This window comes from Leucobacter musarum subsp. musarum (genome assembly GCF_001273845.1).
Classification (GTDB): Bacteria; Actinomycetota; Actinomycetes; order Actinomycetales; family Microbacteriaceae; genus Leucobacter; species Leucobacter musarum.
The window spans coordinates 57,672-115,342 of record NZ_JHBW01000110.1; the positions used below are offsets into that span (position 1 = coordinate 57,672).

Below are 57,671 nucleotides of genomic sequence, written 5' to 3' on the forward strand. Positions count from 1 at the left end.
CCTCGACGACGAGTACCTCGCACGCATCGCCGAGGCCCGCAGTGCAGCTCCCGGGGTGGACATGGTGGTGGGTCGCATTCAACTGCGCGACCCGCAGGGTCGCGCGATCCCGCACCCCCTCGACGGCAAGTTTCGCGACGCCCGACGCCGTGTCGTCGATCTCGGTGTCGACGCCGACGCCGACGACATTCAGACCCTTGGTGGCTCCGTGTTCTTCTCGACCGAGCGCATCCGCGAACACGACCTTCGGGTGCACGAGGGGCTGCCGACCGCCTCCGACGCCGACTTCATCATGCGCTATCTCGTCGCGACGGGCGCGCGCTACCTGCTGGTGCCTGACGCGATCTACCACTACCAGCGTCGCGCCGATGACTCGTCGATTGTGAAGCGTCAGGAGCGCAACATCGAGCGCTTCACCGTCGTGTTCGGCGAGACCCATCGCGCGCTGCTGCTCAGCACCACGGGGGAGTGCCCGAGGTGGCTCGCCAACACCCTGCTGTACTTCACCTCGTACCTCTTCCGACGGAACCTGCAGGCGCAGTCGCCGGTGTACGATACCCCCGCCGAGACCCTCGCGATCATCGATGCCGAGCTGCGCAGGAACCTCCAGTTGATCGGCGCCACGCACATTACGGCGTTCCGCATCGTCGCCCTGCCGCACGAGATTCGGATGGCGTGGATCGCGGCGGCGACCAACCAGCGCTTCACGCAGACCCCCGTGCACGCGTTGGGCTCCCCGCGGCCTGCTGGGCGGCGGCACCTCGCGCTGTACCTCCCACTGGGATCGGAAGTTCCGGCGATCGAGACCACGGCGCGCGTCGTCGACCAGAAGGTTCGAGAGGTCGAATTTCTCGGCGCCCCGTGGGTGCAACAGGTGGTGCTGATCATGCAGAGCGCCGAGGCGCCGCACGTGCTCAACGTGGCAGGAATGGAGCTCTCGGGCAACGACGATGACCCAGGAGTTGCCCCTGGCACCGAGCCGCGGCGACTGGGGGTGATCGGCAGGGTGCGGCGCGCCAGCTATGCGATTCCGCTCCGGATCGCCGGGCTCACCGGCGCCTCGCGTCGATTGGCCGGGGTGCGCGTCATCGACCCGAGCGGCGTCCCCGCAGGGCCACTCGCCGCGGCTGCGCTGAACGCGCTGCCCGCTGAGGGCGCGACCTTCTGGGTCGTGCGTGACCCCGGTTTGCCGGCGACCTCGCTCCCGAACGGAATGCGGAGTGTGCGGCGCGGCAGTCGCGCGCACTTCATCCTGATGAAGCACGCCGCGTGGCTGGTCGCGGCGAGCCTGGATGGCCGCGTGCAGCAGCCGTTCACGCGTGATGTGCTGGAGCCGACGTGGCAACGTGCGCACGTAGTGACGGGGGCGCTCGGAGCGCACGACTTCCGCGCACTGAACCCTCTACCCGTCGAGCTGCTCGTCGTGCCGACCGAGTCGGAGCGAGTCGAAGTCACCGCGTCAGGGAGCAGATACCGGTTCGCCGACAGTGAGGTGCGCTCCGCGTCTTCCCGGGGTTCATCTTCCGGCGAAGTTTAGTTCTCAAGCCGTTCACCTCGCCTGGTTAGGCTCCGGAATGTTGTATTGATTACGGACGCTGGGCGGGGGAACGGAATGCGGGTTGTCGTCGTCGGTGATCTCGCCTGGGACGGCCGGTACCACCTCGGCGACGAGGCAATGTCGGAAGTCGTGCTGCAGCAGCTGCAGTCGCGCGGCGACACGGTGACGTTCATCGCGGGCAACCCCGAGGTCACCACACGTTTCTACGGCGTCGCCGCAGTGCCGCGCTTCGGCATGCGAGACCTCGATCGCGACGCGCAGTTCATGCTGCTCGACACGCTGGAGGGTGCGGCCAGCGAACCCGGTCGCGCGCCGCATTCTGCGCGCGCCACGCTCAACGCGCTGCGCGCCGCCGACGCGGTGATCATCGCGGGTGGCGGCAACCTGAATTCCATCGGCATCCACCATGTGCTTGAGCGGGTTGCCGTGACCCGCATTGCCCGAGCGCTCGACATTCCGCTCTACGTCACCAGCCAGACCGTCGGGCCGCACCTGCGTGACGGCGAGCGAGAGCTGGTTGCCGAGATCGCGCGGTACGCGCGGGTGTTCGGGGTGCGCGAGCGTAACTCCGCCGCGCTCGTGCGCGGGCTGGCTCCGGGCGCAAACGTCGTGCACACCCTCGACGACGCGATCCTGCTCGAACCCGCAGCACTCACGCACCCGCTGGACCTGCCGGCCAAATATGCCGTCGCCAGCTTCACGTTCCACCCCAAAACCACCGCACTGCACGTCGACGACTACTACCGCGAACTCGCGGCGATCCTCGACCAACTCGCGACTGAGCTCGATGTCGACGTGCTGCTGCTGTCGCACATGAGCACCTTCCAGACACCGAACACGCTCGGCGGTGAAGACGACGGCTACGGGCATGAACGCATCGCCGCGCTCTCGGCATCCGGGCGTCTCCGCGTGCTTCCGTTGTTGCCGGCGGCGGAACTGCTCACGATCACGGCCGGAGCCGAGTTTTCGGTGTCGACGCGGTACCACCCGCTCATCTTCGGCGCCGCACTCGGCGTTCCCGCCATCGGTATCGTCACCAGCTACTACTCCGCGATCCGCATGCGCGGGGCCCTCGCCAACGTGGGCATGGAAAGCTTCGCGATTCCTTTTGAGCACTGGCGGGCGAGCTTCGCGGCACCGCTCATCGCGTCACTGCGCGCGAGACTCGGCGAGTTCCGCGAGCACCTCGGGCGCACGGGAAGCGCGAGTCGTGAGTTCCAGCAACGGTGGTGGGCCGAGCTGGTCGCGAGCCTACACGAACATCGCGCGCCTCGATGCGCGGACGCGCCCGCCGCGGCAGACTTGTCGTGGGCAGATTCGGAGACGCAAGACGCGCTGGCGCTGGCCCGCGGAGCTCAGGAACTCACGAACCTCGATCGCCTGAACGCACTCATAGACACCGAACTGCGGCGGCAACAGCACGATGCGGCCTGCGCCCGGATCGAACACCTCGAACGCGAGCTCGGGCGTCTGAGCGACGCCGTCGGCGATCTGCGCCACCGGATGCGACCGCCCGGGGCGAACCTGCGTGATGCACTCAGACGCAGACTCGCCTCCGGTCGGGGCGAGAACGGCTAAGCGGCCGGGTCGATCGCGTCGACGAACATCTGCAGCGAATGCTGCGAGAACGACTCCGCATCGAACTCCGTCGAGCCAGTGAGCTTGCCGTCGGCGATGCGGTGCACGGCCTCGACGAGCCCCTCGTGCGAGATCGGCACGAGGGGGCCGAATGCGCCATCGTGCAGCACCGAGCGCGAGCCCGGGGTGTCGGTCGCGATGACCGGTGAACCGATCGTGAGCGCTTCGAGCAGCACGAGCGGCTGCCCCTCGTGCAGCGACGGGAGCACGAGGGCGCCCGCGGCCTTCAGATGCGCTTGCGGGTTCGGCACCTGGCCGCGGAGTCGCACCAGGTCGCCGAGTTCGAGCCGGTCGATGATCTGCTGCAGTTCAAGTCGCAGGGGCCCGTCGCCCATGCAGGTCACCTTCACCGGGCGCGACAGATGCTCGCGCTGCTCGGCAAGTGCGGTGAAGAACGCGGCGTGATTCTTTTCGTGCGAGAGCCGCGCGATAAACGCTGCATGGGCGCCCGGGGTGGCGTACCACTCGAGGTCTTCAGCGTCGAGCGGCACCTCAGCGAGCGCACGAATCTCGGCCACGTTGATGGTGTTCTCGATGGTGATGTGCTTGTCGACCGGCACCCCGAGGTGCTCATGCAGCGTCTGTGCGTTGTAATCGCGCACGCCGTCGCTGACCGAGGCGCAGAAATCCATCTCGTCCATCGATAGGAAACCGGGCTTCAGCCGCGGGTACTTGTTCTCGATCTCCTTCCACATCTCGTTGTGGAAGATGATGCCCCGTGAACCGCCGTTGACGCGGACCCCGTACCCGATGAGCGCGATGTTCTTCGCATCGTAGGCGCTGAACTCGACGGCGGCGTGAAACTCCGTGGTGCCGAACAGACGACGCGCTTCGCGTTGTTGCCCGCTCTTGATGAACTGCTTGACGAGCGGGAAATCGAGGTAGCGACGCGTTGAGAAGAACTGCAGCGCTTCGCGCTCCATGCGGGTTCCTGCGAAGAGAGAGACCGTGGGGAGCACGCGAGCGTACTCGCGCACATCCGCGAGCGTGCCGGGCTCGGCGCCATCGAGGGCGTTTCGGTTCGGCATGAGATACGGCGAGTACTCGGTGCCGTCGAGCGACGCGATCAAGCTGCGCACGGAACGCGTGATGCCGTTCGGCGGGAGACCGCCCGTGGAGAGCAGCACCGTGCGCTTGCTGGGGCGGGTCGCTGCGGGAGTGTGCGACCGGAGCAGCTCGATTGAACGCTGTGCTGAATTGCCGCGCTCCTCGGAGCTGAAACGCTCGGTGAGTGGGGCGTAGGAATCAACGAAAGCGTCACGGTCAGCAACCGCCGCGAGCAGATGCTCACGCGCCTCGGCCAGCGATGCGGCATTCGCGCCAGGAATCTCGTCGGCCGAGAAGTACAGTCCGCGATCGGCACGATACGCGTCGAGGTCTGCGGTGAGCTTCACCACGGGAACGCCGACCGCGGCGGCATCGAACAGCACGCTCGAGAAGTCGGTCACCACGGCGTCTGCCGCGCCGATGAGTTCGTTCGTGTCGAACTCCGGCGGCACGAATACGAATCCCTCGGGCGCCGCGGCACCGCGGAACGACTTGCTCACGTAGTGGTGTGCGCGCACGGCGACGGTCAGCCCGGCCGCACCCAGACCGCGGGCCGTGTCGATGACCTCCTGCACCTCAGCGTTTCGCTCCGAGAACGTGCCTTTCCACGTCGGCATGTATAGTACGAGCGAGCCGCCCTCCGGTACACCGAGTGTCGAACGAATCGCGTCGCGCTCCTCCGAGGGAAGATTCACCGCGAGGTCGTTTCGCGGATAGCCGCTGCGCACGAAGATCTCGGGTCGGAGCTCGTCGAGATCATGACCGCGCGATAGCACGTCGAGGGTGTGCTCATCGGGACCGAGCACGACGTCGGCGTGCAAGAAATTACGGGTGATGTTGCCGTAGGCGAACGGCTCCGATTTGTTGTCTCGGCCCATCGTCTTCCACGGAACCCCGTGCCAGGTGTTCAAGTAGCGCTGTCCCTCGCGCTTCACGAAGTTGTACTCGATCGTCGAATTATTGATGATCGAGCCCGCGCAGGCCAGATAACGGAAGTGACCCGACGAGCCCTTGCGCACAAAGATCACGTTGGGGAGATCTCGAAGCGAGGGGTGCACGATGGCATTGGCATCGATGCTCCAGACATGCAGCATGTCGGCATTCTCGGGGTCTTTCAAGAACTCGCGGCAGATCGCCAGCGGGTTGCAGGTCGTCGACGCTCCGAGCGACGACTCGTAGAGCACGGTTCGCTGCTGCAACGGCTCGGTCTCGGCGCACTCGTGATAGTAGATGTTGCGGGCGGAACCGAGGCGAGTCCACTTCGGGAGCGTCAATTGGATTGACGGGAGCCGCTTGTATTGCGCAGTGCGAGTCGCTTCCCAAGCCTCGTCCCACTCCTCGGCATCGGCCAGCTGAGCCGCCAAGCGCATCGACGCCTGCCAGCGCACCTTGCGGCTGCTGGCACGGAGCGCAATCTGGCGCAGATGCTCGACGCGGAGGGGATAAACGAGTCGTCGGTTGTATTGTTCGACGAGATCGACGATCTGCGGGTCGACCTCGTGCTCGAGGTCATCGGGCGGGATCGTCTCGGGCAGATTGAGATCTTCGAGGTAGCTCAGTACGGCAGCCTCGGCCCCCTCAGATTCGGCGAGGAGCGAGGCGAGCCGGAATCGATGCAGCAGCGAGCGTTCGCGCGGCTGCGCTGAGCGGTACGCCTCGATTGCATCTTCGTGGCGTTCGAGCAGCTCGAGGAGCTGACCCAGATGCGACTTCATCGCACGTGGCGCATCGGCCCGGTGCATGGCAATCTGCGCGTGTGCGATGCCCGTGTCGAACTCGCCGAGCTGCACCCGCGCGCGGAAGCTCAGATCGAGCAGATGCGTTTCGGCAGTCGCATCGAGATGCTGAAGCAGCTTCGCTGCTTCGTCAGCATGCTGGTACTCCTCGAGCTGCAGCTGCGCCACCGCGAAGACATCAAAGCCATCGGCTGTCGGCGCGAACTCGCGGTACAGTGCCTCGACATCCGCATTCAGTCCGAGCGACCGGGCGCAATACGCTGCGATCAACAGCCGCTTGTCGCCTGCGGGAAGCTTCGGGAAGGTGCGAAAATCCTCCCAAGCCTCTTCGAACCGGCCCTGCTTCATCAGTACTTCGATGCGCCAACCCCGCCAATGGAGTTGCGTCTCGGAGTCACGGGCAAGTTCGATCGAGCGCTCGACGGCGTACAGTTCGCGGTGGATATTGCCGCGCGCGCGTTGGTTCCAGGCCTCCTCGTCATAGATGCGCGGGAGCGTGGGCTCAAGTGCTTTGGCGCGCTCGAGCAACTGGTCGCCCCAAGAGAGCGAGTTGCGGACGTAGTGGAACTTTGCCACTTCAACGAGTACGGCCGCGTTCGTCTCCGGACGGTCCGCAATCGCGCGACCGTGGAGTTTTGCCCCTTCACTGCCGCGATGGGTGGCGAGGTAATTGAGGTACGGGAAGACCGCTTCCGGGTTGCGGTTCAGATCGGACTCAAACCGTGTGCGGGCCCGCACCGTGATCGCGGCGTCTTCACCCCAGAGCGCAGTGAACTGACGCATCAGGAAGAAATGGCGACGCCAGGGCTGTTTCGTATCGAGCAGCAGCCCGATTCCTCGGGAGATCGACGGGGGAAGCGGTGGCACGAATCTCACTCAGGAAAGTGTACTCGGAGTGAACTGTACGCCGTTGGCCTTCGTGTAGGTGGCTAATCCATGCTGGAACTGCAGGGTGCGGGTGCCGCTGTCGCGCAGCCGTCCCTTCGGCTCACCAGCGAGGAATCCCCAGGGCCCATCAGGCCCGTCGTTGTCGAGATACGCCTGCAAGAACGAGCCACTCGGGAGCCCGAAGGTCTGCCCCGTCGCGGTGCTGCGGGTGATGACGCCACTCTCGAATCGCTGGAACAGGCCACCGCCGTTCTGCGAGACCTCAAACGCGTTGTGGAGTGGGCGCCCGAACTTGCTGCGATCCCGCTCGTACCGCGTCTTGATCTCGCCCCGCACTGTGTAGCTCACCGGGCCATCGGGAATCTTGCCGGATCCCGGCTTGACGAACTCGACAGCCTCGTCGATCGGGCCATCGAAGATCACCTTGCCACGCTGCAGCACGACACCGCGCTCGCACAACTGCTGCACCTGGCTGGCGCTATGGCTCACCACGAACATCGTCTTGCCCTGCGACCGCAGCAACTGCATGCGTTCTGCGCACTTCGCGCGGAACGCCGCGTCGCCCACTGACAGAATCTCATCGACGAGCAGAATGTCGAGTTCGGTGTGCACCGCGACGGAGAACCCCAAACGCGAGTACATGCCCGAGGAGTAGAATTTCACCTCGGTGTCGATGAACTCACCGATCTCCGAGAACTCAAGAATGTCGTCGAACCGAGCCTCGGTCTCTTCTCGGCTCATGCCGAGAATTGCCGCGTTCAAGTACACATTGTCGCGACCCGTCAAATTGGGGTTGAAGCCGGCACCGACCTCGAGCAGCCCAGCGATGCGGCCACGAGTGCGAATCCACCCCGTATCCGGGCGCAGTACTCCCGACAGCATCTTGAGAGTCGTCGACTTCCCCGAGCCGTTGCGACCCATCAACGCGATCGACTGGCCCTCGGGCACATCGAGACTCAGCCCGTCGATCGCGGTGAATTTCGAGCTCGTCTCTTTGCGCTGCAGTGCGGCGACAAAGGTCTCTTTCACCGAAGTCGCGTGACGAATCTTGAACGTCTTGCTGATGTTGTTGATGACGATCGCAGGCTTCGCGGGCGTCGCTGCGTCGACGGGCGAATCAGAGGTACTGGGCAAAGGACCCCTCCAGCTTTCGGAAGGTCAACTGACCGATGATGAGGGTGATGATGGCGATGCCGAGCGCGATGAGCGCGTTCACGATCAGCCCATCCGGGCGATCTGAACCAGGAGCGATCGGCAGCCAGAACACATTGTGGAAGAGCTCGACTGCTGCGGTCACCGGGTTGAGCATGTAGATCTCGTAGAGCCAGCCCGGCGCGAGGTTCTTGATCATGCTCGACGAGTACAGCACGGGTGAGGCCCAGGTCGAGAACATCAGGATCAGCCCGACCACGTTGTGCGCGTCGCGATACGCGACGTTCAACGCGCCGAAGAACAGACCCAGGCCGAGCGCGAAAATGATGACGACGAGCAGCCCGAGAATGAAGGCAACGACCTGCATCACCGTGATGGTCCAGCCGAGGAACATGCAGATGATGAGCAGCACCGCGGCCTGCGGCAGAAAGTGCGTAATCGCGCCGCCCACGGCGGCGACCGGGAAGAGCTCGCGCGGCAGGTAGATCTTCTTGACCAGTGACGAATTGTCAGTGATCGAGCTGGTCGTATTTCGGAGCACCTCGCTGAAGAGGCCGACCGTGATCAACCCGCAGAACAGGTAGACCGGAAAATACTTGACGTCTTTGTGCATGCCGAGCACGACACCGATGACGACGTAGTACATCAGGAAGTGGGCGACGGTCTGCACGTACGACCAGATCCACCCGAGTGCCGATCCGTAATAGCGGGTCGTCACACTCTTCTTGAGCAGTAGGGACAGCAGATAGCGATGTCCGAACACATCCCAGAGTCCCCGGCTCTTGCCCGGAGTATTGAACTCCGGGTCCGTGAGCGCAGCTTGGTAAGTCACAACCGTGCAGTCTACTTCGTGTCGCTGAAGAGAAGCAGCGTCAACCTGCGAGCGCGGAAGAGACCGGTGTGAGATCCCCTTGCGCACGCCACCAGGTCACCGCCGAGGCAAGTGTCCCGAGGTTGGCAGCGAGGTCGCCGCTCCCAACAAAAAACTCGCCCGCCGCATAGTGCCGTGTCAACACCTCGGCGAGTGCAGCATCGTGCCCGGCGCGTTCGACGCCAACGGCATTGACGCCGGTGAGCCTCGGGGGCGTGCCGTACACCTTGGCGAACGGGGGAACGTCGCGGGTGACCGGCGTGCCCATGCCCACCATCGCGCCGGGAGCGATGATGCGGCGCTGATGCACGACCGCGTTCATGCCGATGTTGACTCGGTCGCCGATCACGCAGTGCCCCCCGACGGAGACTCCGGCCGAGACCGTCGAATCGGCGCCGAGCAGCACGTCGTGTGCGAGATAGGCGCGGTTGAGCACCCAGCTTCGTGCGCCGACCGTCGTTTCGCGATAGGTGCCCTGGTGAATGACCGCTCCCTCACGAATCACCGCGCCGGCACCGATGCGCACGCCCGCGTGCTGCAGGTCGCCGTTCCACGCAGTGTTCTGGGGCAGACTCGACATCTCGGGCGGTGCGCCGATCTGTGCGCCGGGGCCGATCCACACCCCGTCTTCGACCGTGCATGGCCCGAGGAGCACTGCGCCCGGGCCGATCTTCACGTCGGCACCCAGGGTGACGCCGTCGCCGATGAATGCGAGTGGACTGATGTCGTTCATGCTTCTCCTGTGAATTGCGCGGGCGTCAGCAGCCCGAAATGCGATAGAGCACGGCGTCACCCTGCCGGTCCACCTCAGTGAGCACGGGGGATCGATCGAGATGCTGCATGTTCGCGAACGGAACGCCGCGGGGGCCGGGATCAGGGATCACGAACTTCTGACCGAAGTCGATGACATACGAGATGTCGAGCTCGTGAGAGAGCGTGCACGCGCGTTGCGGGTCACGCACGAGCGCATTCACGAACTCGTAGTCGCGCGGGTCGTAGATGCCGCCGGAGTGCGGAAACGTCACTTCCCGGTCGGCGAGCGCGTACGTCAGCGCACTGCCGTTGAGCGGGTTGTTCGCGATGACTTCGCCTTCGGGTACTTCGTCATCGAGCCGCTCGAGCAGTTGGAGCTCGTCGTCACTCACCAGCAGCGACTGCTTCGCGTCGTAGCTCTCGGTGACGATCTGCTGAATGCGGAACGTGCCCGACTGGCCAACGGCCACGAACGCGGCGATCGAGAGCACGGCGAGGAACCGGAAAGCTCGACGCGGGCGCGATGCAAAAGCTCGGGTCGAGCGTCGCAGCACGGGCCGCAGCCACGCCCAGATCGCTCGGCCACCGAGCACCATGAGTGGGAGTGCGCCGAACGGCACCAGCGCCGCGAGACGTCGAGGGTCGTTGTACCAGGGGCTCACGAACAGGGTGCGCCACTCAGAGGTGGGGAAGCCGTCGGCGATGACGTACAGCAGCGCGAGCGCTGCTGCGCTGCCAATGACCCAGCGCAGCGAGCGCGAACGCCACGCCAGTAGCGCGCCGAGCAGCACGACGGCGGAGACGGCCCAGGCGTGACCCTGAATATGCGGGGTGCCGCCGATCAGCTGGAAGAGGGCGCTGCGCGGCCCGAAGAAGCCCTGCCACGCATTGTCGGTGGTGCGACCCCCGACCCAGGCGACGACGACCGCCGCTGCGAAGATGCCGAGACCAATCACGGCTCCGACACCGCGCACCTCACGCGAGAATCGCGGAAGCGCCGAGAGGCCTTCGGTCGTCGGTACGGGCCGACCGCGAAGCGCGCGAATGGCGGCGAACAGCACCGGGAACGCACCCCAGACGAGCAGCACGTGCACCACGCTCGGATGCGCGAGTGATGCGGCTCCCAGCGCGCCGATGAAGAGCAGCCAACGGGTCGCGGGCGTGAGCGGTTGCGCGCGTCGGGCGGGCCCGAGATTGAGCAATTGCAGGCCGGCGACGAGCACGTAGGGAAGCAGAATCAGCGCGAGGATGTTGGGGTAGAGTACCCCGTACCCGGCGAGGAAGAGCGGGAAATTCGGGAATGCCGCAGCCGCGGCGCCCGAGATCCAGAGCACGGCAACGCTAGGGCCGGCGATCGCGCGACCGAGTGCGACGATGCCGATGGGCCAGACGACGCATGCAGTAGTGAAGAGCACAGCATTGGTGGCGACGGGGATGCTCGCGCCGCTGAGCTGCACGACCAACGCGACGAATGCGTGCCAGAGCGTCGGGTAGAACACCGGTGAGCCGGGTGACGTGAGATCCATCGAGAAGGGTGAGGCTGAGCCGCCGTCCAAGATGTATCGCACCGCATTCAGGTGGAAGTTCGCGTCGAACGTTTGCGAGATGGCGTCAGGCTGCTTGATCGCGGAGAAGAGCGCGATCGCGAGCACGAGACCGCCGACCGCCGCCGCCGCGAGGCCGACCCACAGGTCTGCCCAGCCACGGTGGCCGCCCGCGCCTCGAACGGCTGCGGGGGCAGCGAACCAGCGACGCAGCAGACAGAGGATCGCGCCGAGTACCAGGGCGACCACCACCGGGGGAAGCACCCCCCAGCGGACCTGCGCGAACGGTGCCACGATGCTCGTAGCCGCGAGTACCGCGAATCCGGCAGGCACGGCAACCGTCACGAGCGCGAACCCGCGCAGTCGCAGCGCGAATGCCGACGGCAGGCCGAGCACCGCGATGATCGCGATCGCGACGATCACGGGCAGCGCGAACGCAAGCCATGCGGTCATGCTGGGGGAGCTCCGTGCGAACCGGTGTCACCGTCTCCGAGCGACGTCGGTGGGGCGGCATCTCGGTGCGCCTGCGCCTCGAGCATGCGTGCCTCCATCAGCGCGACCGATCGAGCAAGTTCTGTCACGCGGGCGTCGCTGCGAGCCTTCGCGCGGACGACGGTCGCCGCGAAGATGAGCATGGCGACGATGAAGAGGTAGAGCAGCAGATCGGTGCCGCGGCCGATGCCGAAGAAGATGGCAACGGTGGTGAGCACGCCAGGGAAGAGGATCGCGGCGGCGGCGGCCAGCACGAAGAGGATGGCAAAGATGCGTTTGAGCGCGAGCGAACGTTCGCCCGGCAGAAATCGAACCGCGAGCGACGCGGCGACCACGACGACCGCGATGAGCAGAACTTGAAAGATAGACATGGGCGCCTAACGAATGATGAGGTCCACGAGGATGTTCACGGAGTTGAGCAGCGACTGCCCCTTGGCCTTCGAATAATCGGTGTAGATGACCTCGACGGGAAACTCGGTGTACGGCAAGCCGGTCTTACCGAGTTGCACGACGATCTCGGTGCCGTGGGCCATGCGATCTTGCCGCAGCTTGATGCGCGAGGCCGCATCGGCGCGAATGACGCGCAGCCCATTGTGGGCGTCGGTGAGGCGCGTGCGCGTCGTCACGTTCGTCACCCACACTGCGGTCTTGAGCACGATCTTCTTGAGAATGCCCGGGTTGGTGCGGTCGTCGAGAAACCGCGATCCGAACACGATCGCCATGTCTTCGTCGCGCGAGACCTGCAGCATGGCCGAGGCGTCGACCACGCGGTGCTGACCGTCGGCGTCGAACGTCACGATGTATCGCGCCCCCCGCTCAAGGGCGTAGCGGAAGCCCGTCTGCAGCGCGGCACCCTGGCCGAGATTGATGGGGTGGGTGACGATACGGGCTCCCGCTGCGCGCGCCACGTCGGCAGAACCATCGCGCGAACCATCGTCGATGCAGACAACGTTCGGGAAGACGGGGATCAGTTCCGAAACGACCCCGCCGATCACCGTCGCCTCATTGAAGAGCGGGATGACGACCCACGTGTCAGTGTTGGCGGTCGCGCCTGAGAGCGCGGGGTCGAGCGTCATGCGTCCATTCTGACAGACCGGTGGCGTGTTCACGGGGTTGGCGCCGCAACGAGCCCGGCGAGTTGCGCATTGAACCAGCGTGCGAGCGAGAGCGAATACATGCCCGTGAGGTGATTGTCGTCGGAGTACATGATCAAGTCGCCCGTGATCATGTGGCAGGTGCCGTCGGGGCAGGTGACCGCGTAGGTGTCGATGACGGGCACATTGAGCGAGTTCGCGTCGGCGACGAGCCAGTCGGCGAACTGCGGATCGGGCCACGCGCAGACATCATCGGCCGCAGGGATCGCGAGCACGCAGCCCGGGCCGGTGAAGGCATCGCCGTTGGCGTCGCGCGCGCCGACCGAGGGCACGTCGCGAATCACGATGACCTGTTTGCCGGCGTCGACGAGCTGCTGCAGCCCGACCCGCGCCGCGTCTCCGAGATCGTAGAGATTCGTGCGCAGGCTGACCAGCACGGTGTCCACGGTCGGGTCATTCGCGATGTCGGATCGCAGGGCCGCGCCCCACTCGGCGCAGCGGGCCGCATTCTCGTCGTCGGCTGCGCTCGGTTCGGTGAACAGCCCGCACGATGCCCGACTCTCGAGACGCAGCGACCAGTCGTTGGCCGCAGCGACGCGCTGGATCGGTGCGAAGATGTGCTCGGCGTGGGAGTCGCCGATCATGACGACACCGGGAGCGCTCGCATCGCCGTTCGACTCCGGAAAATCGCAGGAGCGCTCCTTCCAAGAGCCAACGGTGGTTGCCGTGCAGTGCTCTGCCCCGATACCGGAGTCGAACCAGAACCAGGGGCGATCCTGCTCGGCGAATGCCGGGTCGATTGCGGCGGTGTACTCGTGCGGATTCGCGCAGTCATCGAGTATCGCGGAGGCTCCGACGCAGCTCGCGGGCTGTACTCCGGCAGCATCGAGGGATTCGCCTTCGAGGAGCGCCTGGATCTGCGCACGCCGATGGTCCACGTCGGCGTTGATCGCCGCGGTCTGCCCGACCACGAGCCCGATGATGGCGAGCATCGCGACCGCCATGCCGCCGAACGTCGCCCAGCGCGTGCGCAGCACCCCGGGCGCGCGGCGGATCGGTTCCTCGACGAATCGCTGCGTGAGCCACGCGAGCACGATCGTGACCGGCAGCACGATGAGTGCGAGTCGCCAGTGCGGCTCGGCCCCCGAACGGTCGCCGAGCATGATCGGAAGCACGATGATCAGCGGCCAGTGCCAGAGGTAGATGGCGTACGACGTGTCGCCGATGAACTGCACGGGTCGCAGATGCATGAAGCGCTGCGGGCTCCCGGTGAATGCCGCCTCGCCGGGGGAGCGATCGCCGAGCCAGATGAGTGCGGCGGTCGCGCCGACCGGCAGCAGCGCGATCCATCCCGGAAAGGCGGTCGCCGCGTCGAACGCGACCGCCGACCCGACGATGACGACGAGTGCGATCCAACTGCCGACGAGCTTCATCCCCGGAGCCCAGCGCGACGCCGGAATGAGCGCGATCAACCCGCCGAGTACGAATTCCCAGGCCCGGGTCGTGGTGAAGAAGTAGGCCGTCTGCTGCGAACGTGCGGTTTCGATCATTGAGTACGCGAGCGAGGCGACGAATACGACGAGCAGGAGTGCGAGCACGATGGTGCGCAGGCGCGGGCCGCCGCGCTTCGCCGCGATCAACGCGAGACTCGCGGCCACGGCGATGAGAATCGGCATCACCAGGTAGAACTGCTCTTCGACCGAGAGCGACCAGTAGTGCTGCGCCAGCGACGGCGGGTTCGCGGCGTTCAGATAGTCGACCGCGTCGGCCGCGAGGTGCCAGTTCACGATGTAGCCGGCCGCGAACCCGATGTCGCCCAGATTCTGCGTCCGGCTGATCGAGGGCATGACGGTCAGGGTCAGGATCGCGGAGACCGCCAGCACCAGGAGCGCCGCGGGCAGCAGCCGCCGCACTCGCCGGGCCCAGAACTCCACGACTCGCACGCGGCCGGTGCGCTCTGCTTCACGCAGCAGGTGCCCTGTGATGAGGAAGCCGCTGATCACGAAGAAAACATCGACGCCGATGTAGCCGCCGGGGAGCCGGTCTGGGAAGAGATGGAAAGCGACGACGAGCGCAACAGCGAGTGCGCGGAAACCCTGGATGTCGCGCCGTTTGCCCCGCTGGGACGAGGCCGCTGCCGGGGCAGGATCGTGTCGCGGGGTGGTCTGCAGTGGTGCGTGCTGGGAGTCGATCGGACCAGGCTAACAGGGCGCAGCGCGGCGGTGCCGGTATCCTGGCAGCTGACGATCCGCATAACCGTGCGCGAAAGGTGATACTTCTATGTCTGACTTCATTCCTGCTGCCAAGCCCCTGATCGGTGACGAGGAGCGCGAGGCGGTCGACCGGGTGCTGCGTTCCGGAATGATCGCGCAGGGACCCGAAGTCGCGACGTTCGAGCAGGAATTCGGTGCGCACTTTGCCGAGGGCCGCCCCACGGTGGCCGTGAACTCGGGTACGAGCGGTCAGCACCTCGGCCTGCTCGCTGCGGGCGTCGGTGCGGGCGACGAAGTCATCGTGCCGTCATTCACCTTCGCCGCGACCGGCAACTCCGTCGCGCTGACCGGGGCCACCCCGGTCTTCGCCGATATCGAGCCCGACTCGTTCACGCTCGACCCCGAGTCGGTCCGTGCTGCGATCACGCCGCGCACCAAGGGCATCATGCCGGTGCACCTCTACGGCCACCCGTTCCTGGTCGATCAGATCGAGGCGATCGCGCAGGAGCACGGACTCGCAATCTACGAAGACGCCGCGCAGGCCCACGGCGCTTCCTGGAAGGGACGTCCGGTCGGCACCATCGGCGACTTCGCCATGTTCAGCCTGTACCCGACGAAGAACATGACCTCGGGTGAGGGCGGCATGGTCACGTGCGCCACCGAGGAACTCGCTCGTGGAGTGCGCCTGCTGCGCAACCAGGGCATGGAGACCCAGTACGCGAACGAGGTCATCGGGTTCAACGCGCGCATGACCGATGTGCATGCCGCGATCGGCCGCGTGCAGCTGACCAAGGTCGACGCCTGGACGGCGCAGCGTCAGGCGAACGCCGCGGCGCTCAACGTGGGTCTTGCGGGCCTCGACGGTGTCACCACTCCGATCGTCGCCGACGGTGCGGTGCACGTCTACCACCAGTACACGATCCGTGTCGATGCCGACGAGCGCGACCGTCTGCGCGACGCGTTGAAAGAGGAGCATCAGGTGGGCTCGGGCGTGTACTACCCGATCCCGAACCACCGCCTGCCGTCGCTCGCACACTTCGCCCCGGGGCTCGACCTGCCCGAGACCGAGCGCGCCGCCGCCGAGGTGCTCTCGCTGCCCGTGCACCCCTCGCTGACCGAGGGCGACCTCGAGCGCATCATCGCCGGCGTGACCGCGGTACTGCGAGCCGGAGCCTAAGCCAGGTACGCCCGCGCTCGCGGGTCGCCTGACAGCATCATGAAACACATCTGGACCACTCTCCGTCAACTGCTGCCGCTGCTGCCGGATGGCGCGCAGCGCTACTTTGTCGGCTACATCGTCGCAACGAGCCTCATCACGGCGCTCGACGCGATCGGCATGGCGATCCTCGCCGTGACCATCGGCCCGATGCTCGCCGGCAACGCGATCACCGTGCCCGTGCTCGGCAAGATCGGCGTCGAATCGGCGCCGCTGCTCGTGCTCATCGCGCTCGCGCTCATGATGCTGAAGTCGTTGCTCAACGTCATTCTGCAGTGGTTCGCCACGCGCCGCTTCGCGAAGTACGAGCTCGAGGTGGGCGACCGCCTGTTCCGCGCGTACATCGGGGCGAGCTGGGAGGAGCGCTCGAAGCGCACGGTCGCGGAGATCACGAGAATCGCCGACGCTGGCATCGCGAACGCGATGGCCGGGTTCGTGCTGCCGCTCATGCGGGTGCCGAGCGCCTTCTTCACCTTCATCCTGGTGCTCGGCGTGCTCGTGGTCTCGGATCCGGCGACCTCAGTCATCGCGTTCGTCTACCTCTCGCTCGTCATGCTCCTCGTGCACTTCGTGGTCACGAACCGCTCACTCGAGGCCGGCCAGGTGAACCGCGACTACAGCTACCGCGTCGCGAATCTCATGACCGAGATGATCGACGCACTCAAAGAACTCAGCCTGCGCAACCGGCTGGGCGAGGTCGCCGACCTCGTGACCGACAACCGACGTCACGGCACTCGTGCTCGCGCGAACGGCTCGTTTCTCGGCGTGCTGCCCGGCTTCGCGTTCGAGATGGCGCTGCTCGGCGGCATCGCGCTCATCGGTGTCAGCGCGTACTTCTTCCAGGGTGGTGTGCAGGGTGCGCTCTCGTCGGTCGCGCTCTTCGCCACGACGGGCTTCCGACTGATTCCGGCGCTCACCGCGCTGCAGGGCGGCATCGTTCAGGCGACCGCGAGTCTGCCGGGTGCCCGAGACGTGGTCGGTGACCTGATCGCCTCGGAGCGCGACGTGCAGACCTCGCAGACTCCGGCCGACACCGCCGAGCTTGCTGAGAACCCTCGCTTGCTGCGCCTCGACGACGTGCAGTTCCGCTACCCGTCGGCGGACGCCGACGTGATTCGCGGCATGTCGCTCGATGTGCCGCTTGGAAGCTCCGTCGGCATCGTCGGCCCGTCGGGTGCCGGTAAATCGACGCTGATCGATCTGCTGCTCGGGCTCAGCCAGCCCTCTCAGGGCGCGATCGAAATCGACGGCGACCCCATGCAGTCCGTGCTGCGGCAGTGGCGCGGCCGGGTCGGGTACGTGCCGCAGCGCGTGGCGCTGTTCGACGGCACCATCGCTCAGAACGTGGCGCTCACCTGGGGCGAAGAGATCGATCGCGACCGGGTGATCCACGCGCTGGAGCGCGCGCAGCTCGGTTCGCTCATCGCCGACCGCGCTGGCGGCATCGATGAGCGCATCGGCGAGCGCGGTATGTCGCTCTCGGGCGGCCAGCAGCAGCGCCTGGGCATCGCTCGCGCGCTGTACACCGACCCGCTCGTGCTCGTGCTCGACGAAGCGACGAGCTCGCTCGACACGAAGACCGAAGACGAGGTCACGAAGTCGATTCGCAGCCTGCAGGGTGAGGTAACGCTGATCTCGGTGGCGCACCGCCTGTCGACGATCAAGGATTACGACCGCATCTGCTACCTCGACGAGGGCATCATTGTGGCGCAGGGCACGTTCGCCGAGGTCGCGAAAGCGCACCCGCCGTTCGGCGAACAGGTCGCGCTCGCGGGGCTCGGTTCGCTGTTGCGCGATCCGAAGTAGTCGTTCGGCGGCGTCGAAACCCGGTGCGGACCGCCGCCGAACATCGCTTAGGCTGGAATGATGGTCCGCGCAGCACAAACCTCCGTTTCCCGGCGGCCTCGATTCCTCCTCCTTGATCTCCTGCGACTGCTTGCCGCGATTGCGGTGCTTTGGTACCACTACACGGCTCGCAACAGCAGTGCATGGGATGCGGCCGCAGCTGACGAGTTCGGGCTCGCGTCACGATTCACCGCATATGGCTTCCTTGGCGTGCAGCTGTTCTTCGTGATCAGCGGGTTCGTGATCCTCTTGTCGGCTGAGGGGCGGAGTCTCGGTCAGTTCGTCTCCGCACGGGTGTCGCGGCTGTACCCCGCCTACTGGGCCGGGGTACTCCTCACCACATTCCTCATAGTTGTGGTCACACCGCAGTTCGACCGTCAGATCACCTTCGCCGACGTACTCACGAACCTCACCATGCTCCAGACTGCGTTTGGCGTGCGACACATCGACGGCGTGTATTGGACGCTCTGGATCGAGCTGCTGTTTTACGTACTGATCGCTCTGCTCATCAGTGTGCGCCTCACGGAGGCGAAGGTGCTCGCGTTCACGTTCCTCTGGCCGGTCATCGGTGCGATCGCAAGCACGTCGGAATCGACCTTCTTGACCGCGCTGCTCTCGCCCGCCTATGCGTCACTCTTCGCGGGTGGAATGGTGCTGTACCTGATCCACTCTCGAGGGCACAGCCTGCTGCGCTGGCTGCTGCTCATCATGAATGTGTGCCTCGCCGTGCAGCAATCGGTCACGCAGAGCTTCATGGTGGCGGTGCCGCGAGATACCGAGGTCGACCCGTCGGCGTCGATCGGGTCGGTGCTCGTCGTGCTGATCTTCGTGATCGTCGCGCTGGTCACGATCACCCCGTTGAAACACGCCGGTTGGTCATGGATGACGTACGCCGGGTCGCTCACCTACCCGCTGTATCTCGTGCACGAGTACTGGGGCTGGTGGGTGATCAGCACCGTGGACCCGATCGTGGGCAAGTGGGGAGCGGTAGCCGCCGCGTTCGCCGTGAGCTTCGGGCTCGCCATCATCATCGAGCGCTGGGTCGAGCGCCCGCTCCGGCCCCGCATTCGTCGAGCTCTGCAGCGGTCGTTCGACGCCCTGCCGAGCACGACCCACCACCGCGATGACTCGAGAGACCTCATCGACTCGCGCTCGGCATCGGTCAGCGGCGCCCGCGCCACTGAGCCCGCCGAAACTCGGCGCGACGTCGGCTGACGCCGCGCCGAGGCGCTACTCGGCTGCCTCGAAGATCTGGCCGACGGCTTCGCGCTTCTCCGCTTGGAACCCGTCTTCCGCGCGGCCCAGCGCCCAGTAGGCGGAGAGCGAGAGCGCGCGGCGCTCGATTCCCCAACCGTTGTGCAGCAGCACGCGGAGCGCCTTCATCGCCCCGCGCTCGCCGTGCGCGAAGACTTCGGGGAGCACCTCGGGCACCGGCAAAGCCTGTGCGGCCGCGACGAGCACGGTGCCGTGCGTCGCGTGCGTCCCGTCAGGCTGCTCGCGGTGCAGCCAGCGCACCTCGATGCCGTGCGGGTGCCGCAGTTCGATCTCGTCGTCGGCGTTCCCCACCTCGATGAGCACGAGCCCGTGTGCACTCGCCGGCACCTCTTCGAGCGCCGCCGCGATCGCGGGAATCGCCGAGTCATCACCCACAAACAGGCGGGGCACCTGTGCATCGAGCGTCGGCGCGAACTGCCCGCCCGGGCCCGAGAAGGTGACCAGGTCGCCCGGCTGCGCGGAGGCCGCCCAAGGCCCGGCGATGCCCTCGTCGCCGTGCACGACGAAGTCGATCGCGAGGGTGTCGGTCGCGGTATCGATCGATCGGATCGTGTAGGTGCGGCGCACCGGCAGATCTTCGAGCGGGAGGCGTTCGCGCAGCGCTTCGAGGTCGTAGGGCGGCTCCAGGCCGAGCTCGGGCTTCGCGAACAGCAGCTTCACGTATTTGTCAGTCTGGGCGAGTCGCTCGGGGTCGGCCTCACCGAGGAACGCCGCGAAGTTCTCGCCTCCGAGATGCACGCGTACCAGGTGCGGGCTGATGCGCTCGGTGCGGTCGACGGTCAGAACACGAGCGGGGGCGCCGCGACGGCGGGGAGCGGATTCATTCACTGTCTCACCGTAGCGCCGCTGACGCCTGCGTCTCTAGCAACATCGGACGAATCTCAGGATCCCGGGAGCGATGGCGGCGAGTACGATGGACCCCGATGATTGAGATCCTGAACGACGACCAGTTGAGCCGAGCCCGACGCGCGGGGGCGCTCGTTGGCAACATCCTCCAGGCGCTGCGCGAGCGCGCCGCCGTCGGGGTGAACCTGCTCGAGCTCGACCGGCTCACCGGTGAACTCATTCGTGAGGGCGGCGGGGTCTCGTGCTACGTCGACTACGCTCCGTCGTTCGGCAACGGCCCCTTCGGGCACTACGTGTGCACCGCGGTCAACGACGCAGTGCTGCACGGCATGCCGCACGACTACGCACTCGCCGACGGCGATCTGCTGACGCTTGATCTCGCGCTGACCGTCGACGGGATCGCAGCCGACGCGGCGATCAGCTTCATCGTCGGCGAGCGACGCGACCCTGCCGACGAGGCCCTGATCGCCGCGACCGAGGAGGCCCTGCGCGCGGGCATCGCAGCTGCGAAGGCCGACGCCCGCATCGGCGACATCTCGAACGCGATCGGCAAGGTACTCAAGGGGGCCGGGTACTCCGTGAACATGGAGTTCGGCGGTCACGGCATCGGGTCGACCATGCACCAGGATCCGCATATCGCGAACAGCGGCCGCGCCGGTCGCGGGTACCGCCTGCGGCCCGGTCTGCTGCTCGCCATCGAGCCGTGGGTGATGGCCGACACCGACAAGCTCGTGTTCGACGCCGACGGGTGGACGCTGCGCAGCGCGACCGGGAGTCGCACCGCGCATACCGAGCACACCGTCGCGATCACCGAGAACGGTGCTGAGATTCTGACGTTGCCCACGCGCTAGAGGGTTTCAGGCCCTCCGATGCGGGCGGGCGCGACGCCGAGGCGGTTGGCTGAGTGCTCAGCCCCGCATGATGCGGTAGCCTGCGAAGAGCGTGCGGAACGGCGCCTGTGCGTGGAACGCGCGGAGGGGGTTTCGCGTGAGTAGGGTCGGCACCGACAGGTAGCGGTGACGCACCTCAAGCAGCGCGGCGATCGATTCGGGCGTGGCGCCCGGGTCACGGAGCCCGTCGAAGACCGCGCGATCCGCCAGTGACAAGTACGCTGCCGCGCCCGGAGCGAGCCCGAGAAGTCGATCGATGAGCGACAGCAGCGGCGCGCGGTTGGCACGCACATCTTCGATCGTGCGTGATCGGGCGAGAATCGCATCGAACACGTGGATACGCACGAGCTTCACGACGATCGCGAGCCGATCCACGGATGTGGCATTCACGAACCAGGGGAGCGACTCGAGTTCGTCGAGGAATGCGAAATCCTGGGCGACCGGTCGCGGGGCGAAGGTGACGCGATCGCCGGCATCCGCATTGATCACGTATGCCGGGCCATGCAGATCGTACGCGAGGGCCTGGGCGGTGTACCAGACGGTGAGCGAATACGTGAGATCCTCACCCGATGGCAGGCCCTCGGTGAGACGCAGTTCGCCGAATCGTGCGCGACTGATCAGGCCCAGGGGGGCGCTGCGGTAGGCGAGGCGATCTTTGCGGGGGTGCAGACGCTCGGTGCGCCGGCCGAGTCGCACGGGCGGGTACGGATCGGTGCGACCGGTGTCGAGCTGGATCTTGGCGAGCACCGCTTCGGCGCCCGTGCGCTGCGCGATTGCGAGCCACGAATCGATGGCGCCCGGTGCGAGTTCGTCGTCAGACCCCATCACCGAGAGATAGGGCGCGGTAGAACTCGCGAAGCCGTGGTTCATCGGCCCAGCGGGCGACTTGATGCCGTCGCGCAGTTCGAGCAGCCGCAGCCGGGGATCATCGGCGTACGCGCCCAGGTTCGCTCGGATGATCTCGGGGTCGATGTTGTGCGCGACCACGTTCACGCGCACGGCCGCGCGCGTGTGATCGAGTACCGAGGCCGCAGCCCGGGTGATCGGCCGCGAGGCTGAATGGACGGCGATGGTGAGGTCGACGAGCGGCTCGGTCATGTTTCGATGCTAGACCGTCATATCGCGCAGGGTGCGCCGTGGCCCCTGGCGGTGCAGCGAGAGCAGCGGATTGCGCGTCAACTGGGAGTCGATGCCGCCGGCCCAACGCAGATCGAGCAAGTGCCGCACCGTCGCGGCGTCGCCAGTCGGATCGAGCACGGCGTCGATGGCCGCCCGGTCGCGGCGCGAGAGGACTGAGATCGCGCCCGGCGCAATTCGTCGAATGCGCTGCACCAGAGCCGCGAACTCGTCGCGGTGCGCCGCGAGCCCGCCATCGGTGTCGAGGCGCGCGAGCACCGCATCGAAGAAGTGCAGGCGAAACACCTTCGCCCCGAACACCAGCCTCTGGCGCCGCGAGAGCGCACGGAACCAGTCGCTCGCGACAATCGCTTCGAGAAAGGCGAAGTCGTCGGCGAGCGGGCGACGTTCAGCGGTGACCCGGTCACCGGCATCGGCGCCGAAGACGTACGCGGGACCGGTGCGGTCGTAGGCGAGCGACGCCCCGCTGTAGGCAATTCGCGCCGAGACCTCAAGGTCTTCGCCGGAGCGCAGCGACGGGGTGTAGCGCAGATCGCCGAAGCGGTCGCGGGAGAGCAGCCCCACGGGTTCGGAGCGATAGGGCAGGCGATCCCGCACCGCATCAAGTCGCTGAATGCGGCCGGGGCGTGTCGGCGGAAGCGGGTCGGGCGTGTCCGAGCCCTGGCGCTCGATGCGTGCGAGCACCGCGTCGGAGCTGCTCGACAACGCGAGACGCAGCCACGAATCGAGAGCGCCGGGTGCGAGCCAGTCATCGGAGTCGAGCAGGCTGAACCACGGAGCCGACATCAGACCGAGACCATGATTGCGGGGCCCTGACGGCGAGGCGACGCCATCACCAAGCTCGTGCAGTTCGACGCGAGGGTCGTCAGCCGCGCCCCCGAGCGCCTCGCGAATGCCCGCGACCGGGGTGTTGTGCGCGATCACGAGCACGCGCACCTCAGCCGCCGTGTGGTCGAGCACTGAGGCGACCGCGCGCGCGATGGGGCGCGTCGGCGTGTGCACAGGAACGATGACGTCGACGAGGGCGTGGCTCATGCGTCGATGGTAGCGGCCCCCACGATCTGGGCTCGTGGCGAGCGCAGGTATTCTAGAGGGCGCTGCCCGCACCCGATTGGACCCCCGTGACCCGCACCGCTGAACTGCGCGCCTCGACGACGCTCGCCGAGCCGACCCCGCGCCTCGACGCTCTGACCGGCCTGCGCTGGTGGGCCGCCTTCATGGTCTTCCTCTTTCACATGGAGGTCTTCGCGCCGCTCCCCGGCCGCATCTCAGACGTCTTTCACCAGGGGTACCTCGGGGTCACGTTCTTCTTCGTGCTTTCCGGTTTCGTGCTGACCTGGTCGATGCGACCGGGCGTCTCGAAGTCGACGTTCTACTGGCGACGGTTCGCGCGCATCTGGCCGGCACACATGGTCGCTCTGCTCTTCGCGATCCCGGTGTTTTACACCCTCGCCCCGGTGCCCGAGGGCAGCTTCTTGAAACCGTTCGATATCGGCCTGCTCCTGCTTTCCGTGCTCTTGCTGCAGGGCTGGTCGGCGAATTCGGCCGTGCTGTTCTCGGGCAACCCGGCTGCCTGGACACTCACCGTCGAAGCGCTCTTCTACGCGCTCCACCCCTGGATCTCGAAAGTGCTGCTGCCGCTCAGCCGGCGCGGCGCCCTGTGGCTCGGCGTGTTCGCGCTCGTGTGGGCGTTCGCCTACCGTGCAGGGGTGCTGCTCTGGCCCGAATCGTGGCTCATCCACGTGCCGATGCCGATCACGCGCGTCCCCGAGTTCCTGCTCGGCATGGCCCTCGCCTGGGCCGTGCGTCTGGGGTGGCGTCCACGCGTGCATCCGGTGCTCGGGATCGCGGCGCTCGCCGTCGTGGTGCTCGGTATCGTGGCCTCCACCACGCGCCCGAGCATCTTCCTCTTCGGATTCTTCGGGAATGAGATCTTCACCGTTGCGGTGGGGCTCGCGATCGTGTCGCTCACCGCGCACACACTGCGCGGAGGCCGCACCTGGTTCGACGCGCGTTGGCAAGTGAAACTCGGTGAATGGTCGTTCGCGTTCTACCTGGTGCACGCGACCGTGATTTATCTGGCACTACGCATCTTCGGGTTCCAAGACGCATCGTGGCGCAATCTCGGCTGGCTCGTCGTGCTGCTCGCCTGCGATCTGCTGCTCGCCTGGGTGCTCCACCGTTTCGTGGAGCACCCGCTCGAACGACGAATGCGGAAGTGGAAAGATGCGCGAAGCGGGCGTCGACGTTCGTCGTCAGTGCGCAGCGCGTGACTGTGGATTGCTAATCTGAGTCCATGGAAAAGAACTCCCTGCTGCAACTGGTCGCCGAAATTCTCGAGGTCGACGCCGTGTCTGAGACCGAGAGTCTCGAGAACCAGGGTTGGGATTCTCTTGCGAACCTCTCGTTCATCGCGGAAGCCGACATGCGCGCGGGGATCGAGATCAATGCCGATGAGCTGGCAGACGCTCAGACGGTGGAAGATCTGTTCGCCCTCGTTCAGCGCGCATAATCGCTGACCCTCGGTCGGAGCCTGGAGTGTACGCGCGCGTCGCCGCCGTCGAATATCACCTGCCCGAGCAGGTGCTCACCAACGCAGGCCTCGCCGAGGAGTTTCCGGAGTGGAGCGTCGACAAAATCGCGGCCAAGACCGGCATTCATCGGCGACATATTGCGGCGCCCGACGAGTATTCTTCGGATCTCGCGATTGCTGCTGGTCGCCGACTGATCGAACGCGACGGCATCGACCCTGAAACGATCGACTACGTGCTCGTGGTCACGCAGACGCCCGACTATCTGCTGCCGACGACGGCATGCATCGTGCACGAGGGGCTCGGGCTCCGCGCCTCGGCAGGCGCTGCCGACATCAACCTCGGCTGCTCCGGGTACATCTACGGCCTGGGCCAGGCCAAAGGGCTGATCGAGTCGCGCCAGGCGACGCGCGTGCTGCTCATCACCACCGACACCTACACGAAGCTCGTCAACCCGCGTGACAAGAGCGTGCGCACGATCTTCGGTGACGGTGCTGCAGCGACCCTCGTCGAGGTCGAAGAGGCCGAAGAGGTCGACGCGGCCGACGAGGCCGTGGAACGCATCACCGCGATTACCTACGGCACGGACGGCAGCGGCGCTGGGCGACTCGTCGTACCCCACGGTGGACTCCGCGGCGGCGCAGATCTCGAGCCCCGGTCGACCGCCGCAGCGCGTGAGCTGGAGAGCAACGGGTATGACCTCTACATGGATGGCCCCGAGATCTTCAACTTCACCCTGCGCGTCGTTCCCGAGTCCGTGGACGCCGTGCTTGAGAAGGCGCAGGCCGGTCTCGACGATATCGATCTCTTCGTCTTCCACCAGGCCAACGCGTTCATGCTTGAACACCTGCGCAAGAAGCTGAAAGTGCCTCAGGAGAAATTCTTCGTGTCTCTCGCGGAGACCGGCAACACCGTGTCATCGTCAATTCCAATTGCGCTCACCGACGCCGTGTCAGCCGGGACGCTGCGCCCGGGCATGCGGGTCATGCTGCTCGGGTTCGGCGTCGGCCTCTCGTGGGGCGGGCTCGTACTGACCTGGTAGCAGGTAGTTACTTGGCCGAGCCGGTGTCCGTGATCCAGTGCTCGAGCAGGGTTCCGGCGCTCAAGCGCCCCGAATGCACGGCCTCCACGAACTCGGGTCCGTCGACGGCGATCCGCTGCGCGCGCTCCGGGTCGGCGAGGAGATCCTCGACCACGGCGAGCAGGGTGTCGGGGGTGGCTTCCACGATGGGGAGTTCCAGCCCGGATTGCGCGCGGACGTACTCGCGCGCGAACGGCATGACGTGCCCGACCACCACGCGACCGGCCGCCAACGCCTCACAGGCGGCGACCCCGTACGACCCGGCTCGGAACTGGTCGATCACGACGTCCGCCGCCGCGAACGCCGCAGGCATGAGCGCCGACGGGGTGCCGGTGATGAGCGTGTACTCGACCGCGCCCGAGGCGATCAGCGGGGCGAGGGCGGGCTCGATGTAGTTGCTGCCCTTGACGAGCGGGTCGCTCGGCGCATGGGCGATCCTGAGCGGTCGACCGGAGAAGCTCGGGGACGCGGGTGCGCGAAAGCGTTCGACATCGACGACAACCGGGCACCAGCGCGCGTCGGGCACGTCGGCGACGAGATCCGGAGTCGAGATGAAGACCGGCAGGTCGAAACCGGCAATGAGTGCGGCATTTGCGCGCGCGTCGGCTTGGAGCTGGGCGGTGCGCGGATCTTCCGGATACATCGACCACGGGGTCAGCTCCGCGTGCCTCTCGGGGTCGCGTATGTCGGTGCCGTGGCAGAGGAACGCGACGCTCACTCCGGCGTCGCCCAGCGCCGTGATCTCCGCGGCGAGATCGCGCTGGAAGCGTTTGCCGAACATCGGCCGCTCGGCCTCGACCAGTACGTGCGTGAACTGCCGTGCAGCCTCCCACTCGGCCTCGGCCCACTCGCCCGAAGCGTTGACCGAAGCGATAGGCACCAGGGTGTCGGCAGGAAACGCGAAGCCGCCCGGCAACTCGATCGCCGCGTTGCGCGCGGCAACGTCGGTGCCGAACTCTTCAAGCGCTCGGGCCCAGCGGAACCCCTGGCCGGCGTAGTTGGTCGGTGCGATGTACACGCGGGTGCCGGCGTCAGGCACGCTCGTCGTGGGTGCCGGGCCGCCACCGCCGAGCAGACGACCCGCGATACGACCCACGAAGCCGTCGGGGTTGCGAGCCGCTGACTCCATGAGCCGTTGCGTCCAGCGGGGGAGCTTGGAGCGGTGCGCCACCGCCCAGCCCGCGGCTCGCGCGAACCAGCCGCTCACGCGGTGCTCCGTTCGGCGGCGACGGCGACGATCTCGCGCGCCACACGATCGGTCACCGCCTGCATCGAATGGTGGGCTGCGGTCCACGCGGCGAGCTCTCGCCGTTGCTCCGCGGTCGGCGGTCGGTCAGCTGCCCGACGCATCGCCTCGGCGATCGACGAGACGTCGTACTCGACAGCCTGACCCACCGTCACGTCGTCGGACGCGCGCTCGAGGAACGCCGCGGTGGGGCCCGGGCCGGCGAAGATGACGGGGCACCCGGTCGCCATCGAGGAGTAGATCTTCGACGTGAAGGCGTATTCGTACCCGCCCCCGGGCAGTAGGGTCGCCAGGCTGGCGGTGGCCGCCGCGAGCTCGGGGCGAAGCGCTGCAGGCAGCACGGAATCGCGCATCTCGACCTGCGCGCTGACTCCGAGATCGCGCGCGCGATCCTCAATTGCTTGCCGCTCGGTGCCGTTGCCGATGAATCGCAGTGTGAACCCGGGGTGCGTGCGCGAGAACTCCGCGAACGCGTCGACGAGTACGACCGCACCGTGCAAGTTGCTGAACGTTCCGGCATAGACGAAGGTGCGCTGGATCGGCCGCTCCTCGTACACGAACGAGTCGGTATCGGCCCCGAAGCCGGTCACCGCCATCGGCGTCTGCACTCCGAGTGCTCGCGCGCGTTCCACGACTCCATCGGAGATCGTGACCATGCGTGCGGCACCGCGCATCGCGAATCGCTCGAACGCACGCAGCACCGTCACCACCGCGCTCGAGCCGGTGGCACCGGATGCCGCATCAGACCACACGTCGGCCGCGTCATACACGTAGGGTATGCGGCGCAGCGCGCACACAATGCGCACGACCGCTCCGGTGGTGGGCGGTGGCTCGACGAAGACGGCGTCGGATCGCCGAGAGAACAGCAGACGGAACGCCAGGGGCGCGTCGAAGCTCAGATACTGCAGATATCCGCGAACGTAACCGGTGCGATCACGCAGCACGGGAAACGTACGCACGCGCTCTCCGCGGGAACCACTGCCCTGTCCGGGAAGCGGGCGTGCAGTCAGCACCTCGACCTCGTGTCCCTGCGCGAGGAGCGAGTCTGCCACGCCGCCCAGAAACAGCGACGCGGCGGAGGGCTCGGGCCGGTAAATGCGGCTCGCGATCGTAATGCGCATCAGTCGAGGTCCAAGAACTCGCGCATCAGAACTTCGCGCGAGAAGCCCCCGCTGTGCAGGCGGCGAACGAACTCCGGTCCGAGAGCCGCGACCTCACGGTAGTGGTCTCGACGGTCGGCGATGTCGCGGATCACCGATTCGAGATTCTCGACCGTGGCTTCGGGAATCGGCAACGGCATGCCGGCGGCCGCCTCGACGGTCGACCGCACCTGGTCGCTCACGTGCGCGAGCACAATACGCCCGGACGCCATCGTCTCGCAGGCCGCGACTCCGTAGTCGCCGACCCGGAACTGGTCGAGCACGATGTCCGCGTCGGCGAACACGCTCGGCATCTCGTCGTTCGGGATACCCCGCAACTCGACGTATTCGATGACGCCCTCGTCGTGCAGCTTGCGCGCAATCGGCTCGATGAACCCGGTGCCCTTGACGATGGGGTTCGTCGGAGCGTGCACCACCTTGAGGCGCGGGCGTTCGAGCAGCGGTGACGTGTTCGCCCATTTGCCAGGGTTGATGATGACACCGAGGAAGTGGGCAGCGGGCAGGTCGAGCAGTAGCCCGGCTGTCGACACGAACGTGGGGAGCGCGAGGTCTTCGATGAGTTGTAGGTTCTCAGCGACGACCTTTTCCACGAGTTCGGGTGCGACCCATTCGTCGTCGCGGAAGAACGACCACTGCTCCAGCTCGGCGTGCCGAGAAGGCAGACGAACATCGGTGCCGTGGCCCACGAACGCGACCTTTAGGCCGGCATCTTGCATGAGCGAGATCTGCTTGCGCATGTCGCCGGCGTACAGCCCGCCGAGCACCGGGAAGCACGCCTCGACGAGCACGTGCGTGTAGTTCTTTCGCAGTGCTTCGATCATCGCTCGCTGCCAGGCGCGCGAGTGCTCCGCCGTTCGCCAAGACACGGTGTAGTCGGCCGCGTAGCCGAGCGGGTTATTGGCCTCGTGCACGTAGTTGCGCGCCGACACCTGGCCGGTTGTCTCGACGGCGCGCGACCACTGGTACCCCTGGCCGGCGTAGTTGACCGGACCGACAAGCAGCCGAGTGGGCCGAGTGGTATCGGGCACCGGGGGTGCCGGAGGAACAATGCCCTGCGCGCGGTCGACCGCCGACGCGATGGCGTCTTGCGCAAACTTCGGGGCGATCTTCCAAAGACGCTCAGCGACGGGGTGCACCTCGGCCATCCTTTCGGTCGGGCAGCGAAATCCAGTGATCCAAAAGCGCACGTGCTGCAAACGCGCCGTCGTGCACGTGCCGCACGAATGCGATGCCACGGGCTCGAGCAGCTCGGAGATCGGGATCTTGGGCGAGGCTCCGAAGCGCCGCCTCAAGGGTAGCCGGTGTCGCCTCGGTAATCGGGAGCTCATCTCCGGACGCGTCGCGGACGGCCGATCGCACCTGGTCGGAGACCTGGCCGATGACGAGACATCCGGCGGCGAGCGCCTCGCACGCTGCGACACCGTATGAGCCGGCGCGGAACTGGTCGAGCATCACATCGGCGGCAGCAAACTTCGCCGGCATCTCACTCGATGGGACGCCCTGAATCAGCTCGAAGGTGATGATTCCGGCCTCGCGCAGCCGCTCGAGCACCGGCACGATCAGGGGCGTGCCCTTGTACGCGGCGACCGATGGCGCATGCACGACATGCAGGGGGGCGCCGGGGCGTCGTTCGCTCCGAGACCGCGCGGCCCAGCGCTCGGGGTCGACAGTCACTGGGCACCACACAGCGTTCGGCAGATCCACGAGCAGATCAGGGGTCGACACGAACGCGGGGCGCCCGCTCGACTCGACGAGCGCGATGTTGCGCGAGGCCAGCTGTTCCGCTCGGGGAAGATACACCGCATCGTCTGCGTAGTAGGACAGCGGGTTGTGCTCGATATGGCGCGACGGGAGGCGGGCATCTGTGCCGTGAGCCAAGTAGGCGACGCTCACCCCTGCCTCCGCAAGCGCGCGCGCCTGCGCGCCGACTGATCGGCGCATCAGGCGCCCGAACGGTGGCTCCTCGGCTTCGATGAGTACGTGGGTCGCCTGAGCGGCAGCCGCGAACTGGCGTCGTTGCCAGTCGGGGTCGTTGTGATAGGTGCCTTGCGGTACGACGAGATCCGCATCGAACGAGAACCCGCCCGGCACATCGATTGCCATATTCCGCGCTGAGATATCGTTCTCGGCGCGTTCGAGCGCGCGAGCCCACGCGATGCCCTGCGCCGAATAGTTCACCGGGGCGATGAGTACCCGAGTCGGCTTCTGATCGAACTCGGTCGCGAGAACGCTGCCGCGCGCCGCGGGCCGGCCCAGCCGGCGAGCGGCGATCCGGCCCAGCGGACTCATCGGCGCATCCGCGAGTCGATCGATCGCCCAGTTCACCCAGTGCGGCAACCGGTTGCGGTTTACCACTCGTCACTCCCACCGCGCCGAAACTGCATGCTCTCCATACTAATTGTCTGCAGGCAGGGGCGACCTTCGAGTATCGGAGCACACGTGACGCGAGTCTGGAACGCGAGGACGGGCTCCAAAACCCTGCTTGCCGGTGCCGTCCCCGTAAACTGTGAGGGTTCGCCTCTGGCGAGCCGTACGAAACGCAGTCGACTTGGAGGATGATTCCGTGGCGCAACCCAATGTGGTCCTGTTCGGTGCTGGCACGATGGGGCGCAATCACGCGCGCATCATCTCGACGTCGGCGCGTGCCAACCTCGTCGGTATCGTCGACCCGTTCGAAGCGAACGGGCGTGCGGCGACCGATCAGTACGGCGGCGAATGGTACGCCACAGCCGAAGACGCCCTGAAGCACGCTGACGCGGTCGTCGTCGCGGCGTCGACGGAATACCACTACGACATCGCGCGCGAGATCCTCGATGCGGGGCTTCCGGTGCTCATCGAAAAGCCGATTTGCCCCTCACTGGAGCAGACCGAAGAGATTCTGGCGACGGCCGAGCAGCGCGGCGTGCCGGTGCAGTGCGGCTTCCTCGAGCGCTTCAACGCCGGTGTCATCGCCGCGCAGTCGCTGATCGAGTCGGAGCCGGTGTATGTGCGGGCCGAGCGCCACTCACCGTACTGGTCGCGCATCAAAACCGGTGTGGCATGGGACGTGCTCGTGCACGACGCCGACCTCATCTCACGCATGTTCGGCTCGCAGACGCCCGAGCGCGTCAACGCCGAACTCGGCTACTTCCACCCCGAGTCGCTTGAGGGCGCGGAAGACGTGATCGACCTCACCCTGCGGTTCCCCGGCAACGGCATTGCCTCGGCCTCGGCCAGCCGCATCGGTCAGCGCAAGGTGCGCCGCCTCACGATCCAGTCCCTCGGCTCCATGGTCGAGGTCGACCTGCTGCTGCGCGGCGTGACGAAGTATCGCCACGCGAACATCGAGGGCACCGACGGTCGCGCCGGGTTCAAGCAGATGACCGAGATGGAGGTCCCCGAGGTCTCCGGGCTTGAGCCGCTCGCCGCGCAGTTCGATCACTTCGTCGATCTCGTCGAGGGCAAGATCGACGCCGACGAAGAGCGCCGCAGCATTCTTCCCGCCCACCGCATCATCGCCTCGGCGCTGCAGCAGGGCTGAGACCTCTCGCCCGGGTCGGGGATGCGAATCCCTGACCCGATCGATCGGGCGCTACGACACCCGCTCGAGCGTCACCGCGGTGTCGGCGTCGCGCTCAGCGTCTCCGGTCGAACGGACGAGCGCGACGCGATCCGCATCGATGAAGGCCAGGTGCGTGGCTTCGGAGAATAGCCGCATGTAATCGCGTTCAGCATTCCCGGCGCAGCCGACCTGCGTATAGCCCTGCACCCCCGCGTTGAAACGTCCGGGCAACAGATTGGCTGCCGATGCGGGCTCGCCGTATTCGAGGGCCGGAACCAGCGTCCAACTGCCGGGAGCGCCATTGCACCCGTCAGTCGCGACGAGCTCGGTGTCGGTCGTGAAATCGATCTGAGGCCCGGCGACGGCGTCGATCGGCTGCCACGACCCGACGAGCGAGACGCTGTCGGAGCGTGTGTGATCCAGCGTCATCGCGTCGCCCGTCTCGGTGGTGAGCGTGAGGCGGCCGCCCGCGATCTCGGCCGATGCGGCCTCGGCGACCGTCATCGGGATGTCGACGTTATCGCACCACATGAGGGTCATCGCTTTCGAACCGTGAATCTCGAGCTCACCTGCATCGTCGATCGCCCAGGTGCCATCGAGCCCGTTGCAGCCGTCTGACGCGAACCACAAGCCGTACTGCGTGAACTCGACGAACGCATCCTGATTCGCCGGCTCCGGAGCCTGCCAACGGCCCACGAGTGTGGCGGCTGTCGCCGGCTCGTTCGCGGATGCTTCGTGACGGGAATCGGTGGCCGAGGCTGGGCTGAACGCAACGGCCGCACCCACGCCGCCGAAGGCAATGACACCTGCGAAGAGCATTCCGAGCGCGTGCTTGATCGTCTCTGACATGGTTGCTCCCTCGTGCGAAGACGCTTCGATTCTATGGGTGCGTCGAATCGATCAGGTGCGCAGAATTGATCAGTGGAATCGCGGCTCGGGGTCGATAGATGCGGTGCCGGCCGACGATCACGCCGCGGATTGACACCCTGAGGTGCGTACACCACACGATCGCCTGGCACAGCGCAAATAACAAGAAGACCGGAGTGAAGGAAGCGCGGTCGAACATCGTATTGATTGCCACGAAGCACACGCCCGAGAACGTCAGCATCGTGACCGTCAGCATCCAGTTTGCGGCCCACCGAGTGTTCTCGCGGACGCGTGCATCGACCTCATTGCGGAATCTGACAGCGAATACGGAGAGCACAATCGGGGCAATGATCGCCCCGAGTACGGGCACGAACCACAGTAACCCCAGCGCCCACGGCCTCGCGCTGGCGCGGGAAGTAACGGAATACGGTTCAGCGCTCGCGCCCGTCGGGTCGCTCATGACTTCGGGGTGAACGATTGCTCCGCAAGATCGATGAGTTCGGCGACGCGCAGACTGTCGCGACGCAACTCATCGAGCTCGGCTTCGAGACGCGTGATGCGCTCGCGTTCCACCTGCAGCTCGGCCTGGAGGTGTGCGACGCGCTCAAGCGTGGGGTTGAGCGCTCGTCGCGCGCGGCTGGCAGCCCGACGGACGATGTTGCGTTCGGTCATACGGGGCCTCCTGAGGCGGCGTCGGATGCGGGGGGCATAGTCGGGAGCGATGTCGCGTGCGGCGTGTCTTCGGCCAGGGTGACCACGGCCCCGGTCGGAAGGCGTGAGTTTCGGCGGAAGGTCTCCGCGCGCGCCAGCGGCAACGTGTCGGTGACCCCCTTGGGCAACTCGGGGAGCGGTTCGGGCACGCTGGTGAACTCGACCCGCAGGCCGTACTCGGAGGCTTCGGCTTGGACCGCGGCGGGGTCGAGGTGCCAGCCGGTCGGGTCGTCGAATCGCACGCTGCGCGCGTGGCGCGAGTGAAACGTGAAGGCGGCCCGGCCGCCGCTGCGCAACGCCATGCGCATCAGGCGCCACGCGTATCCGCGGCCGTGGTGCCCGACCTGGTCGAGCACGTGGTTGGCCACCACATCGAACCGGCTGTCGATGTCGAATTCTCGGGTGAAGGCGAGGGATCGCGCCCGGTAGAGGTTGAGGTGCCGGTATTCGGGCGGCGCGGCGCCATCGGGCGACCCGGCCGCTGCAGCACGGTGCAGCGCGTCAGTCGAATAATCGACCCCGATGATGCGACGGGTGTCGCGACTCAGCGCTCGTGTGAGTGCGCCGCTGCCGCAACCGAGGTCGATCACCGTCGGGGAGTCGAACGCCGCGGCGGTATCGGCGAGCCAATCGCGCGACGCACCCCAGGCAGCTTCGGCGGATTCGCGATCCCGCACCGCATCGCCAGCGAACAACGCGTCCCAGAACTCGCGCTGAAAATTGAACGAGCCGAACCAACTGTCGAAGCGGCGACTCGTCGCAGGCGGAGTCTCGAGCACGAACCCCGGAATGGGGGTGCGCCAGTTCGCGTCGTAGTTGATGGTGAGCCAGTGGTCGGTATCAGCCGGTGCCGGGAGCGCGGTGTCGCCGATGCGCACCTCACTGAACGGGAGCATCTGCTCCTCGCGCATCGCTCCGCGCACGTGAAACGGCTGATTGATGAGGCCGTCCGCGGTGAAGAACGCCGAGAAGACATCGATGTAGTGCACGACCGTGCCGACGGAGTCTGCGTTTGCGTCGGCACGAAAGATGAGCTGGGCGTGGGTGGCACTGTGCCGTTTGACTTCGTAGCCCAGGTCGCCGAGGGCGCGTCCGAGTTCGAACGCCTCCACCGCCACGTCGGCCGGGTGCGTATGCCGTGAGAGGTATGCGATGTCGGCGTCGTCGTCATGCGGCAGCAGTGCGCCGTCGCGTACCGCGCCGAGCAGTGTGCCGCCCACGACGAACGGGCGCAGGTCGAGCGCGCGCAACTGCGCGATGAGTTCGGCCGTGCGCGCAACGATGCGCGCCTTCACCTCGGTGCCCATGGCGTCGAGCGCGACACCGAGCCGACCCCATTTGTTCACGACGAGTGCGGTGCCCGAGTCATCGCGCACCGAGGTGCGGTGATCCGCCGCCGAGAACACGATCTCCTCAGACCCGATCGGCTCGCCCGTGGTGGAGTCGTGCAGGCCGAGCCGTGTCGTGCCGGTGAGATGCGGGCGCAGAGATTCTGGCCAGTCGATCTCGACCGGAGCGGTGAGGCCGCGCACGTCGATCGACCAGATGCGCACGTCATCGAATCTGACGTCAACAGAATCCGTGCGCTCGGGAAGCGCGTCGATGACGAGGTATTGCGGCGTGGTTCGTGAGTTCATAGGCAGCCGGTTGAACGGGTGGGCCCAGTCTAGCGTCGGCGCACAGCCCCCAGCCTCTAAGCTAGAGGCCATGGATCTTCTTGTCGTCGGGTCAGGTTTCTTCGGATTGACCATTGCCGAGCGCGCCGCGTCAGCGGGCAAGCGCGTTGTCGTGATCGATCGCCGCTCGCACATCGGTGGCAACGCCTACTCCGAGGCGGAGCCCGAGACGGGCATTGAGGTGCACCGCTACGGCGCGCACCTCTTCCACACGTCGAACGAGACCGTGTGGGAGTACGTGAACCGGTTCACCACCTTCACGAACTACGTGCACAAGGTGTACTCGAACTTCAAGGGCGAGGTATACCCGCTGCCCATCAACCTCGGCACCATCAACCAGTTCTTCCGCGCCGCACACGGCCCCCAGGAGGCGCGGGATCTCATCGCCGAGCAGGCCGGTGAGTTCGACACGAAGTCGGCGCAGAACCTCGAGGAGAAGGGCATCTCGTTGATCGGGCGCCCGCTCTACGAAGCGTTCATCCGCGATTACACCGCGAAGCAGTGGCAGACGCCCACGACGGAGCTGCCCGCCGAGATCATCAGCCGTCTGCCCGTGCGGTACACCTACGACAACCGGTACTTCAACGACACGCACGAGGGCCTGCCGACCGACGGCTACACCGCGTGGCTCGAACGCATGGCCGATCATCCGAACATCGAGGTGCGTCTCAACACCGACTTCTTCGACGAGAGCCAGCCGCTCAACAAGAACGCCGTCGTCGGCACCGTGCCCGTCGTCTACACCGGCCCGGTCGACCGCTACTTCGATTACGCAGAGGGCGAGCTCGCCTGGCGCACGCTCGACTTCGAGCAGGAGGTGCTGCCCACCGGCGACTTCCAGGGCACCAGCGTCATGAACTACGCCGGCTCGGATGTGCCGTACACGCGCATCCACGAGTTCCGCCACTTCCACCCGGAACGCGAATACCCGAACGACAAGACCGTCATCATGCGCGAGTTCTCGCGCTTTGCGACCCGCGAAGACGAGCCCTACTACCCGGTCAACACTCCGGAAGACCGTGAGCGCTTGCTGGCCTACCGTGGATTGACCGAGGGTGAAGACCGGGTACTCTTCGGCGGCCGCCTCGGCACGTACCAGTACCTCGACATGCACATGGCAATCGGATCGGCCCTGTCGATGTATCAGAACAAGCTCGCAGAGATCCTCGAGGTCTGACCGCGAACCACTGACGCACGAGTGCCCCGCTGTTCACCCAGCGGGGCACTCGTGCGTGTGGGGGTCTTTTCGTCTCTCTCACCTACCGCGTACTCAGGAATCACTCAGATTCGACTATGCTGACCCTCGGAGTTTGGGGATTGGCTCTGAGCTTCGGGGAACGAATGGGAATGAACGTGAAGTCGATCTGGAGACCACTCGGTGGCGTCGCTTTGGCCGCGCTCCTGGTATTGACCGCGGTGCCCGCGCAGGCTCTGGACGCGGTGAACGATGTGACCGGTGCGGAGAGCGCTAGCGCTGATGCACACGGTGACGTGGCGCAGCCGGCAGATGCCGATGCGGTTGATGCGGCTGCCGACGCCACCGCTGAAAGCGATGGGGCTGCCGGTGGCGTGGACGCTGACGCCGGGGCCACTGCCGATGACGCTGCAGGCGAGACCGCCTCAGACGTGGAAGACGCCGATGGTGTCAGCGCGAGTGCGGATGGGCACGCACACGATCACGATGCTGCGGCGACGGATGACTCACTGCGCACCGTCGAGCCGGTCGAAGAAGCTGCGCCGCTTCCGGAACCAGGGGACGTCACGGAGGTGCCTGATACGGTCGTGCTCAACGGCCGCGTCATCCTGCTTCCCGATGAGCCGAGCGTGTCGGAACCCGGTGCGTCTGTTGGTGGAGGGGTGTTGATCGGTACCGATGATGGCACCTTCGTGCCGGTCGACGCGGATTCGTTCGGCAGCGCGCTGCAGCCCGATGCGCAGTTCGCGGGAGTGGCGACTCTCAACGCGACGGCGCGAGATGCGGTCGCAGCGAGCCTTGCGGCCTCCGAAACGGGCTCGCTCAGCGCGGACGATGTGCTCGAGGCGGTCAGTGCATCGGTTGGTGAATCTGAGGAAGCGTTGCCCGTCACCGGTGAAACTGCGGCGCCCGAAGCCGAACCGTTCGCAGAGTCGGGCGATGCAGCAGGGGCTCCGCTTGGCGGTGCACCGGCAGCGCGCGCGCACACGGTTGACGCGGTCTACTTCACGGGAAGCACGTCGAGTTACGGCAACCGAGCCTTCACCGAGTCGCAACTGAAGAGTCTCGTCACGCAGTCGGGGAGCTATTGGAAGACACAATCCGATGGTTCGGTGCCGAGCATCACGACCAGTCGCTTCAAGAAGCTCACTGCAACAGCATCATCGTGCACGCCTTCGTCGCTCTGGACCCAGGCAGCGAAGGCCTACGGAACAAATGCAAACAGCTACACGAATGGGCGGCACCTCGTCGTGTTCGTGGACTCGCGGTACGGCTGCAGCATGGCGGGCCTCGCGGGCATCGGAACGAGCATTCACACCGGCGGAACGGTCTGGGTTGATCTGGGATCCTACGGCGGTCGGGGCACCGCGGCGAACCAGGACACGGTCAATAAGTCGTTGACGACCCTCGCACACGAGCTCGGCCACAATATGAGCCTCGGTCATGCGCAAGCGCGAGTCTGCTCGGGCACGACCACGGATCAGCGCGTCGGCTGGTATGCCGACTCGCAAAACCCCAATACGCTCCGCGTACTGAAGCCATCGGGCAGCCCATGCCAAGACGTCGAATACGGCGATACCTGGAGCCTGATGGGCTCGGGCGGGTCGGCGAACTCAAAGCCCCCGGCCTTGGGTGTCGCGCATCGCACCGCGCTCGGCGTGAATCCCTCGGGATCCGTGCGCACGGTTGTCGTGAAGGGAGGACGCTCGCAGACGTTCACCCTGAACGCGCTGGGGAGCGCGAACGGGCTTCGCGGACTGAAGATCACGAACAACTTCGGCGAAGTCTTCTATGTGGAGTATCGAGGAAGCACCGGCCAGGATTCGCAGTTGATGGGCGGCCGCTCGTCGTTCGCCTCGCCGTACGGCGGTTCCATCGTCTCGACCGGTGTGCAGGTGTCGAAGAGCTATCCGACGGCTCAGGCTCGGTGGTCGGACGGGGTATACCGGCCGTATGCGGCGAAGCGCAGTACATCGCTGACCGCGAATCAGGCCGGGAAGAAGGCGCTCGACTTCAAGGCTGGAACGGTGTCGCTGCCCATCGACAGCAACGCGCGTGTGCGCGTGACTCAACTCACTTCGACCACAGCGAAGGTCACCGTCGAATTCTCGCCGTTCATCGATATCCCCTACAACCACAAGTTCGGGACCGAGATCAACTGGATGAGTTCGTCGGGCCTGTCGACCGGCATCAATGCCGGATCTGGTCTGCGCAAGTACGACGCGAAGTCGAACGTGACGCGTGAAGCGATGGCCGCGTTCCTCTATCGCCTCAACACCCCGAAGGGTGCGACGGCGCCGAAGGGGTACAAGATTCCGAAGAAGTCGCCGTTCATCGACGTGCCGACGAACCATAAGTTCTACAAAGAGATCGCGTGGATGTACACGTCGAAGCTGTCCACGGGCATCTCGACGCCCAGCGGTCGCGCCTACGCCCCCAAATCGGGTGTGACGCGTGAAGCGATGGCGGCGTTCCTCTACCGCATGGACAAGTCGACCTACAAGGGCGCCTCGACGTCGCAATTCTCGGATGTGCGTCGCGGTGACAAGTTCTACAAGGAGATCTCCTGGATGTACCAGTCCGGGCTCTCCACCGGTGTGAAGCAGCCGTCGGGCAAGCCGCAGTACCAGCCGAAGAACAACGTATCCCGTGAGGCCATGGCGGCGTTCATCTACCGCTACAAGCACTAAGCGAACGGCAACGGCCCCGAATCTCCTGAAGGAGGTTCGGGGCCGTTGCGTTTCCTACGAGGCGCCTGGCCGGGCTCAGCGGCCTTCGAACGTACGCTTCCACTCGTCGACCGAGGTGATCTTCGGAAGAGCGGCGCGGTATTCCGCTGCTAGCCGATCCCAGTTCTTCTCGATCTCGCGGGTGAGCGCGCGCGACTCCTTGAGGAGACGGCGGAACTTCGCGCGGTCGTGCCGGTACCACATCTTGCCGCTGCCGTCGGCGGCGCCGACGATCACGCTGGAGTGGTACGGGATGCGCCACCACAGTGCGTCGGCCTTCGCGTACTCGAGTTCCGGGGTCCGCGCGTCGGCTTCGTTGACCGTGCGACGCCAATGCTTCGGCAGCATGCGTGCGGTGAAGGCCGCGAGGCGCACTCCGGTCGGGTAGTCATTCGGCTTCTCGAGGAGCGGCAATGCGCGCCCGCCGCGGGCGTGAGGCGTTTCGGGGTCGCCAGGTCGGTACACCTTCGTCTCGGGGAACTCTGCGGCCCGGGCGCGGGCCTCGGGCATCACCCGCGAGAGATCGTCGTGGAGCCCCTCCGGCCCGCGCAGCACCGAACGCATGCCATCGACGGCGAGTTGCGTCGCGTAGTACTGCATGTTGAGCAGCTTCTTGATGTCTTGGCGGCCGCTGTTCTGCAAGAGCTTGCCGCCGCCCTGCTGGTCGGAGTGCAACAGCCCAGCGATGATGCGGTTGCGCGTGTGGAAGTAGGCCTGCCAGTCTTGCGAATCGTCTTTGTCGAGCCACGAGATGTGCCACAGTGCGACGCCCGGCAGCGATACCGTGCGGTACCCGGCGTCGCGCGCGCGAAGCCCGTACTCAGCGTCGTCCCACTTGATGAACACGGGGAGCGAGAGCCCGATCTCCGCGATGATCTTCTTCGGGATCATGCACATCCACCAGCCGTTGTAATCGGCGTCGAGTCGCGCGTGCATCCACTTCGTCTGGCGCAGGTTGCGCTTGCGGAAGTCGTGACGGAACTGCTCTTCGAACGACGGGCCCCACATGAACGGCCCTGGGCGCACGACCTCCGACCACGCGTGCAGCACGGGCTTGTCGAGCAGGTCGAACATGTGCCCGCCGACGATGACCGGGGTGCGGCTGAACCGGCCGAACTGGAGGGCGCGAAGGGCGCTCTCGGTCTCGAACTCGACGTCGTCGTCGAGCAGCAGGAGGAAGTCGGTGTCTTCGCGCTCCAGCGTCTCGGCCATCGATCGAGCGAAGCCGCCCGAGCCGCCGAGGTTGCCCTGCTCAATGACCTGCAGCTTTTCGCCCAGCGCAGCCGCGACGTCGTCGTACCCCTGCTCGTCGCGCACCTTCTGTGTGCCCTGATCGACGAGGAAGATGCGGTCGATGCCCTCGAGCAACTCCGGGTTCTCGGAGATGTTGCGCAGGGTACCGACGCAGTAGTCGGGCTTGTTGTAGGTCGTCATGCCGAGGCTCAGCTTGCCGGTCTCCACGGCTTCGGCCTCGGTCGACCAGCGGCCGCCGTCGAGTACCAGATCTTCCATGCTGGCGATGAGGTCGAACCAGTACCAGCCGCCGTCGCTGAATGAGCGCAGCGGCAGGTCGAACGTCGAGGTGGCCTCGCCGGTCACGCTGCGGGAGTCGACGCGCTGCTGCACCCCAGACGCGTTCGAGCGGTAGACGATGATGGTGCCGGGGCCAGTGGTGCGCAGTTCGAGCTGCACCTGGTCGACGACCGTCCACCGCTGCCAGTACGACGCCGGGAACGCGTTGAAGTAGCTGGCGAACGAGACGCGATTGCCCGACCGCACCCGAGTGCTGTCGCGCGAGAGCACGTTGTCGATGTGCGCGTTCTCGCTGAGGCGCACCGGCTTGCTGCGCACGGTCGTCCACGTCTCGGCGTCGGCATAGAGCGGCAGGACGTCTGGGTCCTTGGCAACGGGGAACACAACGTTCTGCAGAATGGTCGGCATCGGGAACGAGCCTCTCTCGGCGTGCGGCGGTCGGAGTACCGGGTCAGTCTACCGGCGCGCACTGGTGTCGATACTGGGGCGCCGCTGGAGTCGAGAGCCGCTGGAGTGAGCTGGGGGCCGTCTCCGATTGCTCGTACGAGCACTTCTGGGCACACTTTCTGCTCATGTGAGCAAAGCGATGCTCATAAGTTGTAACACGCTCGTAACCGCACCTACGCTTCCCGAGGGACACCAGTTACTGATCAAGGAGGCTCAGGTGAAACTTCGGAAAACAGGTCTGCTCGTGGCAGGCTTCGCTGCAGCGGCACTCATGCTGTCGGGCTGCTCGGTTTCGACCACCCCGGGGGGTGGCAGCGGAGATGAGGCGGGTTCGTCGAGCGACGAGCTCTCGATCGGCTTCAGCCAGGCGACACAGCAGTCGCCGTTCTACGTGGAACTCGGCGAGGGCGTGAAGAACGCCGCCGAGAGCAACGGTGCGTCGCTCGAGTACGTCGATGCCAACGGCGACGTGACGAAGCAGAACAACGACATCGAAGACCTCATCACCCGTGGCGTCGACGTGCTGCTCATCAACCCGGTCGACCCGCAGGGCATTGCGCCGAGCATCGCATCGGCAAAGGCCGCAGGCATTCCCGTGGTCACGGTCGACCGCTCGGCCGAAGGCGCCGCGGCACATGTGGGCCGCGACAACGTCGCCATGGGTGAGCTTGTGGGCGAAGCCGTGAGCGACGCGCTCGGCGACGCCGGTGGCAAGATCATCGAGATCCAGGGCGACGCCGGCGGAACGGTGGCGATGGATCGCTCCGAGGGATTCCACCGCGCCTTCGAGGGCAACGACGCCGTGCAGATCGTGGCCGGCCCGTATGCCGAGTACATCCGCGCGAATGCGGTCACCGCGATGCAGGATCTGCTGCAGGCGAACCCCGATGTGAAGGTCGTCTACGCGCACAACGATGACATGGCGCTCGGTGCGCTTCAGGTGCTTCGCGAGAGCGGTCGAGAAGACGTGCTCGTCGCAGGGGTCGACGGCCTCATGGAAGCGGTCAAGGCGATCGCCGATGGCAAGCAGTACGTTGCGACCTCGCTGAACGACCCGATCGCGCTCGGGCGCACGGCCGCCGAAACCGCGCTCTCGGCCGCCGCCGGCGACGACGTCGAGGCCGAGATCGACGCGGGCACCGAGCTCGTGACCGCGAAGAACGCTGCCGACTACGTCGGCGACACCCTGTTCGCCGAGTCCAAGTAGGCCCCGGCGACGCAGCGATCGGGGCGGGCAGGCCCCGATCGCTGCACCGCACAGATTTGCTGCCCCTGGAGGAGAAGAGAACATGACGCGAACGATGACCGCTGCGGTCATGCACGAGCCCGGCGATATCCGCGTTGAGCAGGTGCCGGTCCCCGAGATCACCGAGGGTGACGTGCTGCTGCGGGTCGAGGCCTGCGGCGTCTGCGGATCCGACATTCCGCGCATGAATTTTGCCGGTGCCTACTACACCCCCATCATCTGCGGTCACGAGTTCTCGGGCACGATCGTCGAGGTCGGCGACGCGGTCGAGGGCCTCGCGGTCGGGCAGCTGGTCACGGTGCCCCCGCTCATTCCTTGCTACACCTGCGACAGCTGCCTGGCGGGGCACTTCAGTCTCTGCGAGGACTACGGCTACTTCGGAAGCCGGCAAGAGGGCGCCTACGCGCAGTACGTCGCGGTGAACGCCGCAAATGCGTTCCCCATGCCCGAGGGCGTTGACCCCCGAGCAGCCGCAATGATGGATCCGTCAGCCATCGCGCTCCACGCCATTTACCGCACGAAGCTCGGGGCTGGAAGCCGAGTCGCTGTGACTGGTGCCGGGCCGATCGGCCTGTTCGCGATTCAGTGGGCTCGCCTGCTCGGTGCCACCGAGGTGCTCGCCGTCGACCTGAGCCCGGAGAAAGCGGCGATGGCTCGTGAAGCCGGCGCCACGATGACGGCGAACAACGACGCTGAGGCCCTCGATCAGGCGGGCCTGGGATTCGACGTCGTCATCGAGTCGGCCGGTGCTGCGCAGACGGTCGCGCTGGCGACCCAGCTCACCGCGCGACACGGCGAGGCGGTGTTCATCGGGATCCCCCACACGCCGGTCGAACTCGCGAAGAGCACCTTCAGTCACTTCCTGCGCCGTGAGGCATCGCTGCACGGCAGCTGGAACTCGTTCTCCGCGCCGTTCCCCGGCCGCGAATGGGTGGAATCGGCGCGAGCCTTCGCCGACGGTTCATTGAAGTGGGAGTTTATGATCACTCACGAGCTCGGGCTCGAAGCGCTTCCTGAAACCATGAGGCAGCTCGGTGAGCGCTCCATCTTCAGTTCGAAGGTGCTCTTCATGCCGAACCAGGGCTGAAGCGCAGCAGGAGGCAGACAACATGTTCGTACTCGCGATCGATATCGGCACCGAGGGCGCTCGCGCCGGAGTCTTCGACGAAACGGGAGCGCGGCTCGCCGACGCGTCGGCGTCGTACCCCACGCACTTCCCGGCCCCGGGGTGGGCGGAGCAGCATCCGACCGACTGGTGGGCTGCGGCCGTGCAGGCGTCGCGTTCGGCGCTCGCCGCAGCCGGCGCCGTGAGCGTCGCGGCGGTCAGCGTCGCCACCACGGCGTCGTCGGTGGTCGTGGCGGGCGCCGACGGTGAGCCGCTGCGGCCCGCACTGCTCTGGATGGATGGGCGTGCCGCACAAGAGGCGGCGCTCACTACGCAGATCGATCACCCGGCTCTACAGTTCGCCGGAGGGTCAGATAGCGCGGAGTGGCTCGTGCCAAAGGCGATGTGGATCGCGAAGCACGAACCAGAGGTCTACGCGGCGGCGCACCGCATCGCCGAGTCGGTCGACTACTTGACCTTTAAACTCACGGGCGACTGGGTCGGTTCGCGCATGAATGCCACCTGCAAGTGGAACTACGACCACCGCGGCGACGGGCTGCCCGAGGATCTGTACCGCGAGCTCGGGGTTGCCGGGCTCTCGGAAAAGTTGCCGCAGCGCATCTTGCCGGTCGGCGCGATCGCGGGCGAGGTCAGTGCGCGCGCGGCGGGGGAACTCGGCATCGCGCCCGGCGCCGCGGTCGTGACCGGCGGCATCGACGCGCACCTCACGCTGGTCTCGCTGTGGGGGCGCAGCGCGAACCCCGTGGCGATCGTCGCGGGAACGTCGAACGCGTTCATCGCAGAACTCGACGATCCGGTTTTCTCGCCGACGATCTGGGGCCCATACCCCGGCGCGTTGCGCGAGGATCGATGGCTGATCGAGGGCGGGCAGATCTCGGCCGGGGCGGCGCTGTCGTGGCTGTCCGAGCGCGTGCTCGGCGTCGGGCGCGAACGCATCGGCGAGCTCGTCGCTCGTGCGTCTGACGTGCCGGCGGGCCAGCACGGCTTGATCGTGCTCGATCACTTCATGGGCAACCGCACCCCACTCCGCGATCCCAAACTGCGGGGCGCGGTGCTCGGCCTGACCCTGGGCACGACGCCGGAAGAGCTCTACCGGGCGACCGTCGAGTCCGTCGCCTACGGCACGCGTCAGGTGCTCGAATCGTTCGAGCAGGTCGGCGTGAACACTGCCGATACATTCCTCACCGGAGGGATCCGGCACAACCCGCTCTGGTTGCGCACGACCGCCGACGCACTCGGCCGCCCGGTGAAGCTTGTCGCCGGTGAGAACTTGACCACCCGTGCCCTCGCCGTGCTGGGGGTCGCCGCAATCTCGAGCGAGGCGCTGGAGGCCGTTGCCGGCCGCTTCGCACCCGAATGCACGACGATCGAACCCGACGACAGCGCCACCGCGGCGCTCGACAACGGGTACGCGGCGTATCTGGAGGCGACCTCGGCGCTGACCGAGATCAGCCACCGGCTCGCCGATTCCGTCGCGGCGCGCGGCCAGCGCGTGGAGGTGGGGGCGTGAAGACCGATGACGACACGCTGGCGGTGCGGGCCGCCGAGCTCTATTACCAGGATGACAAGAACCAGGCCGAGATCGCGGCGATCCTCGGGATCAACCGGTGGAAAGTCGGCCGCCTGCTGAGCTACGCCAAAGAGCGGGGCTACGTGCAGATCGAGGTGATCCATCCGCGCGCTCGCCGTCTGCCGCTCGAGCGGGCCCTGCGCGACACGTTCGGCCTGCGCGACGCCGTCGTGGTGCCGCAGGCGGCGAACGAGCGCGAGTCATTCCAGCGCACGACCATGGCTGCGGCGGAATTTCTCGCGACGATGCGCCCGGTTCCGCGGAGCCTCGGCATCAGTTGGGGGCGCACGCTGCAGCAGATCGCCACCGACCTGCCGGAGGCCTGGGCATCGGGCATCGAGGTGATCCAGATCAATGGCGGCGTCACCGTGAATCGCAAGGCGGGCATGGCCTCGTCGACCGCCACCACCATCGCGCAGAAGGGCGGTGGCACGGTCACGCTGCTGCCGAGCCCGGCCATTCTCGAGCAGGCGTCGACGCGCGAAGCGATCGAGGGCGACCGCACGGTCGCCGGCATTCTCGAGGCCGCGCGCGAGGCGTCGGCCTACGTGTTCAGCGCCGGTGCCGTCGGCGGCGACTCGGTGCTGGTGAGCAGCGGCTATCTCGAAGCCGCGGACCTCACCCGACTGACCGAGCTCGGCGCCGTCGGCGACGTGCTCGGCCGCTACATCGATGCCGACGGCAACATCGTCGATCCCTCGTTGAACGCCCGCACCCTCGGGCTGACCATCGCCGATCTGCAGTCGGCCGACACCGCGATCGCGGTGATCTCGGGGCGGGCGAAGTGGCCCGTCTGCCGCGCGGTTGTGCGCAGCGGCACCTGCTCGGTACTCGTCACCGACGAGGACTGCGCCACTCACCTGTTGAAGGAGCACACATCGTGATCAACACCTCCACTGCCGAGGCCGTCATCGACGACGCCGCGGCACCGCTCTTGCGCATGCGCGGTATTCGCAAGGGTTTTCCCGGCACGCTCGCACTTTCCTCGGTCGACCTCGACGTGCACGGGGGAGAAGTGCATTGCCTGCTCGGCGAGAACGGCGCAGGGAAATCGACCCTGATGAAGATCTTGGCCGGCTCCTACATTCCCGATGCGGGCACCATCGAGATTGCGGGATCGCCCGTCGTGATGCAGCGCCCGCTCGATGGCATTGCCGCGGGCATCGCCGTCATCTATCAGGAGCTCGACCTGTTCCCCGACCTCACTGTGGCGCAGAATCTCTTCCTCGGGCACGCGCCGTCGCGCGGTGGCATCGTGCAGCGCGGTGAACGTCGCCGCTTGGCACTCGACGCCCTTTCGCGTGTGGGAGCAGTCTTTTCGCCCGATGCGCGCGTGGCGGATCTCTCGATCGCCGATCAGCAGCTCACAGCGATCGCCCGGGCGCTCACGACGGACGCGCGCATCATCGTGATGGACGAACCCACGGCGACGCTCGGCGAGGCCGATGTCGAAAACGTGTTCCGCGTCATCCGCCGACTCACTGAAGAAGGCCGTGCGGTCATTTACATTTCTCACCGACTCGACGAGATTCGGGCGATCGGTACGCGCATCACCGTGTTGCGTGACGGGGTGGGCGCGGCCAGGTACGCCGTCGCAGACACCGATGCCGAGCGCTGGATCTCGGACATGATCGGCGACAAGAAGGCCGAGCTCACCGAGCACCGGGAACGCCGGGAGTTCTCCGATGACGTCGCACTCGGCATCGACGAAGTTTCCATTCCCGGCTTGATCGATATTCGTGGCATCGAGGTGCGATCCGGCGAGATCGTCGGTCTCGCGGGTCTCGGCGGCGCTGGACGCACGACGCTGCTTTCCGCACTATTCGGTGCACGGCCCGCCGCAAGACGCCTTCGGGTGCTCGGCAAGCCCGCGTCGATCCGTTCGGTGAAAGACGCGATCGGGCACCGCTTCGGGTTGGTGCCTGAGAGTCGCAAGACCGAGGGGCTGCTGCTCGGGCTCTCCGTCGCCCGCAACGCGGGCCTCGCGGCTCTGCGAGGAACGGGGTGGTTGCGGCCCCGAGAGCGATCGGCGGCTCGCACGGCGCCGATCCTGCGCGATCTCGCGGTGAAGCACGCCAACGGCAACCAGGCCGTCGGCCTGCTCTCCGGCGGCAACCAGCAGAAGGTCGTACTGGCCAAGTGGCTCGCACGCGACACCCGCGTGCTGCTGCTCGATGAGCCCACGCGCGGCCTCGATATCGGCGCGAAAGCCGACCTGTATCGGCAGGTGCGCGCTCTCGCCGACCAGGGCGCAGCCGTGCTCGTCGCATCGAGCGAGCTCGGCGAGCTCATGGCGAATGCGGACCGCATCGTCGTGCTGCACGAGGGGCGCAACATCGGAGAATTCGATCCGATCGTCGACACCGAAGAGACGATCAGTCACGCGATTATCAGCGGAAAGGCATCATGAACGCAACGCAGACCGCACCGAAGCCGGTGCAGACGGACACCGTCGTCCGACCGACCTGGAAGCAGCGCAGTTCCGGGTGGCTCATCAAGGGCAACCTCTTGATCGTCTTCGTGGTGATCTGCGCGATCGCCGCGCTGCTCAGCCCCGACTTCCTGACGGTGCGCAACATCTCGAACCTGCTGCAGCAGTCGAGCCTCACCGGCATCATCGCCATCGGCATGACGCTGGTCATTCTGACGAGCGGTATCGATCTGGCAGTCGGCTCGACTGCCGCGCTGAGCGGCATGCTCGTCGCGATCCTGCTCGATGGCAAGATGCCCATCGCGTTCGCGGTCATCGTCTCGCTCGCCGCTGGCATCGGTATCGGCCTGCTCATGGGGGCGGTGTCGTCGTGGATCAGGCTGCCGGCGTTCATCGTGACGCTCGCCGGGCTCACCGCGGTGCGCGGGTGGGCCTACACCCTGACCGACGGTCGACCGGCTGGCTCGGGGCTGCCCGACTCCTTCACGATCATCGGCGGCGGTTATCTGGGGATCCTGCCGCTCACCGGGCTTATTTTCATCGCGGTGACGATCGGCACGGCGCTCATCCTGCGCTACACGACCTTCGGCGAGTACATCTACGCGGTCGGCAGCAATGAGGAAGCCGCGCGGCTCTCGGGCGTTCCCGTGAACTGGGTCAAGACCGCGGTCTTTGGCTTCTCCGGACTGACGGCGGCGCTGGCTGGCGTGCTACTCACGAGTCGACTCACGATTGGTCAGCCGACCGCCTTCCAGGGAGCCGAACTCGACGCGATCGCGGCGGTCGTGCTCGGCGGCACGAGCCTCTTCGGTGGGCGCGGTAGCGTGGGCGGTACCTTCGTCGCGGTGCTGCTGCTCTCGGTGTTGAAGAACCTCTTCAACCTCATGGGCATCGGATCGTTCGTGCAGATGATCGCCACCGGCCTGATCCTCGTACTCGCACTCATCTTGAACAAGGTTCTGGACGCTCGCGCTCAGGCCGCCGCCCGCTGACCCGTCACTGAGGAGAACACCCATGAACAGCGCATCTCTCGACCTCGCCCGCACCATCGACCACACGTTTCTCAAGCCCGAGGGGCGTCGCGCCGACGTCGAGGAAGCGGTCGCCGAAGCTGCCGCCCTCGGCACATACAGCGTGTGCGTCTCGCCCTCCGAGCTGCCGCTCGTGCTGCCCGAGGGCAGCTCGCTCAAAATCACCGCAGTGTGCGGGTTTCCGAGCGGCAAGCATCAGTCGTCGGTGAAAGCGGCGGAGGCGGCCCTCGCCGTGACGCAGGGTGCCGACGAGATCGATATGGTGATCGATTTCGGTGCCGCGCTCGACGGGCGCATCGATGCCGTCGAGGCCGACATTCGCGCGGTGCGCGAGGCCGTGCCCGCACCCACAGTGCTCAAGGTGATCATCGAATCGGCGGCGCTCGACGACGCCACGATCACCGCCGTGTGCGGTGCGGCGGAGGCGGCTGGGGCCGACTTCGTGAAGACCTCGACGGGCTTCCACCCGGCAGGCGGCGCGACCGTGCACGCGGTCGAGGTGATGCGTGCCGCAGTGGGGGATCGCGTCGCCATCAAGGCATCCGGCGGCATCCGCAATCGCGACGATGCCGAGGCTATGCTGCGCGCCGGAGCGTCGCGTCTCGGCCTGTCGTCGAGCCGCACCGTGCTCGACGGCGGCACCGGCAACGCGTCGTACTGACGTAGCCCGCTTCGGGTGTTGGGTGTTGGGTGTTGGGAGTTCGGTGCTTTGCTGTGGTGAGCTGCACTGAGCGCTTGCCGCTGCAACTGTTGAATGCTCAACAACGATTCCGTGAAAAATTGGGAATCTGATCTGCGGCGTGCGGCGTGCGGCGTGCGGCGTGCGGCGGCGATGAATGTCGGTGGTGGGTCTCATGCTGGAGGTATGGACGCAGCAGAGATCTTCCCCGAGCCGCAGGGTGGCGCGCTCGACTGCGTGTTGCGTGAATTGGCGGGCGTCGAGGCTGAAATTCGCGCGGCCGAGGGGCGCAAGCGTGAGCTGCTCGCCGAAGTGCGGAGGCTCAGTGACGAGGTCTGCGACGCGCGAAGGCGGTCTGGCGCCGCTGCCGAGATGGTGTACCGGGCGGCGGCGGCCGAGGTGGGGTTCACGCTCTCCATCTCCGATCGCAGTGCTGAGGCACTCATCGCGCGCTCGCGTGAGCTGAGCGTGGAATTTCCTGCGGTGCTGGAGTCGCTCGGCGCCGGGCGCATTTCGGCGGCACACGCTGCAGCGGTCGCTGATGCCGGAGCACTTGTGCAGGGCGCGGCCGCGCGCCGGGACTACACCGAGGCGGCGCTGCGTGTGGCAGAGGGTGAGACCCCGAATCGCACCCGTCGTGCGGCGCGGGTGCTCGCTGCTCAATTCGCGGAGGCGAGCTTTTCGGAGCGTTACGCACGTGCAGCGGAGCATCGTGCGGTCTGGGTGACCCCGCTTGACGACGGCATGGCTGAGTTGCACGCCGTGGTCGACGCTGCGGCGGCGTCCGCGTTGCATGATCGGTTGACTCGGGGTGCCCGGGCACAGCTCGACGCTGCGGCACGCGCGGCAGTCGCCTTGCCGAACGCCAGCGCCAGTCAGAATGCCGGAGCCAGCCTGAACGCCAGCAACCCCTCGGCCATTGGTCCCGTCCGCACGCTGGCACAAGCTCGTGCCGACCTCTTCGTTGAGCTGCTGCTCAACGGCGACCCAACTTCGGCCTGGCAGTCTCAGGGTGGGGTCAGCATGAGCGGTATCGACGCACGGGTGCAGGTGGTCGTTCCTGCGCAGATGCTCGGCGGAGCGGCGAGCCCACTGTCTGCCGAAGACCTCGGCCAGTCACAGCATCCCCAACGAGGGGCAGCGGGTGATGTTCCACCGGTAGGTATCGCGGAACTCGACGGGTACGGGCCGATCCCGGCAGCACGAGCGCGACTGCTTGCGGGGCTCGCGAAAACCTGGGATCGCGTGGCGGTCGACCCCGAGACCGGGGAAGTGCTGGCCGTCGATCGATATCGTCCGTCGGAAGAACAGCTCAGATTCTTGCGGGCACGCGACCAGCATTGTCGGTTCCCCGGGTGCACCATCGTGCCGTTCAGAGCCGACATCGACCACACTCGCGATGCGGTGCTCGGTGGCGAAACCTCGATCACCAATCTCGCCGTGCTCTGCCGTCGGCATCACACCATGAAACATCACGCGGGCATGAACATGGTGCAGCACGCCAACGGAACGATCGACTGGACGTCGCCACGGGGTCAGCGCCAACGCGAACGACCTCCCTCTCGAGTGCGGTTCGCGCGTGTACCGATCGAACCGCCATTCGGCGAAGCCGAGCAGGCGGCATAGCGAGGCGCCGCGGTGCCGCGGTGAATCAGCGCCCCGGTGAATCGGCGGAGCACCGCGTACGCTGCGCCGACGTTTAGTGAACCCGCAGCTCCTGACCGGCGCGCCAGACGGCGACCGTCAACGGGGGAGCGCTCAGCGCGATCTCTCGCAGCAGCTCGAACTCGACGCGGTCGGCATTGCGCCGATGGATCTCTGCGTCCGCGCCTCCGGCACGCGCTGCCAGCCGAGCGAGGCCGAACTCCGCGAGCAGGCCGCGCTCTTCGAGCATCTCGTCGCGCAGCGCGAGGACCACGAAATCGTCGACGTCGGGAACCTCGGCAAAAGCTTCTGCCGGATCCTCACCATCGCGTACCCGGTGTTCGAGGATGGTTTGCCGCTCCAGCCGCGCGTCCGAACGGAGCTGCACGAGCCGTTCCGTCGTCAGGTGCAGGGTCGTCATCGTGATGCCTGCTGTCGTGCTTGCGCGGCCTGCTCGTCACCCGATGCTGCAGCCGAGCCGCGCGCTACACGGATCGCGCCCGTGTCGTGCGTGATGGGCACGCGCCGCCACGGGATGAGCGTGGGTTCTGCCTCGAGCGAGGGCAGAGCGAAGTCGAACCGCGACTTGACCGCGAGAAGCACGAGCAGCAGCCAGTTGCCCTCGATGAGCAGTCGGCTCTCGGTGAGCGACTGCACCAGCAGCGCGACGACGAGCAGGAACGGCCAGAGCGCACTCGTCGCGTAGGGCAGCGGCGGGCCGTAGCCACGACGCGGCGGATCGACGGCGCGGAACCACACCCGCCACGTGGTCAGCACGATCAGCGGCGCAAACGCGAGCACCCCGACGATGCCGAGCTGGAACCAGACGTCGAGCCAGGCGTTGTGCGCACTCATGACCGAGACACCGGCCTTGACATCGAGCGACTTGAAAGGCTCTGCCCAGGGCGCCCAGTAGCTCACCCAGCCCCAGCCGAACCAGGGCCGCTGATCCGCCAATTCGATGACCTTGTGCCAGGTCTCGACCCGGCCCGTGAGGTCTCCGCTCTTGCCGAGCAGCCCGAAGACGAAGTCGCGGGCGAACAGCGCCGCCCCGATCGCGGCGGCGAGCAGCACACCGCCCGTCGCGTAGAGCGGCACGCGGCGCTCCGGGCCGAGGCGACGCGCCCACAGCGCCAACGCAAGCGCGACGAGTACCGCGGCGAGTGCCACCCACACGGTGGCGGCGCGGGTGAGCAGAATGATGCCGAACGACACCGCCACCCAGAACCAGCCCCAGACGGGGCGCACGAGCCCCGCTCGCAGTTGTATGCCGAAGATGATGACGCCGAGCAATGCGAGGAAGCCGAGCAGCACCGAGCTCGCGACGAGACCCTGGATCGGCCCGCCGGCGAACAGCAGGTCCCGGCTCCAGTAGAGCAGCTTCGGGATGCGCCCCTCAGGGATAGGAATGAAGTTCTGCAGCAGCGGTTCGCGCACGATCACCGCGACGAACAGCTCGAAGACGAGCGAGAGCCCCAGCAGATAGCGCAGGGCCGTGCCGAGCGTGCGCAGCACCTCGTGCCACGAGAGTACGAACGCGATCACCACGGCGAGGAGCGTGGTCGCCAACTGGGCGAGCACGCCGAGCACGCTCTCGACGCGGTACTGCGACCATGCGATGGACAGGATCGCGAGGCCGAGGAACCAGTAGAGCGGAGCGGGCAGCCGGTACCAGCGGAACCGATCCGGGCGCTCGCGCACGAAGATGACGACGCCCCAGACCACGAGCGCGGCGGCGAGCCCCAGAAAACCGGGCCAGTCGACCATGTTGCGCAGGCCGTTGGCGCCCAAAGTGAGGATGAACACGCAGATCGCGTACGCGCTCACTCCGAGTCTCGTCTTGCTCTCCGACATAGTCGGTATGGTAGTTCATGCTTCACGGGGGACCATGTGCAGCTGACGCCTGCGGGCAGCGGAGGAAAGACGTGCTGATCTTTATCGAGAACACCCCGCGAGCATACGCATGGGGGTCGACCGACGCCCTCCCGCAGATGCTCGGCACCGCCCCGACCGGCGAGCCGCAAGCGGAACTCTGGCTCGGTACCCACCCCGGGAGCCCGGCACAGGTCGCCAAGGCGACTCCGGTGCAGCACACGCTCATCGACCTCGTGCAGAGCGACCCCGAGCGTTACGGGGTGAACGGCGGGCCACTGCCGTTCCTGCTCAAAGTCCTCGCCATCGGCGCGCCGCTCTCGCTGCAGGTACACCCGAATCAGGCGCAAGCGGCGGCGGGATACGCGGCCGAAGAAGCCGCGGGCGTGCCTCGCGACGCGGCGCACCGCAATTACGGCGACCCCACCCATAAACCCGAACTGCTCGTCGCGCTCGGCAAGGTGTCGGCGCTGAGTGGATTCCGAGATCTCGCGACCGCCCGGGAAGACTTGCTACTGCTCGCTGCCGCGGCGCGCGAGGTCGGGCGTGCCGCGGGGGCCGCGGGTCTCGAGCGCGCCGCCTGCCGGCTTGTCGGTCGCGACCCGCGCGAGCTTCGCCGCGCGTTCCTCACCTGGGTGTTCAGCGACGAGGCGAGCATCACGGACGCATTGGAGTGCTTGCCCGCGGTGCTCGGTGCCGCGGAGCACGGCGACATCGATTTCTGGGAACGCGCGCTCGCGGAGGGCACGGTCGATGCGGATCGCCTCACCGCGCTGCGGGCGCTCGCCGCAGCGCACCCGGGCGACCCGGGAGTGCTCGTCTCAGTGCTGCTGCACCTCGTGCACCTCGAACCCGGCGAAGCGATCTATCTCGGCGCGGGTCAGCTGCACGCATACCTCGGAGGCATCGCCGTCGAAGTCATGGCCTCTTCCGACAACGTGTTGCGAGCCGGTCTCACCTCGAAGCATGTCGACATCGATGAGCTCTGCCGCATCGTCGATACCGGTGAGCTCGCCGACCCCCGATTCCCGGCACTGCGCGTGCGCGCCGGCGTGCTCGCCTGGCGACCCGAGGTGCCCGAGTTCCAACTGGTGCGCGTGCGCGTGCGCGAGGAGGGCGTCGACGCCTCCGGCGATCCGACAGCACTCGATGCCGCGCCCGTCGTAGAACTGCCCGTGCTCTGCCCCGTGGTGCTCATCGTGACCGCCGGCAAAGTACGCATCGAACGCCCTGAAGCCGTGCTCACCGAGGTGGCGACTGCCCGTCGCGGCCAGTCGCTGTACATCTCGGCGGGCGAACCGGTGCGCATCACCGGCAACGGCGAGGTGTTTCTCGCCAGCGTGGGCGCGGAAGTCACCGACCGTCTGGAGCAGCAGCGCGCTGACGTGTGAGCTCGGCGCGGCGCAGGCGAGTACACTGATCCGCGTGTCGAATGCCGAATCACGAGCCACCGCCTCACCCGCAACACCCGTCGCGCCGGGCGCCCAGCGCGCCGATCGTCTCGGCGGCTTGGGGCGTGTGCTGATCACGGTCTACATCGTGCTCGCCATCGCGGCGACCTTCCGCTCGGTCTACCAGATCATCGCGAAGTTCGACGAGGCACCACTGGCGTACTCATTGTCGGCACTCTCGGGTGTCGTCTACATCGTCGCGACGATCGCACTGATCAAGCGTCGCGGCATCTGGCGCACGATCGCCTGGGCGGCACTCATCTTCGAACTCACCGGTGTGCTCGTCGTGGGCCTCCTGAGCGTGATTGAGCCCCAGCTCTTCGGCCACCCGTCAGTGTGGTCGTTCTTCGGCAGCGGCTACGTCTTCATTCCGCTGGTGCTTCCGGTGCTCGGCCTGCTCTGGCTGCGCAGCACGGGCAAGGCGGAACGCGCTGCAGCAGGGTCTGCGTAATGCAGATCATCGAATCGATCGACGCGATTGACCCCGCGGATTTTGCCGCCGGGAGCTGCGTCGCAGTCGGCAAGTTCGACGGACTGCACATCGGGCACCAGGCGATCCTCGAGCGCATGCGCGTCGCAGCGACTGAAGAGGGGACCCGCAGCGTCGCCTTCACCTTCGCGAATCACCCGCTCGGGTTTCTGAACCCCGAGTCGTGCCCGCGACCGCTGATGAGTCGCACCCAGCGCCTCGAAGCGATCGCGGCGCTCGGTCTCGATGCGTGCGTCATGGTCGAGTTCGACGCCGACTTCGCGTCGATTTCGGCGGAGACCTTCGTGGTCGATGTGCTCGTCGGCCGTCTCAACGCAAAGCACATCATCATGGGCGGCGACTTCCGCTTCGGGCATCGTGGAGCCGGTGACGGCGACTTGCTGCGTGCGCTGGGGGCTCAGCACGGGTTCGTCGCAGAGGTGCTCGACTTCGTCGAAGACGATGAGGCAGGGCAGGTGTCGTCGTCGCGCATCCGCACCGCGGTGCTTGCCGGAGACGTGGAGGCGGCGGCGCGCATGACCGGGCGACCGGTGGCGGTGCGCGGCGAAGTCGTGCACGGCGATGCCCGCGGTCGCGAACTCGGGTTCCCCACTGCAAACCTCGGCGGCGCGCTCGAGGGTCTCGTGCCTGCCGATGGTGTCTACGCCGGCTGGGTCGTCATCGACGGAGAGCAACGAGCGGCGGCGATCTCTGTCGGCAACAACCCGACGTTCACCCCCGATGAGGTCTCGCGCGTCGAAGCGTTCATTCTTGATTTCTCGGGCGACCTCTACGGGCGCGTTATGGAGGTGCGCTTCGCTCACCGTCTTCGCGGCATGGTGCGCTTTGACTCGCTTGACGCGCTCATCGAGCAGATGGATGACGACGTCGCGCGTGCGCGGCAGCTGCTTGCCAACTGATCGCAAGCTTCGCATTCCGTCATCGTTGGGCCGAACGCAGCGAGGCGAATGCTAGAATCGTGAGCACGGTCGCGCTTTCTGCGGTTCGTGAGTCCCATGCCGCGCATGAGGTCAGGCTCCGAACCCGCGAGCGGCCCGCGACTCGGTACGCGTTCCGAGACTGCAACTCGCCGATCAGGAGATCCTTTGGCAACCACCACTGCCACGCGCCAGTCCCAGCAAAAGGGCGGCGCTCAGCGCGGTCAGTCGCGCTCGAACGGCCGCCGCAAGCACACGCACAACGAGGGCATCATTCCGCTGCTCGCGCGTGCCGTGCGCGAGGTCGAATCGTCGGCGCAACGGGGCAAGGCCACCCCGGCGAACCGCACCAAGTTTCACGTTATCGCGCTGCTCATGCGCGAAGAGCGCGCTCGGGTGAAGACCGATGATCAGGTCAGCGACTCGGAGCGCGCAGAGACGCTCAAGCGTCTGGACGGCGTGGCAGCGATCCTCGCCAAGACCGCTGCCCGAGACACCAGCCTCATCACGCTGCTCGAACCGACCGCAGCGATCACGGAGGCCACTCGACTCCTGAAGCGCAAGATGCTGGGTCAGGCGGGCATCGAACTTCCCGAGGAAGAGAAGGTGGCACCCGAGCCCGCACGCGCGATCGTGCCGCCCGAGCTCGCCGAGCGCCAGGTCGAGCCCGCGGGCATCGAGGCCCGCATGCTCGCGAACCCGTTCTTGTCACCCGACCTCGCCCCGCCGAAGCAGCCGACCCCGGTCGTGCGCCTCGCGAACTGGGAGTTGCTCGGCCCGCTGCTCAAATCGTTCGAGCAGGGCGGTGGCGGGTCGGCGTGCATGGATCTTCCGGCGCCCCCGGTGCCGGATCGCCTCGCCCCCGCCGGGCGCGAACTCATGCCGCACCAGGCCCGCTTCCTCGCCGGTGTGCGCGAAGGTCACCGCAGCTTCTTGCTCGCCGATGAGCCGGGCCTCGGCAAGACTGCGCAGTCCGTGCTCGCGGCGTCGGTTGCCGACGCCTACCCGCTGCTCGTCGTCGTGCCCAACGTCGTGAAGATGAACTGGGCGCGCGAGGTCGAGCGGTGGACGCCGCAGCGTCGAGTCACGGTCATCCATGGCGACGGACAGAACGTCGATGCCTTCGCCGATGTGTTCGTCGTGAACTACGACATCCTTGATCGCCACCTGAGCTGGATCTCAGACTTCGGATTCAAGGGCATGGTCGTCGATGAGGCGCACATGATCAAGAACGTGCAGTCGCAGCGCTCGCGCAACGTGCTCGCCATCTCGGAGCGCATTCGTGAGCGCACTCCGGGCGTCTCGCCCCTGCTGATCGCGCTGACGGGCACACCGCTCATCAACGACATCGATGATTTCCGCGCGATCTGGCGCTTCCTCGGGTGGACCGAGAGCGACAAGCCGGGCTCCGATTTGATGGCGCGTCTCGAGAACAACGGGTGGACGCCGGCTGACCAGTCGTTCTACCGCGAAGCGCGCCAGAGCGTGATCGATATGGGCATCGTGCGCCGCCGCAAGATCGACGTCGCCGCCGACCTGCCCGCGAAGCGCGTCGTCGACCTGCCCGTTGAACTCGACGACGAACTCGGCCGCGGCATTCGCGAGGCCGAGGCGCAGCTCGCGAAGAAGCTGCTCGACCGCTTCCGCGTCGTCAAGCGCGGCAAGCTCGGCGAGAAGCTCGATGACACCGCGATCATTCGTATGGTCGCCGCACAGGAGCTGGAAGAGTCGAACTCGTCTGCTGACGGTCTCAATGTCTTCACCATGGTGCGCCAGATCGGCCAGGCGAAGGCCGCGCTCGCCGCGGACTACGCGGCGCAGCTCGCGCGATCGGTCGGCAAGGTCGTCTTCTTCGCGAAGCACATCGACGTCATGGATCGTGTCGAGCGACAGCTCGCAGAGGCCGGGCTCAAGACGGTCTCCATTCGCGGTGATCAGACCGCGGCGTTCCGTCAGGAGCAGATCGACGCGTTCAACCAGAACCCCGAGATCTCGGTGGCGGTGTGCTCGTTGACTGCCGCCGGCGTGGGCGTGAACCTGCAGGCATCGTCGAACGTGGTGCTTGCCGAGCTCAGCTGGACGGATGCCGAGCAGACGCAGGCGATCGACCGCGTGCACCGTATCGGCCAAGACGAGCCGGTTACCGCGTGGCGCATTGTCGCCGCGCAGACCATCGACGCGAAAATCGCCGAGCTCATCGACGGCAAGGCTGGGCTCGCCGCTCGTGCACTCGACGGAGCCGCGGCTCCGGCGGAAGACGCCGACTCGGTGCAGCTGCAGGCGCTGGTCGGCGTGCTGACCA

Annotated in this window: 45 protein-coding genes (2 of these 45 cut by a window edge); 24 read left to right on the forward strand and 21 right to left on the reverse strand. The window is 66.5% G+C overall.

The genetic code is table 11. The features are described from left to right. Positions 1 to 1,537: the 3' portion of a glycosyltransferase family 2 protein gene (locus tag CH42_RS15035; protein WP_053354021.1), read on the forward strand. 347 nt of this gene lie to the left of the window's left edge; 1,537 of the gene's 1,884 nt are visible here — the last part of the coding sequence; its start codon lies beyond the left edge, outside the window; its stop codon occupies positions 1,535 to 1,537. 75 nt (positions 1,538 to 1,612) lie between these two features. Beyond that, on the forward strand, positions 1,613 to 3,136 hold the full coding sequence (locus CH42_RS15040; RefSeq protein ID WP_053354022.1) for a polysaccharide pyruvyl transferase family protein: 1,524 nt from the start codon (positions 1,613 to 1,615) through the stop codon (positions 3,134 to 3,136). Here the strand turns inward: CH42_RS15040 and CH42_RS15045 are convergent. The 8 genes from CH42_RS15045 to CH42_RS15080 are packed head-to-tail and all read right to left on the reverse strand — an operon-like array spanning position 3,133 to position 14,965. Then, positions 3,133 to 6,855, reverse strand: a complete 3,723-nt coding sequence (locus CH42_RS15045; protein WP_156322610.1) for a glycosyltransferase — start codon at positions 6,853 to 6,855, stop codon at positions 3,133 to 3,135. The genes CH42_RS15040 and CH42_RS15045 overlap by 4 nt on opposite strands. Continuing rightward, positions 6,856 to 8,001, reverse strand: coding sequence for an ATP-binding cassette domain-containing protein (locus CH42_RS16975; protein ID WP_053354024.1), 1,146 nt, complete (start codon positions 7,999 to 8,001; stop codon positions 6,856 to 6,858). Continuing rightward, positions 7,985 to 8,851, reverse strand: a complete 867-nt coding sequence (locus CH42_RS15055) for an ABC transporter permease (protein WP_053354025.1) — start codon at positions 8,849 to 8,851, stop codon at positions 7,985 to 7,987. The genes CH42_RS16975 and CH42_RS15055 overlap by 17 nt, the downstream gene beginning before the upstream one ends. 40 nt (positions 8,852 to 8,891) lie before the next feature. Further along, a complete protein-coding gene (locus tag CH42_RS15060) occupies positions 8,892 to 9,623 on the reverse strand; it encodes a DapH/DapD/GlmU-related protein (RefSeq protein ID WP_053354026.1) in 732 nt (243 codons plus the stop codon). Positions 9,624 to 9,648: 25 nt separating this feature from the next. Then, positions 9,649 to 11,640, reverse strand: coding sequence for a DUF6541 family protein (locus CH42_RS15065; protein WP_053354027.1), 1,992 nt, complete (start codon positions 11,638 to 11,640; stop codon positions 9,649 to 9,651). Then, on the reverse strand, positions 11,637 to 12,050 hold the full coding sequence (locus CH42_RS15070; protein WP_082309484.1) for a DUF2304 domain-containing protein: 414 nt from the start codon (positions 12,048 to 12,050) through the stop codon (positions 11,637 to 11,639). The genes CH42_RS15065 and CH42_RS15070 overlap by 4 nt, the downstream gene beginning before the upstream one ends. Positions 12,051 to 12,056: 6 nt before the next feature. Next, positions 12,057 to 12,755, reverse strand: a complete 699-nt coding sequence (locus CH42_RS15075) for a glycosyltransferase family 2 protein (RefSeq protein ID WP_053354028.1) — start codon at positions 12,753 to 12,755, stop codon at positions 12,057 to 12,059. Between the two features lie 29 nt (positions 12,756 to 12,784). Then, positions 12,785 to 14,965, reverse strand: coding sequence for an acyltransferase family protein (locus CH42_RS15080; RefSeq protein ID WP_082309485.1), 2,181 nt, complete (start codon positions 14,963 to 14,965; stop codon positions 12,785 to 12,787). A gap of 88 nt (positions 14,966 to 15,053) precedes the next feature. Between CH42_RS15080 and CH42_RS15085 the strand changes: the two genes are divergently transcribed. The 3 genes from CH42_RS15085 to CH42_RS15095 are packed head-to-tail and all read left to right on the forward strand — an operon-like array spanning position 15,054 to position 19,262. Next, positions 15,054 to 16,163 carry a DegT/DnrJ/EryC1/StrS family aminotransferase gene (locus tag CH42_RS15085; protein WP_053354030.1) on the forward strand — a complete coding sequence of 370 codons (1,110 nt, stop codon included), beginning with the start codon at positions 15,054 to 15,056 and terminating at the stop codon, positions 16,161 to 16,163. Between the two features lie 39 nt (positions 16,164 to 16,202). Continuing rightward, entirely contained in the window at positions 16,203 to 18,008 is a 1,806-nt protein-coding gene (locus CH42_RS15090; RefSeq protein ID WP_053354031.1) for an ABC transporter ATP-binding protein, read from the forward strand. A gap of 60 nt (positions 18,009 to 18,068) precedes the next feature. Continuing rightward, positions 18,069 to 19,262 (forward strand): acyltransferase family protein, encoded by a 1,194-nt coding sequence (locus tag CH42_RS15095; protein ID WP_162231103.1) that lies wholly within the window; start codon positions 18,069 to 18,071, stop codon positions 19,260 to 19,262. A 15-nt stretch (positions 19,263 to 19,277) separates the two neighbouring features. On the opposite strand, the gene CH42_RS15100 is transcribed toward CH42_RS15095, so the two are convergent. Further along, entirely contained in the window at positions 19,278 to 20,150 is an 873-nt protein-coding gene (locus tag CH42_RS15100; protein WP_053354033.1) for a siderophore-interacting protein, read from the reverse strand. Positions 20,151 to 20,245: 95 nt separating this feature from the next. Here CH42_RS15100 and map point away from each other — a divergent pair, with 95 nt between their 5' ends. Continuing rightward, positions 20,246 to 21,019: a type I methionyl aminopeptidase gene (gene map, locus CH42_RS15105; protein WP_053354034.1), complete on the forward strand. Its 774-nt coding sequence runs from the start codon at positions 20,246 to 20,248 to the stop codon at positions 21,017 to 21,019. A gap of 57 nt (positions 21,020 to 21,076) precedes the next feature. Here the strand turns inward: map and CH42_RS15110 are convergent, their stop codons facing one another. After that, positions 21,077 to 22,156, reverse strand: a complete 1,080-nt coding sequence (locus tag CH42_RS15110) for a glycosyltransferase (protein ID WP_053354035.1) — start codon at positions 22,154 to 22,156, stop codon at positions 21,077 to 21,079. A gap of 9 nt (positions 22,157 to 22,165) precedes the next feature. Further along, positions 22,166 to 23,230, reverse strand: coding sequence for a glycosyltransferase family 2 protein (locus tag CH42_RS15115; protein WP_053354036.1), 1,065 nt, complete (start codon positions 23,228 to 23,230; stop codon positions 22,166 to 22,168). Between the two features lie 86 nt (positions 23,231 to 23,316). On the opposite strand from CH42_RS15115, the gene CH42_RS15120 reads away from it, so the two are divergent. Genes CH42_RS15120 through CH42_RS15130 form a run of 3 tightly spaced genes read left to right on the forward strand, consistent with a single transcriptional unit; the run spans position 23,317 to position 25,768 of the window. After that, on the forward strand, positions 23,317 to 24,468 hold the full coding sequence (locus tag CH42_RS15120; RefSeq protein ID WP_239684080.1) for an acyltransferase family protein: 1,152 nt from the start codon (positions 23,317 to 23,319) through the stop codon (positions 24,466 to 24,468). A gap of 23 nt (positions 24,469 to 24,491) precedes the next feature. Then, the gene (locus CH42_RS15125) at positions 24,492 to 24,707 is read left to right on the forward strand and encodes an acyl carrier protein (protein ID WP_053354037.1); all 216 of its coding nucleotides are present in this window, start codon (positions 24,492 to 24,494) and stop codon (positions 24,705 to 24,707) included. Between the two features lie 26 nt (positions 24,708 to 24,733). Beyond that, a complete protein-coding gene (locus tag CH42_RS15130; protein WP_053354038.1) occupies positions 24,734 to 25,768 on the forward strand; it encodes a 3-oxoacyl-ACP synthase III family protein in 1,035 nt (344 codons plus the stop codon). Positions 25,769 to 25,775: 7 nt separating this feature from the next. Here the strand turns inward: CH42_RS15130 and CH42_RS15135 are convergent, their stop codons facing one another. Genes CH42_RS15135 through CH42_RS15150 form a run of 4 tightly spaced genes read right to left on the reverse strand, consistent with a single transcriptional unit; the run spans position 25,776 to position 30,568 of the window. After that, positions 25,776 to 27,014 (reverse strand): glycosyltransferase, encoded by a 1,239-nt coding sequence (locus CH42_RS15135; RefSeq protein ID WP_053354039.1) that lies wholly within the window; start codon positions 27,012 to 27,014, stop codon positions 25,776 to 25,778. Beyond that, positions 27,011 to 28,174: a glycosyltransferase gene (locus tag CH42_RS15140; RefSeq protein ID WP_053354040.1), complete on the reverse strand. Its 1,164-nt coding sequence runs from the start codon at positions 28,172 to 28,174 to the stop codon at positions 27,011 to 27,013. Before CH42_RS15140 ends, CH42_RS15135 begins: the two co-directional genes overlap by 4 nt. Beyond that, a complete protein-coding gene (locus CH42_RS15145; protein WP_156322611.1) occupies positions 28,174 to 29,349 on the reverse strand; it encodes a glycosyltransferase in 1,176 nt (391 codons plus the stop codon). The genes CH42_RS15140 and CH42_RS15145 overlap by 1 nt, the downstream gene beginning before the upstream one ends. Beyond that, the gene (locus CH42_RS15150) at positions 29,333 to 30,568 is read right to left on the reverse strand and encodes a glycosyltransferase (protein WP_053354042.1); all 1,236 of its coding nucleotides are present in this window, start codon (positions 30,566 to 30,568) and stop codon (positions 29,333 to 29,335) included. Before CH42_RS15150 ends, CH42_RS15145 begins: the two co-directional genes overlap by 17 nt. Positions 30,569 to 30,776: 208 nt before the next feature. Between CH42_RS15150 and CH42_RS15155 the strand changes: the two genes are divergently transcribed. Next, positions 30,777 to 31,733 (forward strand): Gfo/Idh/MocA family protein, encoded by a 957-nt coding sequence (locus tag CH42_RS15155; protein WP_075205426.1) that lies wholly within the window; start codon positions 30,777 to 30,779, stop codon positions 31,731 to 31,733. Positions 31,734 to 31,784: 51 nt separating this feature from the next. On the opposite strand, the gene CH42_RS15160 is transcribed toward CH42_RS15155, so the two are convergent. From CH42_RS15160 to CH42_RS15175, 3 genes are all read right to left on the reverse strand, one after another. After that, entirely contained in the window at positions 31,785 to 32,603 is an 819-nt protein-coding gene (locus tag CH42_RS15160) for an META domain-containing protein (RefSeq protein WP_053354043.1), read from the reverse strand. A 474-nt stretch (positions 32,604 to 33,077) separates the two neighbouring features. Further along, complete coding sequence (locus CH42_RS15170; protein WP_053354045.1) at positions 33,078 to 33,293, reverse strand: hypothetical protein; 216 nt, start codon at positions 33,291 to 33,293, stop codon at positions 33,078 to 33,080. Next, positions 33,290 to 34,969 (reverse strand): methyltransferase domain-containing protein, encoded by a 1,680-nt coding sequence (locus CH42_RS15175; protein WP_053354046.1) that lies wholly within the window; start codon positions 34,967 to 34,969, stop codon positions 33,290 to 33,292. The genes CH42_RS15170 and CH42_RS15175 overlap by 4 nt, the downstream gene beginning before the upstream one ends. Positions 34,970 to 35,039: 70 nt before the next feature. Between CH42_RS15175 and glf the strand changes: the two genes are divergently transcribed. Together glf and CH42_RS15185 are read left to right on the forward strand one after the other, a co-directional pair. Then, on the forward strand, positions 35,040 to 36,185 hold the full coding sequence (gene glf / locus CH42_RS15180) for a UDP-galactopyranose mutase (protein ID WP_053354047.1): 1,146 nt from the start codon (positions 35,040 to 35,042) through the stop codon (positions 36,183 to 36,185). 170 nt (positions 36,186 to 36,355) lie between these two features. Then, positions 36,356 to 38,893 carry an S-layer homology domain-containing protein gene (locus CH42_RS15185; RefSeq protein ID WP_053354048.1) on the forward strand — a complete coding sequence of 846 codons (2,538 nt, stop codon included), beginning with the start codon at positions 36,356 to 36,358 and terminating at the stop codon, positions 38,891 to 38,893. A gap of 75 nt (positions 38,894 to 38,968) precedes the next feature. On the opposite strand, the gene CH42_RS15190 is transcribed toward CH42_RS15185, so the two are convergent. Continuing rightward, on the reverse strand, positions 38,969 to 40,873 hold the full coding sequence (locus CH42_RS15190) for a glycosyltransferase (protein WP_053354049.1): 1,905 nt from the start codon (positions 40,871 to 40,873) through the stop codon (positions 38,969 to 38,971). 256 nt (positions 40,874 to 41,129) lie between these two features. Here CH42_RS15190 and CH42_RS15195 point away from each other — a divergent pair, with 256 nt between their 5' ends. The 8 genes from CH42_RS15195 to CH42_RS15230 all read left to right on the forward strand — a co-directional run bounded on the left by CH42_RS15195 (position 41,130) and on the right by CH42_RS15230 (position 50,621). Continuing rightward, positions 41,130 to 42,119: a substrate-binding domain-containing protein gene (locus CH42_RS15195; protein ID WP_239684081.1), complete on the forward strand. Its 990-nt coding sequence runs from the start codon at positions 41,130 to 41,132 to the stop codon at positions 42,117 to 42,119. An 82-nt stretch (positions 42,120 to 42,201) separates the two neighbouring features. Further along, positions 42,202 to 43,245 (forward strand): galactitol-1-phosphate 5-dehydrogenase, encoded by a 1,044-nt coding sequence (locus CH42_RS15200; protein ID WP_053354050.1) that lies wholly within the window; start codon positions 42,202 to 42,204, stop codon positions 43,243 to 43,245. 22 nt (positions 43,246 to 43,267) lie between these two features. Beyond that, positions 43,268 to 44,794, forward strand: coding sequence for an FGGY-family carbohydrate kinase (locus CH42_RS15205; protein WP_053354051.1), 1,527 nt, complete (start codon positions 43,268 to 43,270; stop codon positions 44,792 to 44,794). Next, positions 44,791 to 45,738, forward strand: coding sequence for a sugar-binding transcriptional regulator (locus tag CH42_RS15210; protein WP_053354052.1), 948 nt, complete (start codon positions 44,791 to 44,793; stop codon positions 45,736 to 45,738). Before CH42_RS15205 ends, CH42_RS15210 begins: the two co-directional genes overlap by 4 nt. Then, on the forward strand, positions 45,735 to 47,264 hold the full coding sequence (locus CH42_RS15215; RefSeq protein WP_204374557.1) for a sugar ABC transporter ATP-binding protein: 1,530 nt from the start codon (positions 45,735 to 45,737) through the stop codon (positions 47,262 to 47,264). Before CH42_RS15210 ends, CH42_RS15215 begins: the two co-directional genes overlap by 4 nt. After that, positions 47,261 to 48,277 (forward strand): ABC transporter permease, encoded by a 1,017-nt coding sequence (locus CH42_RS15220; RefSeq protein ID WP_053354053.1) that lies wholly within the window; start codon positions 47,261 to 47,263, stop codon positions 48,275 to 48,277. Before CH42_RS15215 ends, CH42_RS15220 begins: the two co-directional genes overlap by 4 nt. Before the next feature lie 22 nt (positions 48,278 to 48,299). Next, positions 48,300 to 48,977 (forward strand): deoxyribose-phosphate aldolase, encoded by a 678-nt coding sequence (deoC, locus tag CH42_RS15225; protein WP_053354054.1) that lies wholly within the window; start codon positions 48,300 to 48,302, stop codon positions 48,975 to 48,977. Between the two features lie 204 nt (positions 48,978 to 49,181). Beyond that, positions 49,182 to 50,621, forward strand: a complete 1,440-nt coding sequence (locus CH42_RS15230; RefSeq protein WP_053354055.1) for an HNH endonuclease signature motif containing protein — start codon at positions 49,182 to 49,184, stop codon at positions 50,619 to 50,621. A 73-nt stretch (positions 50,622 to 50,694) separates the two neighbouring features. Here the strand turns inward: CH42_RS15230 and CH42_RS15235 are convergent, their stop codons facing one another. Both CH42_RS15235 and CH42_RS15240 read right to left on the reverse strand, forming a co-directional pair. After that, positions 50,695 to 51,060, reverse strand: coding sequence for a hypothetical protein (locus CH42_RS15235; protein WP_053354056.1), 366 nt, complete (start codon positions 51,058 to 51,060; stop codon positions 50,695 to 50,697). Further along, positions 51,057 to 52,493: an O-antigen ligase family protein gene (locus CH42_RS15240; protein WP_053354057.1), complete on the reverse strand. Its 1,437-nt coding sequence runs from the start codon at positions 52,491 to 52,493 to the stop codon at positions 51,057 to 51,059. Before CH42_RS15240 ends, CH42_RS15235 begins: the two co-directional genes overlap by 4 nt. Before the next feature lie 71 nt (positions 52,494 to 52,564). On the opposite strand from CH42_RS15240, the gene manA reads away from it, so the two are divergent. The 4 genes from manA to CH42_RS15260 form a co-directional block, all read left to right on the forward strand. Then, on the forward strand, positions 52,565 to 53,902 hold the full coding sequence (gene manA / locus CH42_RS15245) for a mannose-6-phosphate isomerase, class I (RefSeq protein WP_053354058.1): 1,338 nt from the start codon (positions 52,565 to 52,567) through the stop codon (positions 53,900 to 53,902). A gap of 34 nt (positions 53,903 to 53,936) precedes the next feature. Next, positions 53,937 to 54,413 carry a hypothetical protein gene (locus tag CH42_RS15250; protein ID WP_053354059.1) on the forward strand — a complete coding sequence of 159 codons (477 nt, stop codon included), beginning with the start codon at positions 53,937 to 53,939 and terminating at the stop codon, positions 54,411 to 54,413. Further along, positions 54,413 to 55,351, forward strand: coding sequence for a bifunctional riboflavin kinase/FAD synthetase (locus CH42_RS15255; RefSeq protein WP_053354060.1), 939 nt, complete (start codon positions 54,413 to 54,415; stop codon positions 55,349 to 55,351). Before CH42_RS15250 ends, CH42_RS15255 begins: the two co-directional genes overlap by 1 nt. A gap of 186 nt (positions 55,352 to 55,537) precedes the next feature. Further along, positions 55,538 to 57,671, forward strand: partial view of a DEAD/DEAH box helicase gene (locus CH42_RS15260; protein WP_053354061.1) — the 5' portion only. The gene runs 26 nt beyond the window's last position; only the first 2,134 of its 2,160 coding nucleotides appear in the window; its start codon is at positions 55,538 to 55,540; its stop codon lies beyond the right edge, outside the window.

Bases quoted from the DNA above. Each gene is read 5' to 3' on its own strand.
- CH42_RS15040 (WP_053354022.1), top strand. From the start codon at position 1,613: ATGCGGGTTGTCGTCGTCGGTGATCTCGCCTGGGACGGCCGGTACCAC.
- CH42_RS15175 (WP_053354046.1), bottom strand. From the start codon at position 34,969: ATGAACTCACGAACCACGCCGCAATACCTCGTCATCGACGCGCTTCCC.
- CH42_RS15160 (WP_053354043.1), bottom strand. From the start codon at position 32,603: ATGTCAGAGACGATCAAGCACGCGCTCGGAATGCTCTTCGCAGGTGTC.
- CH42_RS15200 (WP_053354050.1), top strand. From the start codon at position 42,202: ATGACGCGAACGATGACCGCTGCGGTCATGCACGAGCCCGGCGATATC.
- CH42_RS15075 (WP_053354028.1), bottom strand. From the start codon at position 12,755: ATGACGCTCGACCCCGCGCTCTCAGGCGCGACCGCCAACACTGACACG.
- map (WP_053354034.1), top strand. From the start codon at position 20,246: ATGATTGAGATCCTGAACGACGACCAGTTGAGCCGAGCCCGACGCGCG.
- glf (WP_053354047.1), top strand. From the start codon at position 35,040: ATGGATCTTCTTGTCGTCGGGTCAGGTTTCTTCGGATTGACCATTGCC.
- CH42_RS15065 (WP_053354027.1), bottom strand. From the start codon at position 11,640: ATGACCGCATGGCTTGCGTTCGCGCTGCCCGTGATCGTCGCGATCGCG.
- CH42_RS15070 (WP_082309484.1), bottom strand. From the start codon at position 12,050: ATGTCTATCTTTCAAGTTCTGCTCATCGCGGTCGTCGTGGTCGCCGCG.
- CH42_RS15255 (WP_053354060.1), top strand. From the start codon at position 54,413: ATGCAGATCATCGAATCGATCGACGCGATTGACCCCGCGGATTTTGCC.
- CH42_RS15085 (WP_053354030.1), top strand. From the start codon at position 15,054: ATGTCTGACTTCATTCCTGCTGCCAAGCCCCTGATCGGTGACGAGGAG.
- deoC (WP_053354054.1), top strand. From the start codon at position 48,300: ATGAACAGCGCATCTCTCGACCTCGCCCGCACCATCGACCACACGTTT.
- CH42_RS15240 (WP_053354057.1), bottom strand. From the start codon at position 52,493: ATGTCGGAGAGCAAGACGAGACTCGGAGTGAGCGCGTACGCGATCTGC.
- CH42_RS15205 (WP_053354051.1), top strand. From the start codon at position 43,268: ATGTTCGTACTCGCGATCGATATCGGCACCGAGGGCGCTCGCGCCGGA.
- CH42_RS15185 (WP_053354048.1), top strand. From the start codon at position 36,356: ATGAACGTGAAGTCGATCTGGAGACCACTCGGTGGCGTCGCTTTGGCC.
- CH42_RS15140 (WP_053354040.1), bottom strand. From the start codon at position 28,174: ATGCGCATTACGATCGCGAGCCGCATTTACCGGCCCGAGCCCTCCGCC.
- CH42_RS15220 (WP_053354053.1), top strand. From the start codon at position 47,261: ATGAACGCAACGCAGACCGCACCGAAGCCGGTGCAGACGGACACCGTC.
- CH42_RS15235 (WP_053354056.1), bottom strand. From the start codon at position 51,060: ATGACGACCCTGCACCTGACGACGGAACGGCTCGTGCAGCTCCGTTCG.
- CH42_RS15115 (WP_053354036.1), bottom strand. From the start codon at position 23,230: ATGAGCCACGCCCTCGTCGACGTCATCGTTCCTGTGCACACGCCGACG.
- CH42_RS15230 (WP_053354055.1), top strand. From the start codon at position 49,182: ATGGACGCAGCAGAGATCTTCCCCGAGCCGCAGGGTGGCGCGCTCGAC.
- CH42_RS15110 (WP_053354035.1), bottom strand. From the start codon at position 22,156: ATGACCGAGCCGCTCGTCGACCTCACCATCGCCGTCCATTCAGCCTCG.
- CH42_RS15090 (WP_053354031.1), top strand. From the start codon at position 16,203: ATGAAACACATCTGGACCACTCTCCGTCAACTGCTGCCGCTGCTGCCG.
- CH42_RS15170 (WP_053354045.1), bottom strand. From the start codon at position 33,293: ATGACCGAACGCAACATCGTCCGTCGGGCTGCCAGCCGCGCGCGACGA.
- CH42_RS15060 (WP_053354026.1), bottom strand. From the start codon at position 9,623: ATGAACGACATCAGTCCACTCGCATTCATCGGCGACGGCGTCACCCTG.
- CH42_RS15125 (WP_053354037.1), top strand. From the start codon at position 24,492: ATGGAAAAGAACTCCCTGCTGCAACTGGTCGCCGAAATTCTCGAGGTC.
- CH42_RS15190 (WP_053354049.1), bottom strand. From the start codon at position 40,873: ATGCCGACCATTCTGCAGAACGTTGTGTTCCCCGTTGCCAAGGACCCA.
- CH42_RS15095 (WP_162231103.1), top strand. From the start codon at position 18,069: ATGGTCCGCGCAGCACAAACCTCCGTTTCCCGGCGGCCTCGATTCCTC.